General features: G+C 66.3%; 51 protein-coding genes (2 of these 51 only partly in view). 24 read left to right on the forward strand and 27 right to left on the reverse strand.

Features of this window, described 5'->3' with window-relative positions; all coding sequences use genetic code 11:
- Positions 1-588, reverse strand: the 5' portion of a protein-coding gene (locus tag ACODSM_RS01320; RefSeq protein WP_488804085.1) for a 16S rRNA (uracil(1498)-N(3))-methyltransferase. It extends 186 nt beyond the left edge of the window; only the first 588 of its 774 coding nucleotides appear in the window; it begins with the start codon at positions 586-588; its stop codon lies beyond the left edge, outside the window.
- A 104-nt stretch (positions 589-692) separates the two neighbouring features.
- On the reverse strand, positions 693-1847 hold the full coding sequence (locus tag ACODSM_RS01325) for an aminoglycoside phosphotransferase family protein (protein ID WP_422848197.1): 1155 nt from the start codon (positions 1845-1847) through the stop codon (positions 693-695).
- Between the two features lie 115 nt (positions 1848-1962).
- Here ACODSM_RS01325 and ACODSM_RS01330 point away from each other — a divergent pair, with 115 nt between their 5' ends.
- From ACODSM_RS01330 to rsmA, 3 genes are read left to right on the forward strand one after another with little or no spacing between them, the layout of a single operon-like run.
- Positions 1963-4380, forward strand: coding sequence for an LPS-assembly protein LptD (locus ACODSM_RS01330; protein WP_422848196.1), 2418 nt, complete (start codon positions 1963-1965; stop codon positions 4378-4380).
- 3 nt (positions 4381-4383) lie between these two features.
- Entirely contained in the window at positions 4384-5817 is a 1434-nt protein-coding gene (locus ACODSM_RS01335; RefSeq protein WP_488804086.1) for a peptidylprolyl isomerase, read from the forward strand.
- A 52-nt stretch (positions 5818-5869) separates the two neighbouring features.
- Entirely contained in the window at positions 5870-6649 is a 780-nt protein-coding gene (gene rsmA, locus ACODSM_RS01340) for a 16S rRNA (adenine(1518)-N(6)/adenine(1519)-N(6))-dimethyltransferase RsmA (RefSeq protein ID WP_488804087.1), read from the forward strand.
- 268 nt (positions 6650-6917) lie between these two features.
- On the opposite strand, the gene ACODSM_RS01345 is transcribed toward rsmA, so the two are convergent.
- From ACODSM_RS01345 to aptA, 7 genes are all read right to left on the reverse strand, one after another.
- Complete coding sequence (locus ACODSM_RS01345) at positions 6918-7127, reverse strand: hypothetical protein (protein ID WP_015016367.1); 210 nt, start codon at positions 7125-7127, stop codon at positions 6918-6920.
- The gene (locus ACODSM_RS01350) at positions 7106-7531 is read right to left on the reverse strand and encodes a barstar family protein (RefSeq protein ID WP_015016366.1); all 426 of its coding nucleotides are present in this window, start codon (positions 7529-7531) and stop codon (positions 7106-7108) included. Before ACODSM_RS01350 ends, ACODSM_RS01345 begins: the two co-directional genes overlap by 22 nt.
- 137 nt (positions 7532-7668) lie before the next feature.
- Positions 7669-8076 (reverse strand): guanyl-specific ribonuclease, encoded by a 408-nt coding sequence (locus ACODSM_RS01355; protein WP_488804088.1) that lies wholly within the window; start codon positions 8074-8076, stop codon positions 7669-7671.
- A 154-nt stretch (positions 8077-8230) separates the two neighbouring features.
- Complete coding sequence (locus ACODSM_RS01360) at positions 8231-10576, reverse strand: NADP-dependent malic enzyme (RefSeq protein ID WP_015016364.1); 2346 nt, start codon at positions 10574-10576, stop codon at positions 8231-8233.
- A 407-nt stretch (positions 10577-10983) separates the two neighbouring features.
- A complete protein-coding gene (locus ACODSM_RS01365; RefSeq protein WP_488804089.1) occupies positions 10984-12501 on the reverse strand; it encodes a CoA-acylating methylmalonate-semialdehyde dehydrogenase in 1518 nt (505 codons plus the stop codon).
- Positions 12502-12571: 70 nt separating this feature from the next.
- Positions 12572-13201, reverse strand: a complete 630-nt coding sequence (locus ACODSM_RS01370) for a DJ-1/PfpI family protein (protein ID WP_488804090.1) — start codon at positions 13199-13201, stop codon at positions 12572-12574.
- A gap of 20 nt (positions 13202-13221) precedes the next feature.
- Complete coding sequence (aptA, locus tag ACODSM_RS01375; RefSeq protein ID WP_110960704.1) at positions 13222-14583, reverse strand: omega-aminotransferase AptA; 1362 nt, start codon at positions 14581-14583, stop codon at positions 13222-13224.
- A gap of 140 nt (positions 14584-14723) precedes the next feature.
- Here aptA and ACODSM_RS01380 point away from each other — a divergent pair, with 140 nt between their 5' ends.
- On the forward strand, positions 14724-15704 hold the full coding sequence (locus ACODSM_RS01380; protein WP_488804091.1) for a LysR family transcriptional regulator: 981 nt from the start codon (positions 14724-14726) through the stop codon (positions 15702-15704).
- Positions 15705-15798: 94 nt separating this feature from the next.
- On the forward strand, positions 15799-16104 hold the full coding sequence (locus ACODSM_RS01385) for a flagellar basal body protein (protein WP_015016359.1): 306 nt from the start codon (positions 15799-15801) through the stop codon (positions 16102-16104).
- A 218-nt stretch (positions 16105-16322) separates the two neighbouring features.
- Here ACODSM_RS01385 and ACODSM_RS01390 read toward each other — a convergent pair whose 3' ends face one another.
- On the reverse strand, positions 16323-16595 hold the full coding sequence (locus ACODSM_RS01390) for a DUF2061 domain-containing protein (protein ID WP_488804092.1): 273 nt from the start codon (positions 16593-16595) through the stop codon (positions 16323-16325).
- A gap of 275 nt (positions 16596-16870) precedes the next feature.
- On the opposite strand from ACODSM_RS01390, the gene ACODSM_RS01395 reads away from it, so the two are divergent.
- The 7 genes from ACODSM_RS01395 (at position 16871) to ACODSM_RS01425 (ending at position 28093) form a co-directional block, all read left to right on the forward strand.
- On the forward strand, positions 16871-17920 hold the full coding sequence (locus tag ACODSM_RS01395) for an SPFH domain-containing protein (protein WP_056056717.1): 1050 nt from the start codon (positions 16871-16873) through the stop codon (positions 17918-17920).
- A gap of 114 nt (positions 17921-18034) precedes the next feature.
- Positions 18035-19549, forward strand: a complete 1515-nt coding sequence (locus tag ACODSM_RS01400; protein WP_015016356.1) for a DUF4178 domain-containing protein — start codon at positions 18035-18037, stop codon at positions 19547-19549.
- Positions 19550-19622: 73 nt separating this feature from the next.
- Positions 19623-19841, forward strand: a complete 219-nt coding sequence (locus ACODSM_RS01405; RefSeq protein WP_015016355.1) for a DUF350 domain-containing protein — start codon at positions 19623-19625, stop codon at positions 19839-19841.
- Positions 19842-19926: 85 nt separating this feature from the next.
- The gene (locus tag ACODSM_RS01410) at positions 19927-21501 is read left to right on the forward strand and encodes a polyamine aminopropyltransferase (RefSeq protein WP_488804093.1); all 1575 of its coding nucleotides are present in this window, start codon (positions 19927-19929) and stop codon (positions 21499-21501) included.
- 120 nt (positions 21502-21621) lie between these two features.
- Positions 21622-25374, forward strand: a complete 3753-nt coding sequence (locus ACODSM_RS01415; RefSeq protein ID WP_488804094.1) for a PAS domain S-box protein — start codon at positions 21622-21624, stop codon at positions 25372-25374.
- Positions 25371-26363 (forward strand): response regulator, encoded by a 993-nt coding sequence (locus ACODSM_RS01420; RefSeq protein ID WP_343734004.1) that lies wholly within the window; start codon positions 25371-25373, stop codon positions 26361-26363. The genes ACODSM_RS01415 and ACODSM_RS01420 overlap by 4 nt, the downstream gene beginning before the upstream one ends.
- Positions 26364-26374: 11 nt before the next feature.
- Positions 26375-28093, forward strand: a complete 1719-nt coding sequence (locus ACODSM_RS01425) for an NAD(P)-binding protein (protein WP_488804095.1) — start codon at positions 26375-26377, stop codon at positions 28091-28093.
- Positions 28094-28113: 20 nt separating this feature from the next.
- On the opposite strand, the gene ACODSM_RS01430 is transcribed toward ACODSM_RS01425, so the two are convergent.
- The gene (locus ACODSM_RS01430) at positions 28114-28365 is read right to left on the reverse strand and encodes a hypothetical protein (RefSeq protein WP_488804096.1); all 252 of its coding nucleotides are present in this window, start codon (positions 28363-28365) and stop codon (positions 28114-28116) included.
- A 194-nt stretch (positions 28366-28559) separates the two neighbouring features.
- On the opposite strand from ACODSM_RS01430, the gene ACODSM_RS01435 reads away from it, so the two are divergent.
- The 4 genes from ACODSM_RS01435 (at position 28560) to ACODSM_RS01450 (ending at position 32020) form a co-directional block, all read left to right on the forward strand.
- Positions 28560-29915: an esterase-like activity of phytase family protein gene (locus ACODSM_RS01435; protein WP_488804097.1), complete on the forward strand. Its 1356-nt coding sequence runs from the start codon at positions 28560-28562 to the stop codon at positions 29913-29915.
- Positions 29916-29993: 78 nt separating this feature from the next.
- Entirely contained in the window at positions 29994-30698 is a 705-nt protein-coding gene (locus ACODSM_RS01440; RefSeq protein ID WP_116748371.1) for a riboflavin synthase subunit alpha, read from the forward strand.
- A gap of 17 nt (positions 30699-30715) precedes the next feature.
- The gene (locus ACODSM_RS01445) at positions 30716-31216 is read left to right on the forward strand and encodes a GNAT family N-acetyltransferase (RefSeq protein WP_488804098.1); all 501 of its coding nucleotides are present in this window, start codon (positions 30716-30718) and stop codon (positions 31214-31216) included.
- 315 nt (positions 31217-31531) lie between these two features.
- Positions 31532-32020 (forward strand): NUDIX hydrolase, encoded by a 489-nt coding sequence (locus ACODSM_RS01450; protein WP_116750205.1) that lies wholly within the window; start codon positions 31532-31534, stop codon positions 32018-32020.
- 36 nt (positions 32021-32056) lie between these two features.
- Here the strand turns inward: ACODSM_RS01450 and ACODSM_RS01455 are convergent, their stop codons facing one another.
- The 4 genes from ACODSM_RS01455 to ACODSM_RS01470 all read right to left on the reverse strand — a co-directional run bounded on the left by ACODSM_RS01455 (position 32057) and on the right by ACODSM_RS01470 (position 36894).
- A complete protein-coding gene (locus ACODSM_RS01455; protein ID WP_488804099.1) occupies positions 32057-33037 on the reverse strand; it encodes a Bug family tripartite tricarboxylate transporter substrate binding protein in 981 nt (326 codons plus the stop codon).
- Between the two features lie 37 nt (positions 33038-33074).
- Entirely contained in the window at positions 33075-34256 is a 1182-nt protein-coding gene (tcuB, locus tag ACODSM_RS01460) for a tricarballylate utilization 4Fe-4S protein TcuB (protein WP_488804100.1), read from the reverse strand.
- On the reverse strand, positions 34243-35709 hold the full coding sequence (tcuA, locus tag ACODSM_RS01465; protein WP_488804101.1) for an FAD-dependent tricarballylate dehydrogenase TcuA: 1467 nt from the start codon (positions 35707-35709) through the stop codon (positions 34243-34245). The genes tcuB and tcuA overlap by 14 nt, the downstream gene beginning before the upstream one ends.
- 192 nt (positions 35710-35901) lie before the next feature.
- Complete coding sequence (locus ACODSM_RS01470; RefSeq protein ID WP_488804102.1) at positions 35902-36894, reverse strand: LysR family transcriptional regulator; 993 nt, start codon at positions 36892-36894, stop codon at positions 35902-35904.
- A gap of 350 nt (positions 36895-37244) precedes the next feature.
- On the opposite strand from ACODSM_RS01470, the gene ACODSM_RS01475 reads away from it, so the two are divergent.
- Both ACODSM_RS01475 and mnmA read left to right on the forward strand, forming a co-directional pair.
- On the forward strand, positions 37245-38906 hold the full coding sequence (locus ACODSM_RS01475; RefSeq protein ID WP_295936551.1) for an L-lactate permease: 1662 nt from the start codon (positions 37245-37247) through the stop codon (positions 38904-38906).
- A gap of 90 nt (positions 38907-38996) precedes the next feature.
- Complete coding sequence (gene mnmA, locus ACODSM_RS01480; RefSeq protein WP_488804103.1) at positions 38997-40157, forward strand: tRNA 2-thiouridine(34) synthase MnmA; 1161 nt, start codon at positions 38997-38999, stop codon at positions 40155-40157.
- 134 nt (positions 40158-40291) lie between these two features.
- On the opposite strand, the gene ACODSM_RS01485 is transcribed toward mnmA, so the two are convergent.
- From ACODSM_RS01485 to ACODSM_RS01500, 4 genes are all read right to left on the reverse strand, one after another.
- Positions 40292-41005 (reverse strand): Bax inhibitor-1/YccA family protein, encoded by a 714-nt coding sequence (locus ACODSM_RS01485; protein WP_291441784.1) that lies wholly within the window; start codon positions 41003-41005, stop codon positions 40292-40294.
- 103 nt (positions 41006-41108) lie between these two features.
- Complete coding sequence (locus ACODSM_RS01490; RefSeq protein ID WP_488804104.1) at positions 41109-41684, reverse strand: hypothetical protein; 576 nt, start codon at positions 41682-41684, stop codon at positions 41109-41111.
- Positions 41685-42062: 378 nt separating this feature from the next.
- Positions 42063-42617, reverse strand: a complete 555-nt coding sequence (gene ssb / locus ACODSM_RS01495; RefSeq protein WP_015016327.1) for a single-stranded DNA-binding protein — start codon at positions 42615-42617, stop codon at positions 42063-42065.
- Positions 42618-42742: 125 nt separating this feature from the next.
- Positions 42743-43921: an MFS transporter gene (locus tag ACODSM_RS01500; protein WP_488804105.1), complete on the reverse strand. Its 1179-nt coding sequence runs from the start codon at positions 43919-43921 to the stop codon at positions 42743-42745.
- Between the two features lie 217 nt (positions 43922-44138).
- On the opposite strand from ACODSM_RS01500, the gene uvrA reads away from it, so the two are divergent.
- Entirely contained in the window at positions 44139-47234 is a 3096-nt protein-coding gene (gene uvrA, locus ACODSM_RS01505; RefSeq protein ID WP_488804106.1) for an excinuclease ABC subunit UvrA, read from the forward strand.
- 25 nt (positions 47235-47259) lie between these two features.
- Here uvrA and ACODSM_RS01510 read toward each other — a convergent pair whose 3' ends face one another.
- The 7 genes from ACODSM_RS01510 to ACODSM_RS01540 all read right to left on the reverse strand — a co-directional run bounded on the left by ACODSM_RS01510 (position 47260) and on the right by ACODSM_RS01540 (position 51024).
- Positions 47260-47832: a DUF1439 domain-containing protein gene (locus tag ACODSM_RS01510; protein WP_488804107.1), complete on the reverse strand. Its 573-nt coding sequence runs from the start codon at positions 47830-47832 to the stop codon at positions 47260-47262.
- A gap of 70 nt (positions 47833-47902) precedes the next feature.
- On the reverse strand, positions 47903-48154 hold the full coding sequence (locus tag ACODSM_RS01515) for a hypothetical protein (protein WP_060986880.1): 252 nt from the start codon (positions 48152-48154) through the stop codon (positions 47903-47905).
- 165 nt (positions 48155-48319) lie between these two features.
- A complete protein-coding gene (locus ACODSM_RS01520; protein ID WP_488804108.1) occupies positions 48320-48805 on the reverse strand; it encodes a GNAT family N-acetyltransferase in 486 nt (161 codons plus the stop codon).
- A 178-nt stretch (positions 48806-48983) separates the two neighbouring features.
- Positions 48984-49400 carry a hypothetical protein gene (locus ACODSM_RS01525; protein ID WP_488804109.1) on the reverse strand — a complete coding sequence of 139 codons (417 nt, stop codon included), beginning with the start codon at positions 49398-49400 and terminating at the stop codon, positions 48984-48986.
- A gap of 92 nt (positions 49401-49492) precedes the next feature.
- A complete protein-coding gene (locus ACODSM_RS01530) occupies positions 49493-49645 on the reverse strand; it encodes a hypothetical protein (protein WP_488804110.1) in 153 nt (50 codons plus the stop codon).
- A 27-nt stretch (positions 49646-49672) separates the two neighbouring features.
- Positions 49673-50419 (reverse strand): tRNA-uridine aminocarboxypropyltransferase, encoded by a 747-nt coding sequence (locus ACODSM_RS01535; RefSeq protein WP_488804111.1) that lies wholly within the window; start codon positions 50417-50419, stop codon positions 49673-49675.
- Positions 50416-51024 (reverse strand): class I SAM-dependent methyltransferase, encoded by a 609-nt coding sequence (locus ACODSM_RS01540; RefSeq protein WP_309827963.1) that lies wholly within the window; start codon positions 51022-51024, stop codon positions 50416-50418. Before ACODSM_RS01540 ends, ACODSM_RS01535 begins: the two co-directional genes overlap by 4 nt.
- Before the next feature lie 110 nt (positions 51025-51134).
- Between ACODSM_RS01540 and ACODSM_RS01545 the strand changes: the two genes are divergently transcribed.
- From ACODSM_RS01545 to ACODSM_RS01560, 4 genes are all read left to right on the forward strand, one after another.
- Positions 51135-52394, forward strand: a complete 1260-nt coding sequence (locus tag ACODSM_RS01545; RefSeq protein WP_488804112.1) for a helix-turn-helix domain-containing protein — start codon at positions 51135-51137, stop codon at positions 52392-52394.
- A 43-nt stretch (positions 52395-52437) separates the two neighbouring features.
- Positions 52438-53130: a Vgb family protein gene (locus ACODSM_RS01550; protein ID WP_488804113.1), complete on the forward strand. Its 693-nt coding sequence runs from the start codon at positions 52438-52440 to the stop codon at positions 53128-53130.
- 175 nt (positions 53131-53305) lie between these two features.
- On the forward strand, positions 53306-54127 hold the full coding sequence (locus tag ACODSM_RS01555; RefSeq protein WP_488804114.1) for a DUF899 domain-containing protein: 822 nt from the start codon (positions 53306-53308) through the stop codon (positions 54125-54127).
- A 25-nt stretch (positions 54128-54152) separates the two neighbouring features.
- The gene (locus ACODSM_RS01560) at positions 54153-54764 is read left to right on the forward strand and encodes a hypothetical protein (protein ID WP_488804115.1); all 612 of its coding nucleotides are present in this window, start codon (positions 54153-54155) and stop codon (positions 54762-54764) included.
- Here the strand turns inward: ACODSM_RS01560 and ACODSM_RS01565 are convergent, their stop codons facing one another.
- Positions 54765-55148, reverse strand: a complete 384-nt coding sequence (locus ACODSM_RS01565; protein WP_015016318.1) for a VOC family protein — start codon at positions 55146-55148, stop codon at positions 54765-54767. It lies immediately after the preceding gene.
- Between the two features lie 325 nt (positions 55149-55473).
- On the opposite strand from ACODSM_RS01565, the gene ACODSM_RS01570 reads away from it, so the two are divergent.
- Positions 55474-55705: the 5' portion of a flavin reductase family protein gene (locus ACODSM_RS01570; protein WP_488804116.1), read on the forward strand. It continues 365 nt past the right edge of the window; the window shows 232 of its 597 coding nt (coding positions 1-232); its start codon is at positions 55474-55476; its stop codon lies off the right edge, out of view.

Genomic DNA, 55705 nt, shown 5'->3' on the forward strand with positions numbered 1-55705 from the left:
CAGCGGCACGGTACCGGGTCGCAGCGACAGCAGCAGGCGCTGCGGCGTGTCTTGCGCAGCGTGCCCATCGGTGGAGGTCATCCCCTGTCCGGGTGTGCGCAGCCAGCCCACCAGATCGATGGCCGGGTGCACCACGGGCACACGGTTGCGGCCGCATTGTTCGCAGGCGGCCACGGCCACGGCCTGCCAGTGGACGATCTTCTTGTCGGCGCGCTCGCCCTTGAGCTTGAGCACGCTGCGCTCGGCCACCAGCGGGGTGATGCTGGCCACGCCAAGCTCGGTGGCTTTTTCGACCAGCCAGTCCATGCGCTCGTTGGCGGTGATGCCGGCCAGCAGGTGCACGGCGCGGGGCGCCTCGCGCTCGATGGCGTGGTGTGCGCCCACGAGCACGCGCACATCGCTGCGGCCCATCTTGACGACGGTGGCGTCGAACTCGCCACCGGGGTCGCCCGCGCCCTGGCCGCCGTGGAACAGGGTGATGCCGTCACCGGGCTGCAGGCGCAGCACCTGCACATGGCGTGCGGCGCCCGGGGGCAGGTCCAGCTCGGTGCCGGTGGCCAGGGGGGCCGGGCAATGGAAACGGGGCATTTGCTATCTTTGTAATAGCTGCTAGCGCATGGTTTGTCTGCGCTTGAGCCGGTTTTTGCTTGATTTTTTGGGGCGTGCCGCGAAGTGAATGCAGGGCGCTGTGGCTACATGCGGCCGTACGCAAAGCCCACCACGGGCTCGGTGCCTTCGATCTGGTCCAGCATCTTGAGCAGCGGCCCCAGCTGGCGGTAGCGGTTGGCCGTGGCGCGGATGTAGGCGATGAACCGGGGCGCATCGGCCAGGTACTTGGGCTTGCCGTCGCGCAAGGTCAGCCGCGCAAAAATGCCCGCGACCTTGAGGTGCCGCTGCAGGCCCATCCACTCCACCGCGCGGTAGAACTCGCCAAAGTCATCGCCCCAGCCGCTGGCGCTGTTGGCGCCCAGCAATCCGGCCTTGCGCGCCTTCTCCCAGTAACGCACGGTAATGTCGATGACGAATTCTTCTTCCCAGCTGATGAACGCGTCGCGCAGCAGGCTGGCGATGTCGTAGGTGATGGGGCCGTACACCGCGTCCTGGAAGTCCAGCACGCCCAGGGGTGCACCTGCTTCCACCGGCGCCATCAGGTTGCGGGTCATGAAGTCGCGGTGCACATAGACCTGTGGGGCTGCCAGGTTGTGCGCCACGATGGCATCAAAGGCGCTGCCCAAGGTCGCCTGCTGTTTGTCGTCCAGGGCGATGGCGCGGTGTTTGGCCAGGTACCAGTCGGGGAACAGCGCCAGCTCGCGGCGCAGCAGAGGCTCGTCGTAGGCGGGCAGCACGCCGGGGGTGGATGCCTTTTGCCACTGCAGCAGCACATCGGTGGCCTGCTGGTACCAGGCGTAGGCGTCCAGGGGTTTTTCGGGGTTCAGCCGCTCGATCACGGTCTGGTGGCCCAGGTCGGACAGCAGCATGAAACCTGTGGGCTCATCAAAAGCCAGGATCTGGGGCACGTTCAGCCCGGCGGCGGCCATCAGGCCCTGCACTTGCACAAAGGGCTTGCAGTTCTCCTTGTCGGGCGGTGCATCCATCACGATGCGGCTGGCGCCTGTGGCCGTGTCAATGCGCAGATAGCGGCGGAAGCTGGCATCGGCCGACGCGGGGCGCAGCGTGGCGGGCAGCAACTGGTGCGGTCCCACCAAGGGGGCCAGCCAGGCGTCAAAGGCCGCACGGCGGGCGGCATCAGGCCAGCTGACGGGGGTGGAGGCGGCGGGCGCAGCAGGTGCGGCCACGGTGGCGCCCAGGGGCTGGCCAGCGGGCGATGGGGGGATGGGGTGGCTCATGGATAATCCGATTTTACAAACCGGTCGTGGCTGGCGCCGTGCGCGCTGGCCAGGGCCGGTCCCTTTGTCCGCTACCGCCCCATCACCCCACGTGCCACGCTGCCAGCCACCCACCGTGCAGAACTTCACCTCCCTTCGCGCCCGGCCCGCCACGGCGAAGTCTGCACGGCTGCGGCCCCCCGTGCCTCGTGTACTGGCTGTGGGCGTTGCGCTGGCCTGGTGTGGCCTGCCGCTGGCGGCCTTGGCCCAGGACGCCGCCGCGCCCAGCGCCTGGGATGCGCCTCCGGCGCTGCGGTCCTCCCCGCTGCTGCAGGAAAAGATTCCCGACGCCGTGCGCTCGCAATTGCCCGTGTTTGTGAAGGGCGATCACATCAGCGGCCAGACGGACCTGAATGCGCTGATTGAAGGCAACGCCGAGTTGCGCCGGGGCGACACGGTCATCCGCGCGGACCGGCTGGACTACAACGTGCCCGAGGACCTGGCCAAGGCCAACGGCAAGGTGCGCATCAACCGCGCAGGCAACGTCTACGAAGGCACGGCGCTGGAGCTGCGGGTGGAGGCCTTCGAGGGCTTCTTCAGCGACGCGCGCTACCGCTTTCTGGCCACGCAGGCGCACGGAGATGCGACGCGGGTGGACTTTGTGGACCGCTACCGCGCCGTGGTGCACAACGGCACCTACACCACTTGCGAGCGTGGCAACGAAGAGAGCTGGCAGCCCGACTGGGTGCTGCGCGCCGCCACCATCCGCATCGACAACGAGGAAGAGGTCGGCACGGCCGAAGACGCGGTGCTGGAGTTCAAGGGCATCTCGGTGCTGCCCATTCCGTACATCACCTTCCCGTTGTCGGAAAAGCGCAAGTCCGGCCTGCTGCCACCCACCATCGGGCTCGACAGCCGCGATGGGGTGACTTACATGCAGCCGTACTACTGGAACATCGCCCCCAACCGCGATGCCACCTTGCGCGCTGCGCTCATGACCAAGCGGGGGGCCAATGTGGGCGGCGAGTTCCGCTATCTGGAGCCGACCTACAAAGGCCAGATCAGCGCCGATGTGATGCCCACTGACCGCTTGCGCGACCGGGTGCGCTGGAGCTTCAGCGGCAAGCACGAGGGCGCGTTCGACACGGCCATCGGCGGGCTGGGGCTCAACCTCAACCTCAACCGGGTCAGCGACGACAACTACTGGCGCGACTTCAGCCGGGCCACCGAACAGCTGCGCCAGCGCCTGCTGCCCAACGATGCCATCCTGTCCTGGGGCCGCAACGACATGTCGGCCACGGTGCGCACCCTCAAATGGCAGACGCTGCAGGATGTCACCTCGCCCATCGTGCCGCCGTATGACCGCATGCCGCAGGTGCAGTGGCGCTACAACCCCTCGCAGCTGGGCGGTGGATTCGATGCCAGCGTCGAGCTGGACACCACGCGCTTCGAAGCGGCCCGCGCGCTCACCGGCCAGCCCAACGCCGACCGCAGCTACGCCATGGCGCAGATCAGCCGCCCGTTCCTGTCGCCGGGTGGCTTCATCACCCCGCGCCTGCAGCTGCATGCCACGCAGTACCAGTTTGATTCGGCTCTCTCCAACGGCCAGCGCTCGGCCAGTCGCACACTGCCCACCTTCAGCCTGGACAGCGGACTGGTGTTCGAGCGCGACACCGCCTACTTCGGCCGGGCCTTCCTGCAGACGCTGGAGCCCCGGGCTTTCTACACCTACACGCCCTACCGCGACCAGAGCATGCTGCCGGTGTATGACACGGCGGCCAATGACTTCAACTTTGCAACCATCTACACCGAGAACGCGTTTGGCGGCAACGACCGGCTGGCCGACAACAACCTGCTGACCCTGGGCGTGACCACCCGCCTGCTGGACCCCGACACCGGTGCCCAGGCCGCGCGCTTCGGCATTGCGCAGCGGGTGCGGTTCTCGGACCAGAAGGTGACCTTGCCAGGCGGCACGCCGGTGAGCGAGCGCCTCTCGGACCTGCTGCTGGGCGCGGGCATCAACTGGACGCCGCAGTGGGGCTTTGACTCCACCGTGCAGTACAACCCCAAGACCGGCCAGTCCATCCGCTCCACCATCGGCGCGCGCTACAGCCCCAGCAACTACCGCACTGTGAGCGCGGCCTACCGCCTGCAGCGCGGTACCAGTGAGCAGATCGACATCGGCTGGCAGTGGCCGCTGAACGACCTGTGGGGCGACAAGGGCAAAGACCTGGGCCCCGGCCGTGGCCAGGGCGGCGGGCGCTGGTACAGCGTGGGCCGATTGAACTACAGCATGAAGGACCGCAAGCTGGTGGACACCGTGGTGGGCTTCGAGTACGACAGCTGCTGCTGGATCGGCCGTGTGGTGCTGGAGCGCCTGCAAAGCAGCGTGACCAGCTCCAACACGCGCCTGCTGTTCCAGATCGAATTCGTGGGCTTCTCCCGCCTGAGCCTGGGTTCCAGCCCGCTCGACTCCTTCAAGCAAAATGTGCCGCGTTACCAGAACCTGCGCGAGCAGGTCTCCACGCCCAGCCGCTTCAGCAACTACGACTAGACCATGAATCACCGTGTACTCGCACTGGCCTTGACGGCCGCGTTGGCATCCCTCGTGGCGCAAGGCGCTGCGGCCCAGGGCCTGCGTCCTTCGGGGGCCTCGTCTTCGGGCAAGACCGGGTTGTCCTCCTCGCCGTCGTCGCTGACCGCGCGCCCTGCGGCCGTGCCCTCCATCACCTTGCCTGCGCCCTCCGCCAGCACCGCTCCGCGCTCGGCCGATTTCATCGTGGCGGTGGTCAACTCCGAGCCCGTGACCAACTACGAGGTGCGCTCGCGCCTGGCCCGTGCCGAGGCGCAGATCGCCAAGCAGGGCGGCGCCATGCCGCCACGCGATGCGCTGGCGCGTGAAGTTCTCGAACGCATCATTCTGGAAAAGGTGCAGCTGCAGCAGGCGCGCGAATCGGGCATCAAGGTCGATGACTACGCCGTGTCTCAGGCCGAGCAGGGTGTGGCCCGTCAGAACGACATGACGGTGGACGAGCTGTATGCGCGCCTGGCCCGCGACGGCATGAGCAAGGACCGTTTTCGCGAAGAGCTGCGCAACCAGCTGCTACAGCAGCGCCTGCGCGAACGCGAAGTCGAAGCACGCGTGAAGGTGAGCGACCTGGACGTGGACCAGTTCCTGCGCGAAGAGCAAAAGGGCACGGACGTCGCCGCCATGGAGATCAACCTCGGCCATGTGCTGGTGCTGGTGCCTGAAAACGCCACCCCCACGCAGGTGGCCGAGCGGCAGGCACGCGCACAGCGTGCGGCCGACAAGGTGCGCGCGGGCGAAGACTTTGCAGCGGTGGCCCGCGAGTTCTCCGATGCGCCCGAAGGCCAGCGCGCTGGTGGATTGCTGGGCTTGCGGCCTGCCGACCGTTACCCGGAGCTGTTTGTGAACTCCACCCTCGGCCTGCCGGTGGGCTCCATCGTGGGCCCGGTGCGCTCGCCAGCGGGTTTTCACGTGCTCAAGGTGGTGGAACGTGTGACGGCGGGTATGCCGACCACCGTAGTGCAAAACCATGCGCGCCACATCTTGCTGCGCACGGGCCCCCAGTTGTCCGAAGCCGCCGCCGCCGCGCGCCTGGCCGATTACCGCCGCCGCGTGCTGGCCGGGCAGGCCGACTTTGCAGCCCTGGCGCGCGAGCATTCTCAGGATGGCAGCTCCAAGGAGGGCGGTGATCTGGGCTGGGCCAACCCCGGCCGGTATGTGCCCGAGTTCGAGCAGGCGCTGGACGCCCTCAAGCCCGGCGACATCAGCGAACCTGTGGTCTCGCGTTTTGGCGTGCACCTGATCCAGCTGCTGGAGCGCCGCGAAGCCAAGCTCACCCAGCGCGAGCAGCGCGACATGGCACGCAACGTGGTGCGCGAGAAGAAACTCGACGAGGCCTATGCCACCTGGGCGCAAGAGCTGCGTGGGCGCGCGTATGTCGAGTACCGCGAGCCACCCCAATGAGTGCAGGCCCTAGCTCCCAGCAGTCCCAGACACCACAACAGATAAGGTCGCGTTGAAACACATTCCCCGCAAGCGCTTCGGACAACATTTCCTGTCCGACCAGGGCATCATCGACGGCATCGTGCAGGCCATAGCGCCGCTGCCCGGCCAGCCCATGGTCGAGATCGGGCCCGGCCTGGCCGCGCTGACGCAGCCCCTGGCGGAACGCCTGGGGCGCCTCACGGTCATCGAACTGGACCGCGACCTGGCCCTGCGCCTGCGCCTGCATGGCCAGCTCGACGTGATTGAGTCGGACGTGCTCAAGGTGGATTTCACCGCACTGGCGCAGACCCTGCGTGACAAGGCAGGACAGCCCGGTTTGCGGCTGCGCGTGGTGGGCAACTTGCCCTACAACATCTCCACCCCAATCCTTTTCCACCTGCTGGACCATGTGCAGGTCATCGAAGACCAGCACTTCATGCTGCAAAAGGAAGTGATCGACCGCATGGTGGCCAGCCCCGCCACTGGCGACTACGGGCGCCTGTCGGTCATGCTGCAGTGGCGCTACGCCATGGAAAACGTGCTGTTCGTGCCGCCCGAGAGCTTCGACCCCCCGCCCCGCGTGGACAGCGCCGTCGTGCGCATGGTGCCGTATGCCGAGCCGGCACCGCTATCGATTCCGGTGCTGGAAGAATTGGTCCAGGTGGCTTTCAGCCAGCGCCGCAAGCTCCTGCGCCACACGCTGGGCCGCTGGCTCGAAGCTCGCCAGTTTGGTGGTGAATTCGACACCCAGCGCCGAGCTGAGGAAGTGCCCGTGGCCGAGTACGTGGCACTGGCGCAGAAATGCTCTTGAATTGATAGCTGACAGCGCTTGTTCGATGGGCGCTAGACAGCTTTTTACTCAGTGAAGGTGCGTTGGATGGCGCTGAGCTAGCAGGCGCACTGCAACCAATGCCGTGCCTGCAGCTGCAACGCTGGACCTCGTAACAGCCATGGCAACTGTCGCTGCCCAGACCAAAGACACCGCGCAAGGGCCGCCCCGCCGCGCGGGTGTCGTCCCCCTTCCCGGCGAAGCCGAGAGAAGGGGGAAGCGGCGTAGCCGCTCAGGGGGATGTACCGAGTTATGCGGCGCTGAGCCAGTACCCGGCGTTGAAAGGGCTGCTCATGCGCAGCGCCATGGGCGATACGTCCACAAGTTTGTCCGTGGGCATTTTTTCAGCGGGTTCGCCGTTGATCTCGATGCCTTCGACGGCCTGGGTGTCGCTAGCCTCGTTCGCCCGTTCTGCTTGGCTGGTGGATGCAGAACGGGCTACAGAAAAGAATAGAAACACCGGAAGGGTATCTTGCGATCGCCCCAGTAGTCGGCCGCGTCACGGAAGATGTCGAGCAGCTGCTCGCGCGCTTCCTTATCGAACTTGCCTGTGGCAGGAATCTGCTCCAGCACCACAATGAAACCAGGCTGCGGGCCCGATTTGTGCAAAGGGTCTGTCATGCAGTCGTACAACGCATCGAAGTTCTTGCCGAAGTGCGATGGGAACGTGAATTGGGCGGCAATCAGGTCCAGCACATCCTGCTTGGACTGCGCGTGGGCCAGATTGGCGTACAAGAAATGGTGACCCATGGAGGTGGCTGCATCCTGCAGGTCCTGCACGCGGAAGGCGCGAATGGACTGCACGATGTTGGTGCGCACGCCACGCAGTGGCGTTTCCAGGTCTTTACGAAGTGGCGTCTGCATCTCCGCTACTCTTTCTTTATAAAGTCCACAAACTTCTGGCATCTCACAGGCTGCAGGATGCGGCCTGTGAATGGGGAATTCAATGGGGCGCGGCGTACGTTTTCAGGGATGGGCTGGCTGGCGCACACCGCAGGGGGTTACTCGACGATCTCGCGAAAACTGGCGTAGTGGTCGCTGGTGTAGTAGCAGGCGTCCGGCGTCCGGGGCTTGCCGCCACACACGATGCGCCGGGCTCCCCGGTCGCGCGATCCTGGTGTTCTGACGGTGTATTCACGGTAGTAGCCCCGCTTTTGGGCGGGCAACAGCCGCTCGCGATTGCCAAAAACCGATCCGTCCTTGTCGTACGGAAAGGGCCCGCCCTCACGGATCAGCGCATACGTTGTCCGCCCTTGGGGCGGCAACTCGGCCAGTGCGATGGGGGTGGTGGACCCGCCTTCGGACGGGGATTTCCGGGCATGTCCCGCAACCGGAGACAGCACGAAAGCAACACCCAAAACACACAATAACCCTGCCTTGCGCGCCCGGGTGGCTACAGCCTTCAGCATCAACGAACCTTTCAGAAACTACGGGTTAACCCGAAATTTCGAGCCGCTAGTGTCGCTCAACGGTCCCCAAAAAGCAAGCGTCTGCACAAAGATTGGGCAGACGCTGAAGGGCTTTGCAAGGGTTTTAAGTTAGCGCTTGCTACCGGATATTGGCTTATCTCGCCACGTTGGCATCGGCCACGGTGAGGGCTGTCATGTTCACGATACGGCGCACGGTCGCGCTCGGTGTCAGGATATGAACCGGCTTGGCCGCCCCCAGCAGCACGGGGCCGATGGCAATGCCGCCACCCGCCGCCGTCTTGAGCAGGTTGTAGGCAATGTTGGCGGCGTCGATGTTGGGGAACACCAGCAGGTTGGCGTCGCCAGTCAGCTCGCTGCTGGGCATGAGTGCCGAGCGGGCCTTGCCGTCCAGCGCCACGTCGCCATGCATTTCGCCGTCCACTTCCAGCCAGGGCGCCTGTTGGCGCAGCAGCTCCAGGGTCTGGCGCATCTTCACCGCGCTGGGGCTGTTGCTGGTGCCAAAGTTGGAGTGCGACAGCAGCGCGGCCTTGGGCTTGATGCCAAAGCGCATCATTTCCTCGGCCGCCAGGGCGGTGATCTCTGCCAGCTCTTGTGGCGTGGGGTCGTAGTTGACGTGCGTGTCCACCAAGAACACCTGGCGGCCGGGCAGCATCAGGCCGTTCATGCAGGCGTACACCGGCACGTCCTGTGCGGTGCTGTCGGCACCGCCCGCGTGCTTGCCGATCACCTGGTCGATGTACATCAGGTGGTTGGCTGTGGTGCCCCAGGTGCCGCAGATCAGGCCGTCCACCTCGCCCTTGTGCAGCATCATCGAACCGATGAGCGTGAGGCGGCGGCGCATCTCGATCTTTGCCACCTGCTGGGTGATGCCCTTGCGCTCGGTCATGCGGTGGTAGGTCTGCCAGAAGTCGCGGTAGCGGTGGTCGAAGTCGGTGTTGACCACGTCGTAGTCCACGCCTTCCTTCAGGCGCAGGCCAAACTTTTCGATGCGCTGGGCGATGATGGCGGGGCGGCCGATCAGCGTGGGGCGGGCGACCTTCTCGTCCACCACGATCTGTGCAGCGCGCAGCACACGTTCTTCTTCGCCCTCGGCATAGGCCACACGCTTCTTGGCAGCATTGCGGGCCGCGTCGAAGATGGGCTTCATCGTCGTGCCCGAGGCATACACAAAGGTCTGCAGACGGTCGCGGTAAGCGTCCATGTCGGCGATGGGGCGCTGCGCCACGCCGCTGTCCATGGCGGCCTGGGCCACGGCCGGCGCGATCTTCATCATCAGCCGGGGGTCAAACGGCTTGGGGATCAGGTATTCGGGGCCGAAGGTCAGCTTCTCGCCGACGTAGGCGGCTGCCACCACCTCGCTTTGCTCGGCCTGGGCCAGCTCGGCAATCGCGTGCACGGCCGCAATTTCCATCTCATCGGTGATGGTGGTAGCGCCGCAGTCCAATGCCCCACGGAAGATGTACGGAAAGCACAAGACGTTGTTCACCTGGTTCGGATAGTCCGACCGGCCCGTGGCCATGATGATGTCGTTGCGCACGCTGTGTGCCAGCTCGGGCGTGATCTCGGGGTTGGGGTTCGCCAGCGCGAAGATCACCGGGCGCTCGGCCATGGTGGCCACCATTTCGGGCTTGAGCACGTTACCGGCCGACAGGCCCAGGAACACGTCGGCGCCGACCATCACCTCGGCCAGCTTGCGCGCGTCGGTCTTCTGCATGAACTGGCGCTTGTCGTCGTCCATCAGTTCTTCGCGGCCTTCATAGACCACACCGGCCAGATCGGTGACAAACACGTTCTTGCGCTGCACGCCCACCTTGAGCAGCAGGTTCAGGCAGGCCAGGGCCGCAGCGCCCGCGCCGCTGGTGACCAGCTTCACGTCTTCAATCTTCTTGCCTGCCACCTTCAGCGCATTCACGATGGCAGCCGCCACCGTGATCGCCGTGCCGTGCTGGTCGTCGTGAAAGACCGGGATCTTCATGCGCTTGCGCAGCTCACGCTCCACGTAGAAGCAATCGGGAGCCTTGATGTCTTCGAGGTTGACGGCGCCAAAGGTGGGCTCCAGCGCTGCGATCACCTCCACCAGCTTGGCGGGGTCCTTTTCGTCGATCTCTATGTCGAACACATCGACGCCCGCGAACTTCTTGAACAGGACGGCCTTGCCTTCCATCACCGGCTTGGAGGCCAGCGCGCCAATGTCGCCCAGGCCCAGCACGGCGGTGCCGTTGGAAATCACGGCGACCAGATTGCCACGCGAGGTGTAGCGGAAGGCGTTGGCAGGGTCCTTCACGATCTCTTCGCAGGGCGCGGCCACACCGGGCGAGTAAGCCAGCGCGAGATCGTGCTGGTTGATCATCTGTTTGGTCGCGGCAATGGCCAACTTGCCCGGCTTGGGAAACTCGTGGTATTCGAGAGCGGCACGGCGCAACTGGGCACGCTTGTCGGAATCGTTGTTGTTGTTCTGGGCCGTGGTGTTCTCGGGCATTCAGTGTCTCCAACTCAGGGGTGAGGGGCCAAAACCGTACTCCAGCGGGTCTGCAGCAGGCTGTCAGCTTTGTAAGGGTCTGCGATTGTAGGGGGATGTGCGTAAAAACCCTAGTAAGCGAATCTGCTTACCTGCGGGCTGTTTGCCCATTCATTGTGTCGTGTGGACAGGGTTTTGAGACCCCCATATCCATGCACATAAGCTATGAGGTGTTTTGCTTTTTGAGGAGGAACACCGTGCTTGCCCGAAACGGGTCGCTTCATGCACCCTTCTGGCGTCAAAAGGGTGCATGCCGCGCCAGCCGTGCTCGTTGGGATGGCTTGACTTCCAACGCTCTGGCGAGGCATGGAACGAAAAAGGCCCCGCATGGGGCCTTTGTCGTTGAAGCGTAGACGCCGACGGATGCTTCAGCGGCTACTCGGAAAGCTGAACACCGCCCCCTCACGCACGCCCGCCGATGGCCAGCGCTGCGTGATGGTCTTGCGCTTGGTATAGAAGCGCACGGCGTCCGGGCCGTAGGCGTGCAGGTCGCCGAACAGGCTGCGCTTCCAGCCGCCGAACGAGTGGTACGCCACGGGCACGGGCAGGGGCACGTTCACGCCCACCATGCCGACCTGGATGTGGTCGGTGAAGTAGCGGGCGGCCTCGCCGTCGCGGGTGAAGATGCAGGTGCCGTTGCCGTACTCATGGTCGTTGATGAGCTGCATAGCCTCCTGCAGCGTCTTCACGCGCACCACGCCAAGCACGGGGCCGAAGATTTCTTCCTGGTAGATCTTCATGCCGGGCTTGACGTTGTCGAACAGGCAGGCGCCCAGGAAGTAGCCTTCCTCATGCCCGGCCACCTTCACCGAGCGGCCATCCACCACCAGAGTGGCGCCCTCGGCCACGCCGCTGTCCACATAGGCCTTCACCTTCTCGAAGTGCGGCTTGGTCACCAGCGGACCCATGTCATTGCTGTTGTCGGTGCCGGGGCCCACCTTCATCTTGGCGATTTCGGTCTTCAGGCCCGCAATCACGGCGTCACCCACTGCGTCACCCACGGCCACCAGCAGCGGAATGGCCATGCAGCGCTCGCCGCACGATCCATACGCGGCACCCATCAGCGCGCTCACGGCGTTGTCCACATCCGCGTCGGGCATGAGCACGGCGTGGTTCTTGGCGCCGCCCAAAGCCTGCACGCGCTTGCCGTGTTTGCAGCCTTCGCTGTAGATGTATTCGGCGATGGGTGTGGAGCCGACAAAGCTCACGGCCTTGACGCGTGGGTCTTGCAGCAGCGTGTCCACGGCCAGCTTGTCGCCGTTGACCACGTTCAGCACGCCGGGGGGCAGGCCCGCTTCCAGCGCGAGCTGGGCGATGAACAGGGTGGACGAAGGGTCGCGCTCGGACGGCTTGAGCACAAAGGTGTTGCCACACGCAACGGCCATCGGCCACATCCACAGCGGCACCATGGCCGGGAAGTTGAAGGGCGTGATGCCTGCAGTGACGCCCAGCGCCTGGAACTCACTCCATGAGTCGATGCTGGGACCCACGTTGCGGCTGTGCTCGCCCTTGAGCAGTTCGGGCGCGTAGCTCGCGTATTCCACGTTTTCAATGCCGCGCTGCAGCTCGCCGTGCGCGTCGGCCAGCACCTTGCCGTGTTCGGCGGTGATCAGGGCGGCGATCTTGTCGGCGTTTTCTTCCAGCAGGACTTTCAGCTTGCTCATCACGCGCGCACGCTTGAGCGGCGGCGTGTTGCGCCAGGCCGGAAACGCGGCCTCGGCCGAGGCAATGGCCGCCTCGACCGTGGCCTGGCTTGCCAGGGCCACGCTGGTGGTGGACAGGCCGGTGGCGGGGTCAAACACGGGCTGCGTACGGGCGGTGTCGGCGACGATCTGGCCGTCGATCAGGTGGCCGATGGTGGTGGTGACGTTTTTGTCGTGGTTCATGGTGATTTCAAGTAAAAAGTGCCACAAGCGCCAGTGAAACATGCGCTGATAGCTATCAAATTTATAGTATTCAAGCCGCAGCAACCTGGGGCTCCAGCGCGGGCAGCACATGCCCCAAGGCGCGGTCGATGAACTCCTGCTTCTCGCCCACCGGGGCAAAGTACTGCAGCACTTCGCGCGCGGCGTCCAGCCCCTTGAGGCGGGCGATCAGCCACGCCACCAGGTATTGCGAGGCCAGGCACCCGCCCGCCGTGGCCACGTTGCCGTGGGCCGCAAACGCGCGTGGCACCACGTCCACGCCCGACTCCATCACCCACGGCTTGCTGGTCAGGTCCGTGCAGGCGGGCGTGCCGCTCAGCAGGCCCAAGCGGCTGAGCAGGAAGGTGCCAGAGCACTGCGCCGCCAGCAACTGGCGGGCGGGGTTCAGCACCCTTAGCTGTTCCATCAGCGCGGGGGTGTTCGCCACCTCGCGCGTCTTCATGCCGCTGCCCACCAGCACCGCATCGGCCTGGGCCAACTGGCTCAGGTCTTCATGTGCGTCGATGGTGAGGCCGTTCATGGACGTGACGCGCGGCGTGGGGCTCGCAATGCGCACCTGCCAGTCCGTGTCGCCCAGCAGCGCGATGCGGCTGAGCATGCCAAACGCCACGAGCGAGTCGAGGTCGTTGAAGGCGTCGAAGGTAAGGATGGAAATGCGCATGGGCCGGTCGGGCTTGTGCCTCAAGCCGTTTCGTGCAGGGCGTCGCCCAGGGCGCTGATCAGGCGGTCGATTTCGGCCTGGGTGCTGATGAAGGGCGGTGCCAGCTGGATGGTGTCGCCACCGTAGCGCACGTAAAAGCCCTTCTTCCAGCAGTTCATGGCGATCTCATAGGGGCGCTTGGCAGGCTCGCCGGGCAGCGCCGCAATGGTGAAGCCGGCCGCCAGGCCAAAGTTGCGGATGTCGGCCACATGCTTAGCGCCCTTGAGGCTGTGCACAGCCTGCTCGAAGTACGGGGCCAGCGCCTTCACGCGGCCGATCATGTCTTCGTTTTGCAGGATGTCGAGCGCCGCAATGCCCGCCGCGCAGGCCACGGGGTGGGCCGAGTAGGTGTAGCCGTGCGGGAATTCGAGCATGTACTCGGGACCGCCGGCGGCCATGAAGGTGTCGTAGATTTCCTTGGTAGCCACCACGCCGCCCAGCGGCTGCGCGCCGTTGGTGACCTGCTTGGCAAAATTCAGGATGTCGGGCGTCACGCCAAAGGCCTCGGCACCGGTCCAGGCGCCGCTGCGGCCAAAACCGCTGATCACCTCGTCAAAAATCAGCAAGATGTTGTTTTGTGTGCAGATCTCGCGCAGGCGCTGCAGGTAGCCCACGGGCGGGATCACCACACCGGCCGAGCCCGAGAAGGGCTCGACGATCACGGCGGCGATGTTCGATGCATCGTGCAGCGCAATCACTTCCAGCAAGCGGTCGGCCAGCTCCTTGCCCGTGGGCGGCATACCCTTGTGGAACGAGCCTGCGGGTGGCTGGGTGTGGGGCAGGTGGTCGGCCTCCACGCCCTGGCCAAACAGCTTGCGGTTGGCCACGATGCCGCCCACCGAGATACCGCCAAAGTTCACGCCGTGGTAGCCCTTTTCGCGGCCGATCAGGCGCGTCTTGGTGCCCTGGCCCTTGGCACGCCAGTAGGCGCGGGCCATCTTGAGGGACGTATCGGCCGACTCGGAGCCCGAGCCGGTGAAGAACACATAGTCCAGCCCTGCGGGTGTCAGCTCTTTGACGCGGTTGGCCAGCTCAAACGACAGCGGGTGACCAAACTGGAAGGCGGGCGCGTAGTCCAGCTTCATGGCCTGCTTGCCGATGGCCTCGGCGATCTCGCGGCGGCCATGGCCCAGGCCCGCGCACCACAGGCCCGAGAGGCCGTCAAAAATCTTGCGGCCTTCGGAGTCGGTGTAGTAAGCACCGCTGCCCTCCACGATCATGCGCGGGTTGGCCTTGAACTGGCGGTTGCCGGTGTAGGGCATCCAGTGCGCGTCCAGCCATTCGGCGTCCATGCGGGGGCCTTCGGCACCGGCGGCGGGTTTTTCGATGTTGACGAAGCTCATGGGGTTCTCCAGTGCAAAGGCGGCGATAAAAGGGCGAGAAAAGCAAAGCTGCCCCAGCGGCCTGGGGCTTGACGTAGGGCATTGTTGCGCCGCCTGTTAATCTCTCAAATAATCCAATATCAATGTTTACTTGACGATTTATGCAAGTAAAAGACCCCGCTCCACCCCCACCAATCTCCGCGCCGGCCGGACCTGGAAAACACCGCGCCGTGCTGGGCCAGCTCAGCGACATGGACCTGCGCCTTTTGCAGGTCTTCAAGAGCGTGGTGGAGTGCGGCGGCATGTCGGCCGCCGAGCTGGAGCTGAACATCGGCACCAGCACCGTCAGCCGCCATATCAAAGACCTGGAGGCCCGTCTGGGCCTCACGCTGTGCCGGCGGGGGCGGGCGGGGTTTGCGCTGACGGCCGAGGGGCAGCGGGTGTATGACGAAACCCTGCGCCTGCTGGCCTCGGTGCGCAGCTTTCGCGACAGCGTGGACGACATACATTCGCGCATGGGCGGGCAGCTGGCTGTGGCGGTGTTCGACAAGACCGCCAGCAACCCGGCCGCCCGCATTGGCGAGGCGATAGCCGCCTTCACCGCCCGGGCGCCCGATGTGCAGCTGCAGCTGCATGTGGGCTCCATCAACGCCATCGAGCGTGGCGTGATCGACGGCAGCTACCAGGTGGGCATCATCCCCGCGCACCGCAGCTCGCAAAGCCTGGCCTACGCCGACCTGTTTGGCGAGACCATGCTGCTGTATTGCGGCGCGGGCCATCCGCTGTTTGGGGCGTCATCGCCCCCGGCCGACTGGCACGCGGTGCGGGGCTACCAGTTCGCGGGGCTGGGCTACCACTCTCCCAACATGGAGCTGAGCCACCAGGCCCGGCTGCAGCGCGCGGCCACGGGTTTTGACCAGGAGTCCATTGCTACGCTGATCCTGTCGGGCCGCTTTCTGGGGTTCTTGCCCGATCACTATGCCGAGGCCTTCGAGCGCCAGGGCCGCATGGAGGCCGTGAATCCGTCGCTGTTCCACTACCACTGCCAGTTTGTGAGCCTGATGCGCCGCTCCCCCGCCCCCGCCCGCGCGGCGCAGGCGTTTGCGCAATGCCTGGAGGACGCGCACCGGCCCAGTCGCTGACAGGGGTATTGCGGGGCTGCGGCTTGCCAGCGGCCGCGGCGCGGCGGACAATTCACCTTCTTTGCAACATTGTGTGACATCGGGAGCAGCGCCCATGGCCAGCATTTCCTCCATCGGCAGTTCAGGCCTTCAGGCCGCCCAGTTGCGGCTGGACGCGTCGGCCAACAACGTGGCCAACATGAACACCCCCGGCTACCGCCGCGAGGTGGTTGCACAAGAGGAAGTGGCCGAAAGCGCCGGCGTGCGAGCCACCGTGCAGCGCGAACAGGACGCCAAGGGCGTGGCGCTGGAGCAAGAGGCGGTGGAGCAGATGTCGGCCACTTACGCGTTCAAGGCGAATCTGCAGACCATCAAGACGCAGGACGAAATGATGGGCTCCTTGCTGGATGTGAAGGCCTGAGCGCTGCCCGTTCAGCGCCTGTTTGTGTTCCCACCCCCATGCCCCGCTGGTCGGGGCATGTTCGTTTCTGGCGCAGATTGAGAGGACTGCCCGTTATCAGTTGGTATCGGCCAGCCCCGCCAGGCGCTGGACCAGCCAGCGTTGAAAGGCCAAGCCCGTGGCGGTGCGGCTGCGCAGTGGAATGGCGTACATGGCGGTGCTCCTTGTCGTGAGTTTGTTCAGGCGCCCTGGATGGCTGGACTGCTGCTGGGCGATGCAGTAGCGCTTTGGCGAGCGGTGCGCCGGCCAGCCCGGTCCCACGCCTTTTCATGGAAGAAGAAGGCCACCGCCTGCACCGTGGGCTCCAGCAGGCTCAGGGTGAGCGAGGCCCACAGGTTGCCGGTGACGGCATAGGCCACCAGGGCGGCCACGCAGATGTGGATGAGGTAGTAGCTGCCCGTCTTCATCAGCATGGTTTGGTTCTGGCGGGCAACGCGGCGGATGAGGGACATGGCGGACTCCTTGGGTCAACAGAGCCTGCGGCGGTGCAGCAGGGATGGTTGAATGGTAGTGATTCGCAATAGCGAAAACCAATTGATCATCGCTAAGGCGCAGATAGCCGCTATCCAATGACGCTGTGCGAAGCGCCACAGCGCCTATCCCGAACAGACTGGTTCTGCGCATGAACTAGTTCACGTTCCGCCACTGAAAAAAGCCGCTGCCACCAAAGCCCCCGTTGCTATGATGGCCGCTCTTTTCAACCCCCTCTTTTGCTTTGGGAGCACACATGGCCCTCATGGACTTCATCAAGAAACAGTTCATTGACATCATTCAGTGGACCGAAGAGGGGGACGGCACGCTGGCCTGGCGCTTCCCCATGCGCGACATGGAAATCCAGAACGGCGGCACGCTGGTGGTGCGCGAGTCGCAGATGGCCATCTTCGTGAACGAAGGCCAGGTGGCCGACGTGTTTGGCCCCGGCACCTACAAGCTCACCACGCAGACGCTGCCGGTGCTCACGTACCTCAAGAACTGGGACAAGCTCTTTGAGTCCCCCTTCAAGAGCGATGTGTACTTCTTCAGCACACGCCAGCAGATCGACCAGAAGTGGGGCACACCCCAGCCCATCACGATCCGCGACAAGGACTTTGGCGCCGTGCGCCTGCGCGCGTTCGGCAACTACGCCTTCCGTATCGCCGACCCCAAGCTGTTCCACACCGAGATCTCGGGCACGCGCGAGTCCTACCCCGTGGCCGACCTGGAAGGCCAGCTGCGTGGCCTGGTATTGCAGAACATCAGCAACGCCATTGCCGGTAGCGGCCTGCCGTTCCTGGACCTGGCGGCCAACCAGGTCATGTTTGCCGATGCGCTGACCAAGGAGCTGGCGCCCATCTTCGCCAAGCTGGGCATCTTGATCGAGTCCCTCACGGTGCAGAACGTCTCGCTGCCCGAAGAGCTGCAGAAGATCCTCGACCAGAAGATCGGCATGGGCATGGTTGGCAACGACATGGCCAAATTCATGCAGTACCAGACGGCGCAGGCCATCCCCAAATTTGCCGAGGGCGCGGGCAACGGTGGCGGAGTGGCGGGTGACGCCATGGGTCTGGGCGCGGGTGTGGCGCTGGGCCAGGTGCTGGCGCAGAACCTGCAGCAGGGCCTGCAAGGCGGCGGCGCAGCAGCCCAGGCAGCGCCCGCAGCGGCGGCCGCTGCAGTGGGCGTCAAGCCCGAAGACGTGATGGCCACGCTGGAGAAGCTGGGCGAGCTCAAGTCCAAGGGCATCCTCACGCAGGAAGAGTTCGACGCCAAGAAGGCCGAACTGCTCAAGAAGCTCGTCTGATCGATCGGATCGATTGCTATCATAAAAATAGCTGCTTGCGCTGGAGGGATAGGCGCTAGAGGCCAATAGGGCTTCAAAGCCGTTTAGCGCGGCGCGGGCAGAACACTCCACACGATGGCCACCGACCCCACCCAGCGCTATTACCGCGCGCCCTGCCCCGGCTGTGGCGCGCCGGTGGAGTTCAAGAGCGCGCAGTCCACCCATGCCGTCTGCGGCTACTGCCAGAGCACCGTCGTGCGCAGTGGCGACGTGCTCACGCGCCTGGGCAAGATGGCCGAGCTGTTCGACGACCACAGCCCGCTGCAGCTCATGGCCAGCGGGCGCATCCAGCTCGATGGCAAGGACGTTCCCTTCACCCTCATCGGCCGCCTGCAGTACAAGGGCGACGCGGGCGTGTGGACGGAATGGGCGGCCTTTCTGAATGACGGCACGCTGGCCACGCTGGGCGAAGACAACGGTGCCTACGTCTTCACCCGGCCCATCGACCCGGGCCGCGAGATGCCTGCGCCGGAGCGCTTTCGCATCGGCACCACCACGGCCATCAACGGCAAGCCCTACAGCGTGGCCTACACCGGCCAGGCGCAGCTGATCTCGGCCCAGGGCGAGCTGCCCAAGCTGCCGCCGCTGGGCCAGCCCTTCGGCATGGTCGAGTTGCGCAGCGCCGACGGCGAAGTGGTCAGCATCGACTACGGCCACACCCCACCCAATGTAGAGCGCGGCAAGGCCGTGCTGCTCGAAGACCTGCAGCTCCAGGGCCTGAAAGACGAATCGGCCAAGGACGAAAAAGGCCGCCAGTTCAACTGCCCGCACTGCGGTGCACCGGTGCAGGTACAGCTGTCCACCTCCAAAAGCATCACCTGCGGGTCGTGCGCCAGCATCATCAGCCTCGATAGCGGCGTGGGCGGCGAGCTGCGCTCGGCCGAGCAGGACGAACCCGTGCAGCCCCTCATCCCGCTGGGCAGCAAGGGGCAGCTGCAGGGCGTGCACTGGCAGGTGGTGGGCTTTCAGCACCGCATGGGCGTGGAGCCCGGCGACGACGAGCACTTTGGCTGGAGCGAGTACCTGCTCTACAACCAGAAGCGCGGCTTTGCGTTCCTGGTCGATTCCGAAGAAGGCTGGAGCATGGTGCGCCCCACCACCGGCGCGCCGCAGATGGCGGCCACGGGCCGATCCGCCACGTACATGGGCACCAAGTACGACCTCAAATACACCTACGAGGCCGAGACCACCTATGTGCTGGGCGAGTTCTACTGGCAGGTCACGCGCGGGCAGAAGACCACCAACCGCGACTTTGCGAGCAGCAAAGGCCTGCTGTCGATGGAGCAGAGCCCGAACGAGATCACCTGGTCAGCGGGCGACAAGCTCTCCAGCGACACGGTGGCCAAGGCGTTCAAGCTGGACGACAAGAAAGATGTCCTGAAGCGCGACGACCCCGGTCCATTCGTGGCCAAATCCGGCCTGGGTTGCGGCACCATCATCATCATCGCGGTGGTGATCCTGATCCTGCTCATCCTGCTGAGCCGCTGCTCCAGCTGCGATCCCCGGGTCGAAAACTGTTCCTCGTCCTCCAGCTACCGCAGCTCGGGGGGCTCGTACGGCGGATATTCGTCGGGCGGCAGCCACAAGTAGTGCAGCGTCTGCGCTTGCCCACCGTTCACCAGCCACTGTCACTGACCACACGTTTCAAGGAGATCACACCATGATGGGATTCGAATGGCTCAAACCCGCGGCATTTCTCGGGTCCATCCTCTACGCCATCATTGGCGTCATCATCTTCTGGCTGGCCTTTGTCATCGTCGACAAGATCACGCCCTATGACCTGTGGCGCGAGATCGTTGAAAAGCAGAACCAGGCCTTGGGTCTGGTGGTGGCTGCGATGTGCCTGGGCATCAGCATCATCGTGGCGGCTGCCATCCATTGACGCACTAACGCATTGACGCGTTTTCGAGCCCTTACCGCCTGAATGAACGAAGCGGCGCACCCGGCAGGGTGCGCTGACCGCCGCCTTGTCGTCTCCCACCCCGCCTTCCATTGCGCCCGCACCTGCGGTGCCGCCCCCATCCTCCGGCCCCCGCCCCATCGACATCGCGCTGCTCATCAGCGTGTTCGTCGTGGCGGCCTGCGGCCTGCTGTACGAGCTGGCCGCCGGGGCGCTGGCGTCCTATGTGCTGGGCGACTCGGTGCTGCAGTTCAGCACCATCATTGGCACCTACCTGTTTGCCATGGGCCTGGGCTCTTGGTTGTCGCGCTACTTCGAGCGGCAGCTGCCCGCGCACTTCCTGCGCATCGAGCTGCTGGTGGCGCTGATCGGCGGGGCGTTGCCCGCCACGCTGTTCCTGGCCAATGCGTATGCGCCGGGTGCGTTCCGGTTTCTGCTGTACGGCATGGTGCTGGTGGTGGGCACGCTGGTGGGGCTGGAAATTCCTCTGGTCATGCGCATCCTCAAGCGCAACGTGGTGCTCAAGGACCTGGTCTCGCAGGTGCTCACGTTCGACTACCTGGGCGCGCTGGCGGTATCGCTGGCGTTTCCGCTGCTGCTGGTGCCGCACCTGGGGCTCATCCGCACGGGCCTGCTGTTCGGGCTGATGAACGCCGCTGTGGCGCTGTGGGCGGTGTGGCTGTTCCGGCATGAGCTGCGGCGCCTCCAAGCCCACTTGTTCGCCTGCCTGATGGTGGTGGGACTGCTGCTGGCCGGGCTGGCGGGGGCCGAGCAGATCACGAGTCTGGCCGAGGACAAGTTCTACCAGGACCGCATCATCTTCACCACGGCCACGCCCTACCAGCGCATTGTGGTCACGCAGGGCCGCTATGGCCACCGGCTGTACCTCAATGGCAACCTGCAGTTTTCCGAGTCCGACGAATACCGCTACCACGAGGCCCTGGTGCATCCCGCCATGGCCGCGCACGGGGCGCCCAAGCGGGTGGCGGTGTTGGGCGGCGGCGACGGCATGGCGGTGCGCGAGATCCTCAAGTACCCCTCGGTCGAGTCCGTCACCCTGGTCGAGCTGGACCCGGCCATGACGCGCATCTTCAGCGAGAACCCCACGCTGGCAAAGCTCAACGGCCACGCGCTGCAAAACCCCAAGGTGACCATCGTCAACACCGATGCTTTTGGGTGGCTGCAGCAGGGGACGGACCTTTTTGACGTCATCGTGGTGGACTTTCCGGATCCGACCAACTTCTCCATCGGCAAGCTCTACACCAACAGCTTTTATGCCTTGCTGGACAAGCGGCTGGCGGCCAGTGGCTACGCAGTGGTGCAGACCACCTCGCCGCTGGTGGCGCGCCAGAGCTTCTGGACGGTGGTGCAGACCATCGAATCCGTGGGTCTCTCGACAGCGCCGTACCACGCCCATGTGCCCAGCTTTGGCGAATGGGGCTATGTCATCGCCAGCCGCAGGCCCTGGCGCCTGCCCGATGCCTTGCCGCCGGGGCTGCGGTTTTTGAGCCCCCCGTCGCTGCCGCTGCTGTTTGACTTTCCGCTCGATATGGCGCGGGTGCCGGCCGATGTGAACCGCCTGTCCAACCAGGCGCTGGTACACAGCTACGAGCGCGAATGGGGCAAGGTGGTGGCGCATTGAGCCGGCGATGGCTTGGGGGCCAACGGGCATTCGCCGAGCAATTTGCAGGGGTTCTGCCCGGTGGCACGGGCGTCACAATCGGCTACAAAGCTGTCAAGACCTGATCGCCGTGGGCTCCCGATGCCGGATTTCTTTTTCCTCTCTAACGCACAGCCCTATCCGCTGCTCTGGGCCCAGCATGATCCTTGGCTGGTGGCGCTGTCTGTAGCGATGGCGGTGCTGGCGTCTGTGCTGGCGCTACAGATGGCGGGCCTGGCCCGGCGCGCCGACACCCGCTTCATGCGGCAGATGGCCCGGGGGTCCGGTGCGATGGCGTTGGGTGGAGGCATCTGGTCGATGCACTTTATCGGCATGCTCGCATTCACGGTGTGTGGGCGCGGGCGTTTTGATCCTTGGATGACAGCGCTGTCTATGCTTCCGAGCGTAGCTGCGTCATGGGTTGCGCTGGGGCTGCTGATGCGCCGCGAGATCAGCCGTGCAGCCCTGGTCGTCGGCGGCGTGCTCGTCGGCGCTGGCATTGGCGCCATGCATTACATCGGCATGGAGGCGTCCCAGTGGGCTCCGTTCATGCGCTTTGATCCTTGGGGCTTTGCGGCCTCCGTCTTGGTGGCCGTGCTGCTGGCCATTGTGGCCCTGTGGGTGCGATTTGGACTGGAGCGGGTGGTTCGCTGGCGGGCCCGCTGGCTGAACCTGGCAGCGGGCGTGGTCATGGGGCTGGCCATTGCGGGCATGCACTACACCGGGATGGCGGCGTTGCGCTTTATCGAGGTGCCAAACGAGTTGGAGCTGTTGGCTGCTGCAGAGGGCACCCCCATGGCCCTGGCGGTGGCTGCCGTGGCCCTGGTTATTGGTGTACTGGTCATCGCCATCAACGCCGGCCTGCGCTACCGGCAAATGTTCCTGCAGATGCGCCAGAGCGAGTCCCGCCTGCGCGCGATTGCCGACACGGCCGTGGATGGCATGGTGATGATTGATGCGCAGGGCCGGGTGCAGTCCTTCAATGCGGCGGCCGAACGCATCCTGGGGTGGCGCCCCGATGAGGTGGTGGGCCAGAACGTGTCCATGCTCATGCCCGAGCCTGATCGCTCTCGCCATGACACCTACCTGCAGCGCTACCTGCAAGGCCAGGGCGGTGGCGTGGTCGGCGCCAACAGCCGCGAGGTGCTGGCCTTGCGCCCCGACGGCAATACCGTGCCCATTCGCATTGCCGTTGGACGCGTACCGCTGGATGGCGAACCGGTGTTTGTGGGGTTCATCAGCGACCTGACCCAGCGCCGCGCGATGGAGCAGGAGCTCAAGGCGAGCGAGCAGCGTTTGCGCTCGCTGATAGGGAACATTCCTGGGGTGACTTTTCGCTGCCGCTATGACGCCGACTGGACCATGCTCTTCATCAGTGATGCCGTGACAGCGCTGACGGGGTGGCTGCCGCAAGACTTCCTGCAAGGGCGTGTCAACTTCACACAGTTAACGCTGCCTGAAGAGGTGGACCGTCTTTGGAACGAGGTGTCGGCAGCCATTGAGGAGCACAGGCCTTATCACGTGGAGTTTGGCCTGCGTGACCGCGAGGGCCGCTTGCGTTGGGTGTCCGAAAGCGGGCGCCCCGTGGTGGGGGACGATGGCCAAGTGCAATGGATTGACGGGGTCATCATGGACATGACCGCCTTCAAGGAACGCAACGCAGAGTTCGAAAGCACCGTGCGCGCCATCAACCGCGCGTTGGCGGTAGTGGAGTTCGACATGCAGGGCCGCGTGCTCCACGCCAATGACAACTTCCTCAGTCTGATGGGCTATGGCCTCCAGGAGATCGTGGGCCAGCACCACCGCATGTTCTGCGAGCCCGCCTACGCGCAGACCGAGGCGTACGCGCAGTTCTGGGAGCAACTGCGAGCTGGCCAGCTCGATGGCGGTGAATATCAGCGACTGGGCAAGGACGGGCGGCGCATCTGGATCCAGGCCACCTACAACCCCATCTTCGACGCCCAGGGCCAGCCGTTCAAGGTCGTCAAGTTTGCGACTGACCTCACCCAGCGCCGTGCCATGGAGCAAGAGCTGCGCGCCGCCAAGGAGCGTGCCGAGCAGGCCGCAGCCGCGCGCAGCACCTTCCTGGCCAACATGAGCCACGAGATCCGCACGCCCATGAACGCCATCATCGGCTTCACCGAGGCTCTGCTCGACACCCCCATGGACGCGCAGCAGCGCCGCCACCTGGGCACGGTGCAGCATGCGGCGCGCTCCATGCTGCGCCTGCTCAATGACATCCTGGACACTGCCAAGCTGGAAAAAGGCGCGGTGGAACTGGAGATTGCGGACTTCTCGCTGCAAGAGGTGTGCGACCAGATCCTTGCCTCGCTGCGCATCCATGCGGGCAAGAAGGGGCTCGCGCTGCAGTGCCTGACGGACGACCGGGTGCCGCCCTACCTGCGGGGCGATGCACTGCGCCTGCAGCAGGTGCTGCTGAACCTTCTGGGCAACGCGCTCAAGTTCACCGAGCGCGGCCATGTACTGCTGCGGCTGGACTACCACGACGGCACGCTGGTGATGGAGGTGGAGGACACGGGCATCGGCATCGCGGCGCAGCACCTGGAGCGCATCTTCGACCCCTTTGCGCAGGCCGACGCATCCACCACCCGGCAGTTCGGCGGCACCGGCCTGGGCACCACCATCTCGCGCCAGCTGGTGGAGCTGATGGGCGGCAGCATCAGCGTGCGCAGCACCCTGGGTGTGGGTACCACGTTCGCCGTCTGTGTACCTTTGCCGGTGGGCCAGGCGACGGCGGCAGTGGCCACCGTGAGCCATGCGGTCCAGCTGCCGCCGCTGCGCATGCTGGTGGTGGACGATGTGCCGGCCAACATCGAGCTGCTGCAGATCCACCTGGACCGGGGGCGCCACCAGGTGACCGTGGCGCGGGATGGCGAAAGCGCAGTCGCCGCCTACGAGGCCGGGCGCTTTGACGTGGTGCTGATGGACCTGCAGATGCCCGGCATGGATGGCCTGGAGGCCACGCGCCGCATTCGTGCGTTCGAGCAAGCGCAGCGGCGCAAGCCGGTGCCAGTGATCGCCCTGTCGGCCAGCGTGCTGGAGCAGGACCGGCGCAACGCACGCGCAGCAGGCATGGACGGCTTTGCGAGCAAGCCGCTGGAGCCCGCCCGCCTGTTCCGCGAGATCGCCCGCGCGCTGCACCTGCAGCCCGATGCCTCCCCCTCGGGCTGGAGCAGCCTGCAGCCGCTGGCGGCTGCCCCGGGCGTGCCCCTCGCCCCCCAGGCCGCAGCACCCGCCGTGGACTGGGAACGCGGCACCCGCCTGTGGGGCCAGCGCGCCTTGCTGCGCGACGCCGTGGCGCGCCTGCTGGCCGACCACGCTGCCACCCCCGCCACCTTGCAGGCCATGGTGGCGCAGCCCGACATGGATGCGGCCCGCGCGCTGGCCCACCGCCTGCGTGGTGCGGCCAGCAACCTGGCACTGGGCCCGCTGCAAACGCTGGCGCAGCGCATTGAGGAAGCGGCTCATAGCCTGGACCGCACGGCGCTGCCGCCGCTGGTGGCCGCCCTGCCCGCCGCGTTGCAGGCCGTGCAGCAGGCCCTGGCCCACGAGGCCGAGGCCGCCACAGCACCCGCCCCCGGCGTGGGCCAGCATGCGCCGCTGACCGCCGACCAGCGCCAGCAGGCCTTGGACGCTGCTCACGCGCTGCAGCAGGCCCTCGCGCAGTCCGAGCTGGCCCAGCCGCCGCTGGACTTGCTGGTGCAGCTATTGCCCGCGGCCGCCACCGAGCGCCTGCAGGAGGCCATCGACACCTTTGACTTTGACCAGGCCGTGGTGCAGTTGCAGCAGCTGCGCACACACTGGCTGGACGAACCCCTGGAGAACCCCGCATGACCCCGGCCCCTGACCAGCGGCCCCGCCTGTTGCTGGTGGACGATGAACCCACCAACCTGCAGGTGTTGCGCCACATCCTGCAGGCCGACTACCGCCTGCTGTTTGCCACCGACGGCGAACGCGCGCTGCAGGTGGCGCGCGAGCAGCGGCCCGACCTGGTGCTGCTCGACATCATGATGCCCAACCTGGATGGCTACGCCGTGTGCCGCGCGCTCAAGGCCGATGCCGCCACGGCCTCGATCCCGGTGATCTTCATCACCGCCCTCACCGACAGCCAGGACGAAACCGCGGGGTTTGACGCAGGCGCGGTGGACTACATCACCAAGCCTGTCAGCCCGCCCGTGGTGCGCGCGCGGGTGCGCACCCACCTGTCGCTGGTGCGCATGGACGAGCTGCGCGAAACCCGTCTGCAGATCGTGCAGCGCCTGGGCCGCGCGGCCGAGTACAAGGACAACGAAACCGGCATGCATGTGATCCGCATGAGCCACTTTGCCCAGCTGCTGGCGCTGGCCGCAGGCCACAGCCCGGCCTGGGCCGAAGACCTGCTCAACGCCGCGCCCATGCACGACGTGGGCAAGATCGGTATCCCCGACGCCGTGCTGCGCAAGCCGGGCCCGCTGGACGCTGCCGAGTGGGACACCATGCGCCGCCACCCCGAGATCGGCGCCGAGATCATCGGCGAGCACCCGTCCGGCGTGCTGCAGCTGGCCCGCGAGATTGCGCTGGCCCACCACGAAAAGTGGGACGGCAGCGGCTACCCGCGCGGCCTGGCGGGCGAGGCCATTCCAGTGTCGGCGCGCATCGTGGCCGTGGCCGATGTGTTCGATGCCCTCACCACCCGCCGCCCCTACAAGGAGCCCTGGCCCGTGCAGGACGCGCTGGACCACATCACAGCGCAGGCCGGCAAACACTTCGACCCCGCCCTGGTGGCGCTGTTTGCCCCGCTGGTGCCGCAGCTGCTTGAGATCCGCGCACGCTGGTCGGATTGATGCGTGACCGTATGACGCCCTGGACCCTGCAGCGCCGCCAGTTTGTGGCGGGCGCTGCCGCCCTGGCCACGGCCGCGCTGGGCGGGTGCGACCGGGCCGTGCCGCCGCTGGAAGGCGGCTTCACCGGCATCGACATGGCGCGCGGCCACCAGCTGCGGGAGTGGCTGGCGCGCGGTACCTGGCCCGAGCCCGCCGTGGTGCGGCGCGCGCAGGTCATCATCGCGGGCGGGGGCGTGGCGGGGCTGGCCGCCGCGCGTGCACTGCGCCTGGCGGGCGTGCAGGACTTTGCGCTGCTGGAGCTGGAGGACACTGCGGGCGGCAACAGCCGGGGCACCGCCGTCAATGGCCTGGCCTGCCCGCAGGGCGCGCACTACCTGCCCGTGCCTGGCGACGACGCGCGCGAGGTGCAAGACCTGCTGGAGGAGCTGGGCCTGCGCCAGCGCGTGGCCGGGCGCTGGTTGTACGACGAACGCCACCTGTGCCACAGCCCGCAGGAGCGCCTGTACTTCGAGGGCGAGTGGCAGGAGGGCCTGCTGCCCGTGCAGGGCGTGGGCGAGGCCACGCTGGCGCAGTACCGCCGCTTTGCGCAGGCGGTGGAGCGTGAGTCGAAGGCCGCGCGGTTTGCCATGCCCGCACTCAAGCTGTGGACCGCCAGGCGCCCGCTGGCGCCCAGCCAGCAGGCGCTGGACGCCATGACGTTCGCCGCCTGGCTGGCGCAGGAAGGGCTGGACGATGCCCATCTGCGCTGGTACCTGGACTACTGCTGCCGCGACGACTACGGCGCCGGGGCCGACCGTGTCTCGGCCTGGGCGGGCATCCACTACTTTGCCAGCCGCCACGGTTTTCATGCGCCCGGCGAGGCTTTGGACGAAGCCCGCGAAAGCGTGCTCACCTGGCCCGAGGGCAATGGCTGGATCACCCGGCGCCTGGCCGAGCCGCTGGCCAACACCGCCAACGGCGGCGGCCAGCTGCGCACCGGCACCAGCGTGCTGCGCATCACCGAAGGCCGCCACGGCGTGGAGGTGGATGCGTTCAACCACGCCACCGACAGCGTGGAGCGCTGGCAGGCGCCCCGCTGCATCGTGGCGCTGCCCGTCTTCGTGGCGGCGCGTGTGGTGCAGAACCCGCCCGCGTTCCTCACCGGGGCGGCCCAGCGTCTGTCGTGGGCGCCCTGGCTGGTGGCCAACATCCACATCCACAGCCCGCTCACCGACCGCCCGGGCGCCGCGCCGGCCTGGGACAACGTCCTGTACGCCGACCCTACGGCGGGGGGCCTGGGCTATGTGAACGCCGGCCACCAGCGCCTGGACACCCGCGCCACGCTGGCCGGCCCCACCGTGCTCACCTACTACCAGGCGCTGGGCGACCGGGCGGACGGCCGTCAGCAACTGGCCACCCAGCCCTGGCAGCACTGGGCCGACGCCGCCCTGGCCGCCCTGGCCGTGCCCCACCCCGACCTGCGCCAGCGCGCCACGCGTGTGGACATCACCCGGTACGGGCACGCCATGTCCATCCCCACACCGGGTTTGCAGCAGTTTTTGAGCCAAATCGGCCTGAAGCGGAGGTCTTTCATGCCCAAGGCGCTATCAAATGGTGAGCGCACCGCCTGGTTGCCCACGCCCACCACTGCACGGCTGGCGTTTGCGCATGCCGACTGGTCGGGGTATTCGGTGTTTGAAGAGGCCTTCACGCGCGGGCATGGCGCGGGGCTGGTGGCCGCCGCCGGTTGATTCCTTGGTGCGGAGGATCCCTAGCCGTGCTGCCCGTCCCACCACATCCCCAGGCACAGCGCGACGCCCACGGCATACAGCAGCCAGGTGGCCGAGACCACGTAGGGATAAAACATCAACGCCACGCCCCACCAGCGCGTGCGCGGCTGCTGCGCACGCTTGCCGTGCCAGTACGCCGCCATGCCGATCAGGCCAAACAGAATGGCCCCCACGATGTAGGCCGGGCTGGGCAGCTCCAGGCCGAGGGATTGCAGTGCAGAGAGGGTTTCCATGGCGGGGTGTGCAGGCTGTGCGGGTGGGGTGAGGTGGGTGTGACTCCTGCCAGCGATAAAAGGTCCCTGGCCAGGTCCCTGGTGTGTGCCCGATCCGGCGTTGCCTGGTGGGGGCGTTGGAGAACGGCCTTTCATGGCGGTGTCACAGGGCGGCGGCATCGTCCACGGTTTTGGCTCTTTTCACCTTGACCACCATGTCCCGACTGTCCCTGATTGCCGCCTGCGCCGCGCTGCTGTGCGCAGCCGCCACCCCCGCCATCGCCCAGCAGGCCTACCCGGCCACCCTGGCCGGCCATGCCGTGCTGCCCGCCCTCACCGTGATTGCCGCGCCCAAGGACGCGCCGCAAGACCTGCAGGTGGCTGGCAAGTTCACTACCCCCCGCCGTGTGGATACCGTGGGCAGCGTGATGGGCCAGTCGGGGGGCCGTGACACAGGCGTGTCTTTGCCCTTCCAGGGCCAACCCCTTCAGGGCCACTCGGGCATCAAGCGCATGGCCGACGGCTCGTTCTGGATCCTCACCGACAACGGCGCCGGCTCCAAGGCCAACTCGCCCGATTTCATGCTGCACCTGAGCCACTACACCGTGGACTTCAAAAGCGGCCAGTTCAACCGTCTCAAGACCATCTTCCTGCACGACCCCGACAAGAAGATCCCCTTCCGCATCACCCACGAAGGCACCGACAAGCGCTACCTGACGGGTGCCGACTTCGACCCCGAGAGCTTCCAGTTCGCTGGCGGCGCGCTGTGGATCGGCGAAGAGTTTGGACCCTTCTTGATCAAGGCCGACCTGAACGGCAAGGTGCTGGCCGTGTTCGAGACCCAGGTGGACGGCAAGGTCGTGCGCTCGCCCGATGCGCCCGGCGTGCTGATGCCCGGCGCCCCCGACGCCAAGCCCACGCCGTTTGAAGTCAAGCGCTCCAAGGGCTACGAAGGCATGGCCTCCAGCAAGGACGGCAGCAAGCTCTATGCGTTGCTGGAAGGCGCGCTGTGGAACGACGGCGCCAAGGCGTACGAAAACGTGGGCGGCAAGCAGTACCTGCGCGTGCTCGAATTTGATGTGAAGACCGAGCAATGGACCGGCCGCCACTGGAAGTATGTGCTGGAGGCCAACCACCACGCCATTGGCGACTTCAACATGATCGATAACACGACTGGTTTGATCATCGAGCGCGACAACGGCGAAGGCACGGCCGACAAGGCCTGCCCCGAGGGCGTCAAGCGCACGGACTGCTTCCACGACCTCGCCAAGTTCAAGCGCATCTACAAGGTCGAGCTGAGCGACGCCAATGTGGGCGGCGAGATCCGCAAGGTAGGCTACATCGACCTCATGAACATCCAGGACCCGCAGCGCCTGGCCAAGAAGCCGCTGAACAACGGCGTGCTTACCTTCCCGTTCTTCACCATTGAGAACGTGGACATCGTGGACGGCAGCCACATCGTGGTGGGCAACGACAACAACCTGCCCTTCAGCAGCAGCCGCGACCCGAACAAGGCGGATGACAACGAGCTGGTGCTGCTCGAAGTGGGCGAGCTGCTACGCGCCAAGTAACCCGGCGCCAGCGCGCTGTGGGGGCCGGGTGGCAAAATTCCCGGTTCCCGTTCCAACGTACCCGGAAGCCGCGCCACCATGTTCACAGGCATCGTCCAAGCCACGGCAGGCATTGCCGCCATCCACGACCGCGCAGGGCTGCGCACGTTCACGCTCGATTTCCCCGAGGGCTTCTGCCAGGACCTGGCCATTGGCGCCAGCGTGGCCACCGATGGCGTGTGCCTCACCGTGACCGAGATCCTGTCGCCCACGCAGGCCAATTTCGACGTGATGCTGCAGAGCCTGAACATCACCACTCTGGGCAGCTACGCGCAGGGCGACCGTGTGAACGTGGAGCGCGCGGCCAAGGACGGTGCTGAGATCGGCGGCCATCCGCTGTCGGGCCATGTGGACTTCACCGGCACGCTCATCGAGCGCCGCGAGTTCGACAACAACCTGGTCTGGCGCGTGGCCGTGCCCGAGGCGTTTCGCCGCTACATCTTTGCCAAGGGCTACATCGCCATCCACGGCGCCAGCCTCACGGTGGCCGAGGTGAACCGGCAAGAGGGCTGGTTCGAGATCTGGATGATCCCCGAGACCCGCCGCGCCACCGTGTTTGAGCACAAGAAGGTGGGCGACCGCCTGAACATCGAGATCGAGCGCAGCACGCAGGTGGTGGTGGACACGGTGCGCGAGGCGGTGCAGGAGAGCCTGGGCCGCCTGCAGCCCGTGCTGGAGGCGTTGTTGAAGGAAAAGGGCCTGTCGCTCGACGACTTTGTGCAGGCGCCCGTGCTGCCGCACTGACCCAGCGAAGCTCTCCCATGTCCGTGGTGGTGCGCCCGCTGGCGCTGAGCGATCTGGCCGACCTGCTGGCCGTGCAACTGGCCTGTTATGGCGAGGGGTTTGTGGAGAGCGGCGAGGTGTTTGCCCGCCGCCTCGCCAGCCCCGCCAATTGCTCGCTGGTGCTGGAGCAAGCTGGTGTGGTGTGCGCCTACCTGGCGGCTTACCGCAGCGTGCGTGGCAAGGTCACCCCGCTGCACGGCGACTTTGAAGCCACCGCCCAGCCCGACACGCTGTACCTGCACGACATGGCCGTGCTGCCCGCCCATGCAGGGCAAGGCCTGGCCCATGCGTTGCTGCAGCCCCTGTGGGCGCAGGCCCGCGCAGAAGGGCTGCGGCACAGCGCGCTGGTCTCGGTCCAGGGCTCGCAGGCCTACTGGCAACGGCAGGGCTATGCACTGCACCCCTTGCAGGACGCCACCCAGCAGGCCCGCCTGGCCAGCTACGGCGACGGCGCCGTGTACATGGCGCGAGCGCTTTAGAACGTGTTGACGATCTCCCAGGGGTCGCGCAGCGGTCTTTGGGGTATGGGATGCAAGGCGCGGGGCGTAGTGGATAGCTTGGCTATCCACAAGCGCCGCAACGCTGCAGACCGCCCGCAAAGACCACTGCCCGAAGGGTTGGAGCGAAATCGGGTGATTGGACGCCCCAGCTGCTTGCATGGGCATGAGCCCATGCAGCGCATCCGAAGCATCCACTCATCCCGATTGCGCTCCAACGCGATCCCCTGCGAGATCGTCAACACGTTCTTAGACCTTGTAGGCCCACTGTCACCGGCCCTCGTCATAATGCCCGCCATGCCCCACCGCTGGAAACCCAACGTCACCGTGGCCGCCCTCATCGAGCGCGATGGCCGCTTTCTGCTGGTCGAGGAAGAAACCACCGACGGCCTCAAGCTCAACAACCCCGCCGGCCACCTGGACCCGGGCGAGTCGCCCATTCAGGCCTGCGCGCGCGAGGTGCTGGAAGAAACCGCCCACGACTTCGAGCCCACGGCGCTGATCGGCGTGTACCTCAACCGCTTCACCAAGACGCGCACGGGCGACGACACCACCTACCTGCGTTTTGCCTTTGCAGGCACGCTGGGCACCCACCACGACTGGCGCACGCTCGACACCGGCATCGTGCGCACGCTGTGGCTCACGCCCGACGAGATCCGCGCCTGCCCCGAGCGCCACCGCAGCCCGCTGCTGCTGCGCTGCCTGGAGGACTACCTGGCGGGCCAGCGTTTTCCGCTGACGCTGGTGCACACCGATATTTCGGTCACCGAGCCCGCTGCGCAATAGCTCTGCGCGGGCTGGGTGACGCGAGGTCTTGTGACCTCAGTCCGCGGTCAGCTTGCGTTCCTTGATGATGGTGGCCCACTGCGTAGATTCCTTCTTCATGAAGGCCGTCAGCTCGGCGCGTGTGGTGGGCTGCGGCGTGAGGCCGTGCTTGTTCAGTGCCTCCTTCACGCTTGGGTCGTTCAGCACCTTCACGATCTCCTGGTTCCAGCGGTCCAGCAGCGGCGCAGGCGTCTTGCCGGGGGCCACGAAGGCGTACCAGTTGAGCGCTTCAAACCCCGGGTAGCCCGCTTCGGCCACGGTGGGGATGTTGGGCATGTAGGACGGCCGCGTGAGCCCGGTGGTGGCCAGGGGAATGAGCTTGCCGGCCTCGATGTGCGGCAGCGCGGTGGGCGGCGCGGCAAAGTACGAAGTCACGCGCTCGCCCAGCAGGTCCTGCAGCGCGGGGGCGCCGCCCTTGTAGGGCACATGGGTCATGTCGATGCCGGCTCGCTGGTTGAACAGTTCACCCGCCAGGTGCGATGCCGAGCCCGCGCCGGTGGAGGCAAAGTCCACGCTGCCGGGCTTCTTCTTGGACAGCTGCACAAACTCGGCCAGCGTTTTCACGCCCGCGCCCTTGTGCACCACCAGCACGTTGGGGAAGTTCACGCCGCCCGACACGGCGGCCAGGTCCTTGAAGGGGTCGTAGTTCACCTTCATCAGGTGTGGCGCGATGGTCAGCGGCCCCACCGACCCGAGCAGCAGCACCGAGCCATCTGCGGGCGCATTGGCCACAAACTGGTGCGCGATGTTGCCGCCTGCGCCACCCTTGTTGTCCACCACCACCGACTGGCCGATGTTCTCGCCCAGCTTCTTGGCGATGAGCCGTGCCGCCGCATCGGCCGCGCCGCCTGCGGCAAAACCCACGACGAGCGTGACGGGCTTCTTGGGCGGGAAATCCTGCGCGTAGGCAGCGCTAGACAGTGTCGCGGCAGCGGTGGCGAGTGCCAGCGCGCTCATCAAGAGGGCGCGTTTTTTCATGGGGGTCTCCTTCATCGTGGATGGTGGGGTGCGGGGATCAGTCGGCGCCGAGGCCGATGGGGTTGGGCTGGCGCTTCTCCACCGCATGGCGCAGCAGCGATGCGGTGCGGAAGATGCCGTGCGCAAACTTGCCGTAGGGCATGGTGGCGAACAGCGCCATCACCGCGCCCAGGTGCAGGCACAGCAGCAGCGGCAGGCCTGCGGTGCCACGCGCGGCCCACAAGGCCAGGCCGCTGGTGGCGGTGAGGAACAGCAGGGCGATGAAGGCGCGGTCCATGGGCTTTTGCGCGGCATCGCCGTGTTGCGGGTGGCGGCGCAGGTTCAGCCGCCAGAGGCCGGCCGTGCCAATCGCCAGGCTGATGCCGCCCAGCCCGCCCAGCAGCTTGGGCAGGCTGGGCAGGTCGTACGGTGCAGGCAAGGCCAGCAGGTAGTGGTACAGCGTCGCCACGCTGGTGGCCGCAAAACACAGCATGAAGCCGTAGAACGTGAGGTGGTGCATGCGCCTGCGCGACAAGGTGTAGGCATCGTCCTCGTTGTGGCAGCCATCGCCATGGCCGCCGTCCAGGTACTTGAGGCGCAGCACGGCATCGGTGGCCTCGGCCGTGGCGGGCGCGCTCAGCGGCGCGCCGCTGGTGGCGGGCGTCACGTCGCGCCAGAAGCGGCGCACGCCCAGGCCCAGCGCCAGCACGGCGAACAGGAACACGGGCGCAAACAGGCCCACCAGCAGGTTGTGCGGGAAGATGCCGTAGAAGCCGCCCACAGGGGCCCGCCACAGCGCGGCGATGCCCTGGCCATGCAGCACCACGGCCAGCAGCAGAAACAGCGTGAGCCCGGCCACCAGCGCCAGGGCCAGGGTCAAGCCGTTGCGCTGGTACAGCTGGCCCAGCGCAGGCGGCCAGGCGTAGTCGGCATAGGTCTGGCCGCGCACCTGGGCCATGGCCTGCGGAATGTTCACCGCAAACTCATGCGGTGGCGCGTACTGGCAGGCGTGCAGGCAGGCGCCGCAGTTGTGGCACAGGTTGGCGATGAAGTGGATGTCGGCCTTGCCGAACTCCAGCCGCCGCGTCATGGCCGGGAACACCGCGCAAAAGCCTTCACAGTAGCGGCAGGCGTTGCAGATCTGCAGCTGGCGCGCCACTTCGGTTTCGGGGGCAGACAGCACGATGTCGCCGTTCGCCAGCGCCCGGGCGTCGCGCGTCAGGGCCTCAAGCGTTTGCATGGTTTGCTCCTTGTTTTGTAGCATTTGAGGCATGTTCGACTAGCGCTACCGGCCGTTTGGAGGCCAAAGCTGCCTGCGTGCCCGCAATGCGACCAAACGCGGTGCCAATGCTCATGCCCACGCCAGCGGTGTAGCCCTTGCCCAGCACGTTGCCGGCCATCATTTCGCCGGCCACGAACAGGTTGGGGCTGGGCTGGTTGTTGAAGCGCACCGCAGCCGTGTCGTCGGTGTGCAGGCCCAGGTAGGTGAACGTGACGCCGGGCTTGAGCGCGTAGCCGTAGAACGGCCCGGTGTCGATGGGCCGGGCCCAGTGCGTCTTGGCGGGCGCCACGCCTTCGGTGTGGCAGTCGTCCAGCGTGGTGTGGTCGAACTGGCCCACGCGGCAGGCGGCGTTGTAGGCATCGAGTGTGTGCGTGAACGTGTCCACAGGCAGGCCGAGCTTTTGCGCCAGCTCGGGCAGGGTGTCGGCCTTCACGCCCGGGAACACGGGCGGCATGAAGCGGCCAATGGCCTTGCTGTCGATGATCGAATAGCCAATCTGCCCCGGCTGCTGCGCCACCAGGCGGCCCCAGATGGCGTAGCGCTTGGGCCAGAAATCCTCGCCCTCGTCGTAGAAACGCTCGCCATGGCGGTTGACCACCACGCCCAGCGACACGCAGTCGATGCGCGTGCAGATGCCGCCGTCGTACAGCGGCGCGCGCGCGTCGATGGCCACCATGTGCGCCTGCGTGGGGTCGCCGATGCGGTCGGCGCCGTGGTCATCCAGCAGGTGCTTGAGCAGCACCCCCTTGTTGTAGGCTGTGCCGCGGATCAGAAAGTTGTCGGCCGGCCATTCGCCGCGCTCGTTCTGGCCCCAGGCCTCGCGCAGCCATTCGCGGTTCGATTCGAAGCCGCCGGCGGCCAGCACGCAGCTTTTGGCAGCAATGCGTTCGCCGTTCGCCAGGTGGGCTGCGACGAAGCGGAGGCCGTCCATCTCGATGCGGTCCACGGGCGCCTCGTAGCGGACCTGCACGCCCAGCTGCTCTGCGCTGCGGTAGTAGGCATTGACCAGCGCCTTGCCGCCGCCCATAAAGAACGCGTTGGTGCGTGCCACGTGCAGCGTGCCCGCCAGCGCGGGCTGAAAGTGCACGCCGTGGCGGCGCATCCAGGGCCGACAGGTGCTCGACTCGCGGATCACCAGGCGCGCCAGGTGTTCGTTGGTGAGGCCGCCCGTCACCTTGAGCAGGTCTTGCCAGAACTCTTCTTCGGGGTAGGCATCGACCAGCACATCTTGCGGCGCATCGTGCATGCAGCGCAGGTTGCGCGTGTGGGCCGAGTTGCCGCCGCGCCAGGCGCGTGGGGCGGATTCGAGCAGCAGCACGCTGGCGCCCGCCTCGCGCGCCATCAGGGCGGCGCACAGGGCAGCGTTGCCGCCGCCGATGACCAGCACATCGACCACAGCATCGCCGCTCATGGTCGGTGGCTCCAGGCGGTGCGCTGCGCGCGGGGGAATGAAGAAGGGGGTGTGGGGCCCATGGGGTGTCTCCTGGCGCGGTCGCCGTGTCGTTCATCGGGGTGATGGCGACTGTAGGGAGACACGGGCCCGCCGTGCAGCGGGTTCAGGTCATGGGGGTATCACGGATCGTGATGGCTGCGGGCTGGCCGTTCAGTCGCTGGGGTCTTGTCCGCCGATCCATGTCGTGCCAAACCACTGACCCGTAGTGACCAATTCGCGCACACAGTCCGTCAGCACCACGCGTGCGGCCAGCGCGGCGGGCGAGAGTTCTTCGTCGGGCAGGCTGCACAGCAGGTTGACGCGGCGCGCGGGCGCGTCGGTAAGGCGCGCGCACTGAAAGCGCTCAGCGGCATCGGGGTAGCGGCCCATGGCAGCCCAGGGCTGCACGGTGGAGCCCAAGCCTGCGTCCACGGCGGCCATCACCATGGCGAGTGAGTCCACCTCCAGCACCACGTGTGGTGCCACGCGGTCGCGGGCAAAGGCCGTGTCCAGCGTGCTGCGCAGGCCGTGTGGGCCGGTGGGCAGGATCAGCGGCTCCTGTCCCAGCTCGGCAACGGTGATGGTTTCCGGCAGCTGCCGGCCACGGGGGTTGCCGGGGCCCTCCCCTCGGTCGCGGGCGCAGATGAGGAACAGGTCCTCCTCCAGCAGTGGCGCCATGTCCCAGCGGCGCGCGCCGGTGGCCTGCTGCGCCTGGTGCAGGCGGGTGTCGAACAGCACGGCCAGGTCCAGCTCGCGCGCATGCAGCATGGCCGTGAGGTGGCCCGACATGCTCTCCACCATGTGAAGCCGCACATCGGGGTAGCGTGTGCGCATGGCCTGCATCAGCGGCAGGCCCAGCACGCCCGAGGTGGTGGGCGCCAGCCCCACGGTGACGGTGCCCGACAGCCGCGCCTGCTGCGCCGCGCGCACGGCCTGGTCGGCATGGCGCAGGGTGAGCTGCGCCTCGCGAAAGAACGCCAGCCCTGCCTCGGTGGGGGTCACGCCGCGCGGCGTGCGCTGCAGCAGGCGCGTGGCCAGCTCGCTCTCCAGCCGGGTGATCTGCTGGCTGAGCGCGGACTGCACCACGTCCAGGTCCAGCGCAGCGCGGCTCATGGAGCCTTGCTCCACCACACGCACGAAATAGCGCAGTTGTCTCAGTTCCATGGCGCCCTTTTGGTCATGCGGCACTGTACTCCGGCGTGTCCGTTGCCCCCGGGAGCACAAATACACCGGTGCCGCCACTCGCACCTGACTCGTTGGCGACTGCGTGCGGCGCGCGCAACGCAGCACTTTCAGCAGGCTGACGCCGTTGCTCCGGGTAAACACGCAGTCCGCGCATCCGGGGCGCGTCAATTCCCTGTGGAAGCTGGGGACTTGAAATTATTTGCACCGCCGGTGGACTGCATTTCAAGAGCGCCACCAGCGCTTTCCCGAAGAATCCGCCGGCGAGCTGGCACAGGCGAATGCTGCGCCCGCATCTTTTCACTTCAACCCTTTCCGAACGGAGACAGGCCATGATCTGGCAACAAATCTACAACCCGGCGGGCAATATGGTTGTGTCCACCGCACTGGCTGCGATCCCGGTGATCATCATGCTGGCCGCCCTGGGGTTCTTTCACATCAAAGCCCACATTGCTGCGGGCATGGGGCTCGTCGCAGCACTGGTGGTGGCCATATTTGCCTATGGCATGCCTGCCGACATGGCTGGTCGCGCCGCTTTGTATGGCGGCTTCACGGGGCTGCTGCCGATCGGCTGGATCGTGCTGAACATCATTTTTCTGCACCAGCTCACGGAGCAGAACGGCAGCTTCAAGGTGCTGCAGGACTCGCTGTCCAACATCACGGAAGACCGCCGCATCCAGCTGTTGCTGATTGCGTTTTGCTTTGGCGCGTTCTTTGAAGGTGCCGCCGGTTTCGGCACGCCCGTGGCGGTCACTGCCGCGATCCTGATCGGGCTGGGCTTCTCGCCGCTGGCCGCCTCGGGTCTGTCGTTGATTGCCAATACGGCCCCCGTGGCGTTCGGTGCCCTGGGCACGCCAGTGATCACGCTGGCCAAGGTGCATGGCTACGATCTGATGGAAGTGACGGCCATGATCGGCCGCCAGTTGCCCTTCTTCTCGGTGCTGGTGCCGTTCTGGCTGATCTGGGCATTTGCCGGGCGCAAGGCCATGTGGGAGATCTGGCCTGCCATTCTGGTGGCCGGTGTGTCGTTTGCCATTCCGCAGTTCCTGGTTTCCAACTACATCGGCCCCGAGCTGGTGGACATCATTGCGGCCATCATCTCCATGGCGAGTCTGATCGCGTTCCTGCGCGTGTGGCAGCCCAAGAAGATCTGGACCTCGCCTTCGATGCGGGGCCACGACCCAAGCGCTGCCGAAGCCAAGCCTGCACAGCCGGTCGTTCGCTACTCACGCGCCCAGCTGATCAACGCCTGGATGCCTTGGCTGATTCTGTCGGTGTGTGTGTTTGTCTGGGGGCTGCCATCGGTGAAGGCAGCGCTCAACGGCATCTTCGCCCCGGCTTTCCCGATGGACGGGCTGCACAACCTCATTGAGAAGATGCCTCCGGTGGTGCCCAAGCCCACCAAGGAAGGCGCGGTCTACACGTTGAACCTGCTGTCGGCCACCGGCACGGGCATCTTGCTGTCCGCACTGATCAGTGCCCTGCTGATGCGCTACAGCCCGGTCGCCATCGTCGGCACGTTCTTCCGCACCATCTGGCTGGTGCGCTATTCGCTGCTGACCATCGTGCTCATGCTGGCGCTGGGCACGCTCACCCGCTACTCGGGCACGGACACCACCCTGGGTCTGGCATTCGCGAACACCGGCGTGTTGTACCCCTTCTTTGGCACCCTCATGGGCTGGCTGGGGGTGGCGCTGACGGGGTCGGACACGGCCTCCAACGTGCTGTTCGGTGGCATGCAAAAGGTGGCGGCCGAGCAGCTGGGCCTTTCGCCCAACCTCATGGGCGCCGCCAACAGCTCGGGCGGCGTGATGGGCAAGATGATCGATGCGCAGTCGATCGTCGTGGCCTCCACCGCCACCCGCTGGTTCAATCATGAAGGGGACATCCTGCGCTTCGTCTTCTTCCACTCGATTGCGCTGGCCTGCCTGGTCGGGCTGCTGGTGAGCCTGCAGGCCTACGTGTGGCCCTTCACCTCGATGGTGGTGCGGTAGCGGGTGGGCTGTCATCCCCTTCCCGCCACCCCACGGCAGGTATTCCGGGCGCAGCGGGGGTAAGCACGATGCGCCGGGGATAATCGGGGGATGAACAAACACAGGGTCGTTGTTGGTCTGTCCGGCGGAGTGGACTCGGCCGTGACCGCCTACCTGCTCAAAAAGCAGGGCCATGAGGTGGTCGGCATCTTCATGAAAAACTGGGAAGACGATGACGACAGCGAGTACTGCTCGTCCAACATCGACTTCGTGGACGCAGCCGCGGTGGCCGACGTGATCGGCATCGAGATTGAGCACGTCAACTTCGCAGCCGATTACAAGGACCGTGTGTTCGCCGAGTTCCTGCGCGAGTACCAGGCCGGCCGCACGCCCAACCCCGACGTGCTGTGCAATGCCGAGATCAAGTTCAAGGCCTTCCTGGACCATGCCATGCGCCTGGGGGCGGAGAAGATCGCCACGGGGCACTATGCCCGCGTGCGCCACAACCCGGCCACGGGCCTGCACGAGCTGCTCAAGGGGCTGGACCCGAGCAAGGACCAGAGCTACTTTCTGCACCGCCTGAACCAGGCGCAGCTGTCCAAGACGCTGTTCCCCGTGGGCGAGCTGCACAAGACCGAAGTACGCCGCATCGCCGAAGAAATCGGCTTGCCCAATGCCAAGAAGAAGGACTCCACAGGCATCTGCTTCATTGGTGAGCGGCCGTTCCGCGAGTTTCTGAACCGCTACATCAGCCATGCGCCCGGCCCGATCCTGGACGACCGGGGGCGCAAGCTGGGCCAGCACGTGGGCCTGAGTTTCTACACCTTGGGCCAGCGCCAGGGCCTGGGTATCGGCGGTGTGAAGGAAAAAGGCGCTCAGCGCGGTGGCGGCGCGCACGAGCCCTGGTTCGTGGCCCGCAAGGACCTGGAGAAGAACACGCTGCGTGTGGTGCAGGGGCATGACCACCCCTGGCTGCTATCGCACCGCCTGGTGGCGCAGGACGTGAGCTGGTGTGCCGGCCAGGCCCCGGCGCCCGGCGCCTATGCCGCCAAGACGCGCTACCGCCAGCAGGACGCCGCGTGTGTGCTGGAGGCTGTGCCCGACGGCTTTGCGCTGCAGTTCCCGGACGCCCAGTGGGCCGTGACGCCGGGGCAGAGCGCGGTGCTGTACGACGGCGATGTCTGCCTGGGCGGTGGCGTGATTGCGGCCGTGGAAGGGCTGCCGCAGCCCACCGGCAATGCGCCTGCTGTGCAGCCGGCCATGGCCCGTTGATACTTCAAAATTGATAGCTGTTAGGGCAATAAAGACTAGCGCTTGCGCCTGATTTCTCTCGAAATCCATTCTCCAAAAGCAAAAAAGCCGGGGCGGTGACCGCTCCGGCTTTTTGTTGGCTGTGCCGCGGCGTTTCAGTCGTCGTTCATGGCGAGGCTGATCAGGATGCGCAGCACGTACCAGAGCATGAGCGCGATCGATGCGAACAGGTGCAGCGCTGCACCGGCGGGGCGGTCTGCAGGGTAGTCATGGATGATGCGTGAGGTGTCGTACAGCACGCAGGCGCCCGCAAACAGCACCATGAGCCCGGAGAACCAGATGCCCAGCTTGAAGCCGAAGATGGCGCCCGCAATGATGGTGCCCAGTGCCACCAGGCCCGCCACCTTTAGGATGCCGCCCAGGAACGAAAAATCGGTCTTACTGCTAAATGCCGTCCAGGTGAGCGCCGCCACCAGCAGCAGCGTGATGAAGGCGGCAGCGCCAATGGCGCCGGGTACCAGCAGCTGCGCAATGCCGAACATCGGGGCAAAGATGAGCCCTTCTGCCAGCACGTAGAGGCCCAGGCCCATCAGCTGCGTCTGGGGGTTATCCGAGTTATCGGCCAGGTGCGATGCCAGCCAGCCCACCAGCATGAAGGCGCCCATGACCCCCAGCCACAGGAATTTGCTGCCGCTGGCCATAAGCATCTTGGCGGCGGTGGTGGACAGTCCGCTCACCATTAGCACTGCCGACAGCACGACAAAGGCCAGAATGGCTACGCCCAGATGCTTGTAGGTGGAGACGATGAAATCGCGCCGCTCCATCGGAGCGCCTGCTGGGGTTTGTGGTGACAGTGCGTTGGGGTTCATGGTGTGGTCCTCCGTAGTGAGCGCAGGTCTGCGCAAACGATGGGAGGAGCGCGCCCCGGGCGCTGCCCCTCCCTCCCTCTCTCTTTTTTATGGGGTATGGCCGTCAGGCGGCGGCCAGTTGCTGTGCGTTATCGGCGGCGCGCAGCTTGCGGTTGGACCACACGCCGGCAGCCCCTACCAGGGTCAGCAGGATGGCGAAGATCCAGGTGCCTGCGCCGCTGAAGGATTGCGCGGAGGAGGTGGCTTCGGCCTGCAGGCGCTGTTTGGTGGTCTCGTAGCTGATGACGGTCGCACCGGCAGCCGAGACTTCATAGACCAGGTCATGGTCGCTGCCGTCCACCAAAGCGGTCACTTTTTCATCGATCAGGTTGCCCACCAGCTGCTGTGGTGTGCTGTAGTCAATGCGCAGCTTGCGTGCCTCGGCGCCTGCGGTGTCGGGTTGGACCGTGATTTCGTAGTATTTCTTGGTCGCGCGGCGCTTGCGCTTGACGGTGACTTCAGAGGCCTGCGTCACGGTGCCGGACACGGTTTGCAGGCTTTCGCGTGCCACATAGGCGTGGCCGTCTTCCGCCTTCCAGCCGCTGTACACCGACAGTGCGATCAGCCCTGGGCCAGCCAGTAGCAGCAGCCACGCATAGCCAGTGACAAATATCAAAATCTTGCGCACGAACCCAGGCATCACGACCCTCTCTCTCTTTGGAATATTGGTTTTTGGTAATTGCTGGCCGCCGGGCTTTGCACCTCTTTGGCGCGCCAGGCAGCGATGATCTTTGATATTTCCGTATCGGATGTAAGGAATTGTTGGTGTGTGGCGCCTGCGCCGAACTGGACAAAACTGAGAAGCGGCGCGCACCAGCGCCGTTGTAAAAGTCATCACCTCCAGGCGCTGGTTAGCCTTGGTAAGTTGGGTTGACTCCAGCACCTCTTGTTGCGAGTTGCTACGTTTTGACGCCCACAGGCGACGGTTTCTAAGGGGTTACCGGTGCGTGGCGCACAGGCAAAAAAAGCCCGCACCTTGCGGATGCGGGCTTTGGATTGAATCCGGTGCCGGAGGCTGTCAGAACGGGATGTCGTCGTCCATGTCGTCGAAGCCGGAGGCCGCGCGCGGTGCCTGTGCCACAGGGGCGGGTGCTGGGCGCTGTGCGGGGGCGGCCATGGGGCGCGGCGCGGGTGCGGCACGGCGCGGTGCCTGGTCGTAGCCGCCCTGGTCGCCACCGTAACCGTCGTCGTATCCGCCGCCTTGTTGTCCGCCGCCCTGGCCGCCACCGCCCATGCCCTGGCGGCTGCCCAGCATCTGCATCTGGTCGGCGCGGATTTCGGTGCTGTACTTTTCGACGCCGCTCTGGTCGGTCCACTTGCGGGTGCGCAGGCTGCCTTCCACATACACCTGCGAGCCCTTGCGCAGGTACTGGCCGGCAATTTCGGCGAGGCGGCCGTTGAAGACCACGCGGTGCCACTCGGTGGCTTCCTTCATTTCGCCGGTCTGCTTGTCTTTCCACTTGTCGGTGGTGGCAATCGTCACGTTGGCCACCTGGTCGCCACTGGGGAAGGTGCGCATTTCAGGGTCGCGGCCCAGGTTGCCGACGATGATGACTTTGTTTACGGATGCCATGGTGCTGTCTATGCCTTTAAGGGAGGAAAGCGCCGGATTTGGAGAGAGATTCCAGACGCCAAACACGTCATTGTGCCGCAACCCGGGGGCAATGGCAGCCCGTGCAGTACGGCATGGTCTGCCGTTCAGTGCCCGCCGCGCCCCACGGGCCGCAGCGGCCAGGTCAGCACCAGCCACAGGGCTGTGAGCGCCGTGGTCACCGCAAACAGGCCCGGAGCGCCCGCCCATTTGACCAGCGCGCCACCCAGCGCACCGCCCGCAAACAGGCCCAGCGACTGCAGGGTGTTGTAACTGCCCAGCGCGGCGCCGCGCAGGTGGGGCGGCGCCATGCGCGACACCAGGCTGGGCTGGCTGGCCTCCAGCGCATTGAATCCGCAGAAAAAGACGAACAGCAAAGGCGCCAGCACCCACAGCGTGGCGGGCACACCGCTGGCCGTCAGCAGGCCCAGCCCCGCCTGCACCACCAGCACCAGGGCAATGGCTCCGAGCAGGGCTGCGCGCAGTCGGCCCGCGCGCTCCAGCGCAAACAGCCCGCCCATGGCGGCAAACGACAGCACCACGGTGGGCAGGTACACCTGCCAGTGGTGGTCTTTGGTGAGTCCTGCCTGTACCAGCATCGCGGGCACGGCCACCCACATGGACAGCTGTACGGTGTGCAGCACAAACACGCCGAGGTTCAGGCGCAGCAGGTCAGGGTGTCCCCACACATCGGCCAGGCGGCCCCGGGGGGCGTTCCAATGCAGCGCAGGCTCGGGCGGCACCCACCACACCACCACGGCCACACCGGCCAGAGCCAACGCACAGGTCAGGCCAAACAGCCCCGCCAGGCCGATATGGGCAGCCAACATCGGTGCCGCCACCAGCGCAACGGCAAACATCAGCCCGATGCTGCCGCCCACCAGCGCCATCGCCTTGGTGCGCACGCTGTCGCGTGTCTGGTCGGCCAGCAGCGCGGTCACGGCTGCCGACACAGCCCCTGCGCCCTGCAGCGCCCGGCCCAGCAGCAGTCCGGTCAGAGAATCCGCCAGCGCAGCCATCAGACTGCCGCCTGCGAAGACGAGCAGGCCGAGCACGATCACCCGCTTGCGCCCGAAGCGGTCGGAAGCGATGCCCAGCGGCAGCTGCAGGAAAGCCTGCGTCAGGCCGTAGATACCCATGGCCAGACCCACCAGGGCGGGATCGTCGCCACCGGGGTACTTGCGTGCCTCCAGGGCAAACACGGGCAGCACCAGGAACAGGCCCAGCATGCGCAGCGCAAAGATCAGCGCCAGGCTGATGCTGGAGCGGCGCTCCAGCGGGGTCATCTGGGTACTGGGGGTGGGTTGCCGGGAGGCGGCGGTGGCTGACAGGGAAGGAGAATCCGGCACGGTGGTGCGCTAAGGCCCGAAGAAGCAAAACCGGGATTTTCGCCGATTGGCTGGGTGGCTGCTCGAAGGCCTCCAAAGCGTGGTGCGCAGGGACGCGGTGCAGGCCTGGCGGGTAATGCTGGAGTGCTACGCCAGAAAACGTGGGTGACCTATCATGGTGGGTTTTCCTGCACAGAGCCCGCCCGTGACCCCTCCCCCTGTTGCCGATGACCGATCCGCCGATGGTGTCTACCTCGCCCGCGCCCTGCGCGAGCAGTGCATCAGCATCCGTGGCGCGCGCACGCACAACCTCAAGAACATCGACCTGGACATCCCGCGCAACCAGCTGGTGGTGATCACGGGGCTGTCGGGCTCGGGCAAGTCCAGCCTGGCGTTTGACACGCTGTATGCCGAAGGCCAGCGACGGTATGTGGAGAGCCTGTCGGCCTATGCACGGCAGTTTCTGGGGCGGCTCGATAAACCCGATGTGGACCTGATCGAGGGCCTGTCGCCCGCCATCAGCATCGAGCAGAAGGCCACCAGCCACAACCCGCGCTCCACCGTGGGTACGGTGACCGAGATTCACGACTACCTGCGCCTGCTGTACGCGCGTGCCGGTACGCCCTATTGCCCCGATCACGGCCTGCCGCTGGCCGCGCAGACCGTGAGCCAGATGGTGGACGCCGTGCTGGCCCTGCCCGAGGACACCAAGCTCATGATCCTCGCCCCCGTGGCGCGGGAGAAGAAGGGCGAGTTCACCGAGCTGTTTGCGCAGATGCAGGCGCTGGGCTATATCCGCTTTCGGGTGGATGGGCAGATCTACGAGCACGAGAGCCTGCCGCCGCTCAAGAAGACCGAGAAGCACGACGTCGACGTGGTGATCGACCGCATCAAGGTGCGCGCCGACCTGCAACAGCGCTTGGCCGAGAGCATTGAAGCCGCCCTGCGGGTGGGCGGGCATGAGGGCAATGGCCGCGTGCTGGCGCTGGAGATGGACACAGGGCAGGAGCACCTGTTCAGCAGCAAGTTTGCCTGCCCGGTGTGCAGCTATTCGCTGGCCGAGCTGGAGCCGCGCCTGTTCTCGTTCAACTCGCCCATGGGCGCCTGCCCGGCGTGCGACGGCATTGGGCAGCGCGAGGTGTTCGACCCCGTGCGTGTGGTGGCCTTCCCGTCGCTCAGCTTGGCCAGTGGAGCCATTAAGGGGTGGGACCGGCGCAATGGCTACTACTTTGCGATGCTGGAAAGCCTGGCCAAGCACTACGCGTTTGACATTGAAGCGCCGTTTGAATCGCTGCCTGCGCCGGTGCAGCACGCCATCCTGCATGGCTCGGGCGAGGAAGAGATTGCCTTCAGCTACATCCTCGACAGTGGTGCGCAAAAGGGCAAAACCGTCACCAAGAAGCACCCCTTCGAAGGCATCATCCCCAACATGGCCCGCCGTTACCGCGAGACCGATTCGGTGGTGGTGCGCGAGGACCTGGCGCGCTTTCGCAGCACCCAGCCCTGCCCCGAATGCCACGGCGTGCGCCTGCGCCGCGAGGCCCGCCATGTGAAGGTGGGCGAAGGCGAGCAAGCCCGCGCCATTTACGAAGTGAGCCACGCCACGCTGAGCGATGCGCACGCGTGGTTCCACGCGCTGAAGCTCACCGGCGCCAAGGCCGAGATTGCCGACAAGGTGGTGCGCGAGATCGCCACGCGCCTGCAGTTTTTGAACGACGTGGGCCTGAGCTACCTGAGCCTGGATCGCAGCGCCGAAACGCTCTCGGGCGGCGAGGCGCAGCGCATTCGCCTCGCCTCGCAAATCGGCTCGGGCCTGACGGGCGTGATGTATGTGCTGGACGAGCCCAGCATTGGTCTGCACCAGCGCGACAACGACCGGCTGATTGCCACGCTGCAGCACCTGCGCGACATTGGCAACAGCGTGATCGTGGTGGAGCACGACGAAGACATGATGCGCGCCGCCGACCATGTGATCGACATGGGCCCCGGCGCGGGTGTGCACGGCGGGCGGGTGATGGCGCAAGGCACGTACGACGAAGTGCGCGCCAATCCTCAGTCGCTCACCGGCCAATACCTGTCTGGGACGCGCACGATTGTCGTGCCTAAGCGCCGCACACCCTGGCTGCCGGTGCTGGACCAGCCTGCGCCGGTTGTCGAGACCAAAGCCAAATCACGCTTTCCGCAGACGGAGGCCAGCAAACGCCGCGCCGAACGCATGGCCGAGCACCATGCACGCCAGGGCGCCGTGCAGGCGCTGCGCTTGGTGGGTGCCACAGGCAACAATTTGAAGGGCGTGACGGTGGATTTCCCCGTGGGCCTGCTCACCTGCGTCACGGGCGTGTCGGGCTCGGGCAAGAGCACGCTGGTCAACGACACGCTGTATGCCGCCGTGGCGCGGCAGGTGCACCGCGCGCACGAAGAGCCGGCCGAGCACGAAGAGATCGTGGGCATCGAGTACTTCGACAAGGTCATCAACGTAGACCAGAGCCCCATTGGCCGTACCCCACGCAGCAACCCTGCTACCTACACCGGCCTGTTCACGCCCATCCGCGAACTGATGGCCGAGACCAACACGGCCAAAGAACGCGGCTACGGCCCGGGGCGCTTCAGTTTCAACGTGTCGCAGTCTTCGGGCGGTGGCCGTTGCGAAGCCTGCCAGGGCGACGGCGTGGTGAAGGTGGAGATGCACTTCTTGCCCGATGTGTACGTGCCGTGCGACATCTGCCACGGCCAGCGCTACAACCGCGAAACGCTGGAAGTCCAGTGGAAGGGCAAGAACATCGCGCAGATTCTGGAGCTGACGGTGGAAGACGCAGCGGCGTACTTCAAGGATGTGCCCACCATCGCCCGCAAGCTGCAGACCTTGCTGGATGTGGGCCTGAGCTACATCCGCCTGGGCCAGGCCGCCACCACCCTCTCGGGCGGCGAGGCGCAGCGGGTGAAGCTGGCGCAGGAGCTGAGCAAGCGCGACACCGGCCGCACGCTCTACATCCTGGACGAGCCCACCACCGGCCTGCACTTTGCCGACATTGATTTGCTGCTGAAGGTGTTGCACCAGCTGCGCGATGCGGGCAACACCATTGTCATCATCGAGCACAACCTCGACGTGATCAAAACCGCCGACTGGCTCATCGACATGGGGCCCGAGGGCGGCGCGGGCGGTGGCACCGTGGTGGGTGTGGGTACCCCAGAAGAGCTGGCTGCCAACCCTGCCAGCCATACAGGGCGGTATCTGGCTCCGTATCTGAACAAACCCAAATCGCCCGCCTGAGCGCGCGGGCTCACAGGGCAGGCCCTCAGGGAGCCTTGCTCACAAACGCCACGGTCAGCCCCTTGTCCGTCACGGTGATGGGCCCAGGCTGCAGGCCCAAGCCGTCGAACACCGCCGTGTCTTGCGGGCGCAGCTGATGCAGCGTGACCTCGCGCAGCGACTGCTCGGCCAGCTGTGGGCCGTAGGCATTGAGCAGCTCGTTCACCGCCGGGCGCAGGCCCGGAAACTCCATGCGGCCCAGCTGGATCTGGTGCGCGCGCAGCGTGCGGTCGCTGGCCTCGTAGTGCAGCGCAAACTCCATATCCAGGCTGCCGGGGTAACTGCGGCGCAACGCTGGGCCAGCCACGTCGAGCGCCATGGCGGCGCCCAGGCGGTTCACCTCGGGCAGCAGGCGCAAGTGCGGCGTCTGCACGGTCAGGTTGAACAGGCCTTGCACCGGCACGCTGCGGGGAAATTTTGGGGCCACCATGGACTGCAGCTGCGCCAGGGGCACGGTGTAGCTGGGCTGGGCCAGTGCGCCACGCACCGCCAGCAGTGCCGCGCCGCCCAGGGTGAGGCCACGGGTCGTAGCGGTCAGGAATCGTCTGCGATGCAGCATGGGCGTTCTCCGGCAAAAACCGGTGTGACTTCGAGGCGGCAAAAAGGTGCCCCTCCTGCGCAGGTTGCGCTCAGCGCCCCACCACCGACCAGCCTGCCCGCTGGTTGTTCTTGTCGTTCTCGTACTCCCAGGCGGTGCCGCAGCGGTCGCACACATAGCGGGTGAAGGTGACGGTGCCGTCCTCGCGGTCTTCCTTGCGGTTGCCGCGCTGCACCAACTCGGCATGGCCGGGCGCCTTGCGCCAGTTGCGCTGGATGCCCTGGCAGGGTTCGCACAGGGCCATGGGTTGCAGTTCGCGTTGGCGGGCCAGGTCTTTGGTCATGGGGTGGCAGCCATCGTGGGCTGGGGTATGGGTTTGTCTGCTGCGGGGCAGCTACTGTAAGGCACAGGCGAAGAAAAGGCACTGAGCATTGGCGGCATTTCAACCCCATTGGACCGGCAGGGCGGGTTGGTAAGTCGCAGTCAGCTATTAAATTAGGAGTGAAAGTCAGCCAGCCATCAACGTCTTGGACATGCGCGCGTTGTGCAGCACCACGCCGGCACGTTCCACCTGCTGGCGCAGCTCCACCACAAAGTCCTGGGCGGCAAAAAATGGCTCGGCAGTCAGACTTACGTACGCGTGCAGACGGGGGATGTTGCGCTGCTGGGCCTGCGCGTGGATATGCGCCATCAGCGCCCGGGCCACGCCCTGGCCGGAAAACGCTGGAGCCACGAAGAACATGTCGATACAACCGTCGGCCTGCAGATCGGCAAACCCCGCAATGAGGTCATCGCCCTGCGCGTGTGCGACGAAGGGTTGGTTGGCTCGCATGCGCTCTGCCCAGGTTGCGGCCACATAGCGCTGTGGTGCCCAGGCATCGAGTTGCTCGGCTGTGTAGTGCTTGCACGCCAGGCCATGCACCGAGGCATGGAAAACGGCGCGCAGCGCGGGCTCGTCACCAGGGCGAAAGTTGCGGATGTGGACAGAGAGCATGGGTGGTTCGCTCACAGAGAACAGGGCGCGCGATTGTGCCGCAAGGCCATTGCGCAGCAGCTTGCTCTGGTCTGCATCCCCTTGCTTCATGCTGCGGACGATCGCGCAGAAACACCAACGCCCGGCACCGCGAAAGGCGATGCCGGGCGTTGACCAGACCGGGGTGGGAACTGCGCGCTTACTTGTCGAGTTCGGCGGCCATCATGTCCCAGCTGGGGTACGAGCTTTCGTCCAGCGTGATGGCACCTTTGCCCGCGACAAACTTGAAAGCCGTGGTGCCGGTGCGGGCGAATTCCAGGGTTTTGAGTTTGCACACCGCCGCCTTGGAAGGGGCATCGTTGCAGTAGCGCGGAGCGTTGTCCACGATGGTGCCGGCTGCGTAGCGCACCTGGCGCAGGTGGTCCACGGTCTGGAAGCTTTCCTGCTTCACTTCCATCTTCACATTGCAGCCGCAAGATTGCTTGAGGGTGCTGGCGGCAGACTGCAGTGCAGGCGTCACCTCTGCTGCAAAAAAGTCGCGTTCGGCCTTGCCGGCATGGGCCAGCGAGGCCACGGCGAGGCTCAGGGATGCGATCACTACCGTGTGTTTTTTCATAGTGTTCTTTCAATGGACGGTTTGGAGAACCTGTTCTCTCAACGGCGGTCACCAGCCCCTCCCTGGCCGGTACCCGCGCTCGACCTGATGGTTCAAGCGCTGCGGATTGTGCCGCGCAGAGGCGCTGCATTCGCCGCGTTGCGCCTTACAAAACGTGCATTTTTGTAAGCGTTCATGTCACGCTCTTTGTCCATTTTTTGGCGCTGTGCCGCCCCAAAGCGCGTCAGGGCGACGACGGCGCGCATCGTCCGCTTATTGGCTCCGGCGCCGTCTTAATTACCCGTCTCGGTCAGACCGCGCAGCCGCAGGTGCGTGGCATCGTCCGCCGCCACCGGTAACTGGTGCTTGGCCTGCAGATAGTGGTGGGTGAACACGTCCAGGTACGCCTCCAGCGCCTGTGCGGCTTGCAGCTCGCCCGCCAGCTCCAGGCACAGCGCGCCGACCTCGGAGGTGCAGAAGTGGTCCATGCGCGTGGATCGGCGCAGGTGGTAGCGCGAGAGCTGCTCGGGTTGCAGGCTCAGCACGGGTAGGTGGTTGAGGTAGGGGCTCTTGCGGAACATCTTGCGCGCCTCGGGCCAGGTGGCGTCGAGCAGCACGAACAGCGGGCGCTTGCCCTCTGCCGTGGCCACCTGCGTGACCACGCGCTCGGGCGCCACGAACTCGCCGGGGAAGACCACATACGGCTGCCACTGCAGGTCGGCCAGCAGTGCCAGCAGGTCGGGGTGTACCTCGGTGCGCGCCCAGCCAAAGGCATAGGTGTCGGCCACCACATCGGCAATCAGCCAGCCGGTGTTGCTGGGCTTGAGGGGCTCGATGTCCGCCATCAGCAGGCACATGCCCGCGCGGGTGGGCAGCTGGGGGCGCAGCGCACAGATGCAGTGGCTGGGCACCAGGCGGCAGCCCGCGCAGCGCTCGCCCTTGGGGCCGCCACGGGCCAGAAAGGGTTTGGCGCTGCGGGCCAGGCGCTCGGCGCGCAGGCGGGCTACCGCATGGGGGGCGGGGGGCGTGGAGTCGTTCACTGGCCGCCTGCCTGCTCCAGCGCAAACAGCGGCACCTCCGCCTTGCGGCTGAGCCATACGCCGCCGCCCAGCTCGATGGCGCCCTCTTGCAGCCCGCGCCGGTAGAGGTCGGCTCGGTGGCGGAACACGCGGTTGTCGGTGATGTCTTCGTCGATGATGTCGCGCTCGTAGTCCTCGCGCGAGACGGCTTCGATGTACAGCGCGCCCCGGCTCAGGCGGCCCAGGTTGTGCAGGGCGGCCTTCAGGTCGGGCGGGCTCAGATAGGGCAGCACCCCCTGGCAGATCACAAAGTCGAAGGGCTCGCTCGCCGCATAGTCCACCACCGAGCCCTGCTGCCAGCCAAAGCGCTCGCACAGGTAGGGGCTGAACTCCACGCCCTGGTAACTGGCTGCGGGAAAGTGCTGCGCCATGATGTCTTTCCACAGCCCGATACCGCAGCCCACGTCGAGCACGCGGCGCACCGGTACACGCAGGTATTTGAGGTAGCTGCACACAAAGGTGCCCAGGCGCTCCATGTGCTGCGGGTCCACCACGCTGGTTTTCTTGTCGAAATAGAAGCGCTGGTAATAGGCCTCGTCGAAGGTGGTGGCACTGGCGGATTTCAATGGGCGGTCCTTGTGGGCAGGGGAAGGGATGGCAGAAAGGGCGAGAGTATCCCGCACCTCCATGGAGAACCTGCTTTCGGCCTTTTCAGGGGGGCGTGTAGTCTGTCGCCATGGATTCCATGATTGCCGCCGCTGCCCGCGCACTGGCCGCAGGTGACGCTCTCACCGCGCTGCAACGCGTGGCCCTGCGCGATGACCCGCCCGCGCTGGCCCTGCGCGGCATTGCCATGGCCCAGCTGGGCGAACACCCCCGTGCGCGCGACCTGCTGCGGCAGGCTGCGCGCGCCTTTGGCGCCCACGAAGCCCAGGCGCGCGCCCGCTGCGTGGTGGCCGAGGCCGAGGTGGCGCTGGCCATGCGCGACTTAGGCGGTGCACCCCGCCCACTGCTGGAGGCTGCCAACACGCTGCAAGCCCATGGCGACACCGCCAACGCCGCGCAGGCGCGGCTGATTGCGGCGCGGCGGCTGCTGCGTCTCGGCCGCCTGGACGACGCCGCTGCAGCCATGGACGCCCTGGCGACCGCCCCTGCAGCGGGCAACCTGCCCCCCGCCCTGCGGGCCATGACCGACCTGGCCCTGGCCGAGCTGGCGCTGCGCTCGCTGCACATGCCCGCCGCCAGCGCGGCCCTGGACCGCGCGCACGAGGCCGCCCTGCAAGCCCGCGTACCGGCCCTGCTGGCCGAGGTGGCCCAGGCGCGCGCGGTGCTGGACCAGCCCGCAGCGCGCCGCGTGGGGGCCGGGGTGGACCAACCGCTGCGCCTGTCAGAGGTGGCCGACCTGCTGGCGTCTGGCGCGCTGGTGGTGGATGCGTGCCGGCGCTGTGTGGGGGTGGGCGCGGCCCCATCTGCCCCAGACGCCGCTGCCGTCTGGCAACCACTGGCACGCCGACCCATCCTGTTTGCCCTCGCCCGCGCGCTGGCGCAGGCCTGGCCCGGCGATGCAGAGCGTGAGGCCTTGATTGCCCAGGCCTTTCGTACCCGCCACCCGGACGACACCCACCGCGCGCGACTGCGGGTGGAGGTGGGGCGCCTGCGCGCGCTCCTGCGGCCGCTGGCGCGCATCGAGGCCACGGCGCGCGGCTTTGCGCTGCAGCCCCTGGATGCGCGGCCGGTGGTGGTGCTGGCGCCGCCCATCGATGGCGAGCAGGCGGCGTTGCTCGCCTTGCTATCGGACGGGGCGGCCTGGTCCACATCGGCGCTGGCGCTGGCTGTGGACGCAAGCCAGCGCACCGTGCAGCGCGCGCTTGCCGAGCTGGAATCACAAGGCCGTGTGCGCTCCATCGGCCGCGCCCGTGCGCAGCGCTGGCTGGCGCCGCCGCTGTCCGGATTCACGACGATCTTGTTACTCCCCGCTGCGCTGCCAATTGCCTAAAGTGGACGCCAAGCCCCACCGGGCCACCCCACAGGAGCCAACGATGACCGCATGCACCCACAACGACCCGACACTCGCCACCGGCCGCAGTCACCCCTCACAACCCGCCGAGATCGTGCGCGAATACGGCCCCTTTGCGGGTGCAGACAGCGTGCATGGCGTCACGCACGACGGCCAGCATGTCTGGGCGGCCACGGGGGCGCACCTGGTGGCCTTTGATGCCGCTACGGGCGAGACCCGGCGCACGCTGCCCGTGGCCAGCGATGCCGGCACCGCGTTTGACGGCAAACACCTGTACCAGATCACCGAGGCGCGCATCGACAAGATCGACCCCTCCACCGGCCAGGTGGTGGCCTCCATCCCTGCCCCGGGCAACGGCAACGACTCGGGCCTTACTTGGGCCGAAGGCAGCCTGTGGGTGGGTCAGTACCGCGACCGCAAGATCCACCAGATCGACCCCGCCACGGGCGCCATCCGGCGCACCATCGAGTCCGACCGCTTCGTGACCGGCGTGACCTGGGTGGACGGCGAAATTTGGCACGGCACCTGGGAGGGTGACGAAAGCACGCTGCGCCACATCGACCCTGCCAGCGGTGCCGTGCTGCAGCAGCTCGACATGCCGCCAGGCGTGGGCGTGAGCGGACTCGAATCCGACGGCGCCGACCTCTTCTACTGCGGGGGCGGCGGCAGCGGCAAGGTCCGCGCCGTGCGCCGGCCCAAGGCGGCCCGGCTCTGACCCCCTGAGTGACGCGGCGCACCGCCGCACCCACCACCACCTTTGCCACCACAGGCCCTGCGCGCATCAGGCAATGCCGCAGGCCGGGGAGCGGTGCGCCTGTCGGCGCCTCCCTCCCCATGCACTCCTCCATCCCATCCCGCAACGTCATCCACTACCTACCAGGAGCACCCCGATGAACGCACCCACCCCCCACCCCGTGGTTTCTGCCGACCAATGGCTGGCCCAGCGCCATGCACTGCTGGCCCGCGAGAAGGCCCTGACCCGTCTGCATAACGAGGTCGCCGCGCAGCGTCGCGCACTGCCCTGGACCCGGGTGGACAAGCACTACGCACTGGATACGCTAAAGGGCCCGCGCGCCCTGGCCGACCTGTTCGATGGCCGCAGCCAACTGCTGGTGCAGCACTTCATGCTCGGCCCAGGGTGGGAGCAAGGCTGCCCTAGCTGTTCCTTCATGGCCGACCACATGGGAGGCATGGAGCTGCACCTGCAGCACCGCGATGTATCGGTGCTCGCCGTGTCGCGTGCGCCGCTGGACGAGATCGAGCGCTTTCGCCAGCGCATGGGCTGGCAGTTCCGCTGGGCGTCGTCGCATGGCAGCGACTTCAACCACGACTTTGCCGTGAGCTTCACGCCCGAGCAGCGCGCACGCGGCAACGGCGAGGTGTTCTACAACTACGGCATGCGGCCCTTTCCTGCCGATGAGGCGCCGGGCATCAGCGTGTTTGTGCGCAACGATGCGGGCGATGTGTTCCACGCCTATTCCACCTTCGGGCGCGGCGTGGAGGCCATGATGGGCACCTACCAGCTGCTGGACCTCACGCCCCGAGGCCGCCACGAGACCAACCCCGCCTACCCCATGGACTGGGTGCGCCACCACGACCGGTATGCGCCTTCCCAGCCACAGGCTGGGTCTGTGGCGGCGCCAGCCGCACAGACGCCCCAGCCTTCACCGGCCCACACGGCGCCGGGTGGGTGCTGCGCCGCACGGGGCTGAACCACACACGGTTGAGACCGCGACCATGGACGCCACCCTCTGGTCCTGGCTGGCCATCGCCGCCATAGGGGCGCTGCACGGGCTCAACCCGCTCACGGGCTGGGGGCTGGCCACCGCCTGCAGCCTGCACGCCAACGACCGCAGCATGCCGCTGCGCGCACTCCTGCCCATGGCCTGCGGGCACCTGGCGGCCGTGGCATTGACGGCGGCTGCGGCGGTGTGGGGACTATCGTTGTCTCCCTACGCGCTGCTGGCGGTAGCGGGCGGCCTGGGTGGGTTGGTGGTGCTCGCTCGCGTGCATTGGCCGGCGGCGGTGTGGCATCGCCTGCGCAAGCCCGCCGGGCCCATGGGCATGGCAGTCTGGTCCTTTGGGGTGGCCACGGTGCACGGTGCCGGGCTGGCGCTGGTGCCTGCGCTGGCACCGCTGTGCGGGGGCGATGGTGCAGCCGGTGGGACGGCTCCAGCGGGTGGCGGGCTCTCCACCCCCTTGCTGCTGGCGCTGATCGCGCTGGGTGTTCACATCCTGGCCATGCTGGCCGTCACCGGGGCCATGGCCGCTGCGGCCTGCCAAGCTGTGCAGGCCGCCCAGCGCTGGCTGCAGCGCCACCGGCGTTGCAGTGGCGACCCTGCTCGCTGATCAGGCCTTGGCCGGGCGATGCAGTGCGCAGATCTTGTTGCCGTCCGGGTCGCGCAGGTACGCCAGGTACAGCTTGCCGCCGGGGCCTTCGCGCCAGCCGGGTGGGTCTTCGCAGGTAACGCCGCCGTTGGCCACGCCGGCGGCATGAAAGGCGTCGGCCTGCTCAGGCGACTGCATGGCAAAACCGATGGTGCCGCCGTTGGCAAAGGTGGCGGGCTCGCCGTTGATGGGGGTGGTGATGCCAAAGGTACCGGTGGGTCCGCGATAGAAGTAGCGGTTCTTGTTGGCCACTCCGGGCGGCACACCCAGCGTGCCCAGCAGCGCGTCATAAAACTTCTTGGACCGCTCCAGGTCGTTCACACCGACCATCACATGACTGAACATTCATCGTCTCCTGTAAGCCCCTCAAGGGGCGGGTTGTGGCCAACGGTTGGCGGTGGCATGTTAGCGGGTGGCTATCGCCGTCACAGGGGCGTGCCACAAGCCCCTGTGCGGCACTCTGGCTGGGGCGCCTTTTGGCGGCAGCCTCTGTGGCCCCCGGGCGTCCACACAGGCTGCATGGAAGCCGTTTTGAGGCAAAAATGAGCTATAGCGCTAGTACAACATGCCTAAATAGCTATTTAATTTATAGCAATCATCCGCAGCGCCAAAAGCTTCCGCGCTCCACCCCATCCCCCTCGTATCGCCCTTTGAACAAGCCATCACACCCATGCTGCCCACTGCCTCCCCGCCCCACTTCACCCCGGTGCCCCTCGACAAGGCCTACCGCTTGCTCAACCACGGCCCCGTCGTGCTGGTGTCGGCCACCCACGCAGGCCAGCACAACGTCATGGCCGCATCGTGGGCCTGCGCACTGGACTTTGCGCCACCTAAGGTGACCGTGGTGCTCGACAAGGCCACGCGCACGCGCCAGCTGGTGGAGGCCAGCCGGTTGTTTGCCC

This window comes from Acidovorax sp. FG42, from assembly GCF_057809195.1.

Excerpts from the sequence above, each read along its gene's own strand:
- ACODSM_RS01325 (WP_422848197.1), bottom strand. The coding sequence starts at position 1,847 with ATGAGCCACCCCATCCCCCCATCGCCCGCTGGCCAGCCCCTGGGCGCC.
- ACODSM_RS01335 (WP_488804086.1), top strand. The coding sequence starts at position 4,384 with ATGAATCACCGTGTACTCGCACTGGCCTTGACGGCCGCGTTGGCATCC.
- ACODSM_RS01350 (WP_015016366.1), bottom strand. The coding sequence starts at position 7,531 with ATGCAGACGCCACTTCGTAAAGACCTGGAAACGCCACTGCGTGGCGTG.
- ACODSM_RS01355 (WP_488804088.1), bottom strand. The coding sequence starts at position 8,076 with ATGCTGAAGGCTGTAGCCACCCGGGCGCGCAAGGCAGGGTTATTGTGT.
- ACODSM_RS01360 (WP_015016364.1), bottom strand. The coding sequence starts at position 10,576 with ATGCCCGAGAACACCACGGCCCAGAACAACAACAACGATTCCGACAAG.
- ACODSM_RS01365 (WP_488804089.1), bottom strand. The coding sequence starts at position 12,501 with ATGAACCACGACAAAAACGTCACCACCACCATCGGCCACCTGATCGAC.
- ACODSM_RS01370 (WP_488804090.1), bottom strand. The coding sequence starts at position 13,201 with ATGCGCATTTCCATCCTTACCTTCGACGCCTTCAACGACCTCGACTCG.
- aptA (WP_110960704.1), bottom strand. The coding sequence starts at position 14,583 with ATGAGCTTCGTCAACATCGAAAAACCCGCCGCCGGTGCCGAAGGCCCC.
- ACODSM_RS01380 (WP_488804091.1), top strand. The coding sequence starts at position 14,724 with ATGCAAGTAAAAGACCCCGCTCCACCCCCACCAATCTCCGCGCCGGCC.
- ACODSM_RS01385 (WP_015016359.1), top strand. The coding sequence starts at position 15,799 with ATGGCCAGCATTTCCTCCATCGGCAGTTCAGGCCTTCAGGCCGCCCAG.
- ACODSM_RS01390 (WP_488804092.1), bottom strand. The coding sequence starts at position 16,595 with ATGTCCCTCATCCGCCGCGTTGCCCGCCAGAACCAAACCATGCTGATG.
- ACODSM_RS01395 (WP_056056717.1), top strand. The coding sequence starts at position 16,871 with ATGGCCCTCATGGACTTCATCAAGAAACAGTTCATTGACATCATTCAG.
- ACODSM_RS01400 (WP_015016356.1), top strand. The coding sequence starts at position 18,035 with ATGGCCACCGACCCCACCCAGCGCTATTACCGCGCGCCCTGCCCCGGC.
- ACODSM_RS01405 (WP_015016355.1), top strand. The coding sequence starts at position 19,623 with ATGGGATTCGAATGGCTCAAACCCGCGGCATTTCTCGGGTCCATCCTC.
- ACODSM_RS01415 (WP_488804094.1), top strand. The coding sequence starts at position 21,622 with ATGCCGGATTTCTTTTTCCTCTCTAACGCACAGCCCTATCCGCTGCTC.
- ACODSM_RS01420 (WP_343734004.1), top strand. The coding sequence starts at position 25,371 with ATGACCCCGGCCCCTGACCAGCGGCCCCGCCTGTTGCTGGTGGACGAT.
- ACODSM_RS01425 (WP_488804095.1), top strand. The coding sequence starts at position 26,375 with ATGACGCCCTGGACCCTGCAGCGCCGCCAGTTTGTGGCGGGCGCTGCC.
- ACODSM_RS01430 (WP_488804096.1), bottom strand. The coding sequence starts at position 28,365 with ATGGAAACCCTCTCTGCACTGCAATCCCTCGGCCTGGAGCTGCCCAGC.
- ACODSM_RS01435 (WP_488804097.1), top strand. The coding sequence starts at position 28,560 with ATGTCCCGACTGTCCCTGATTGCCGCCTGCGCCGCGCTGCTGTGCGCA.
- ACODSM_RS01440 (WP_116748371.1), top strand. The coding sequence starts at position 29,994 with ATGTTCACAGGCATCGTCCAAGCCACGGCAGGCATTGCCGCCATCCAC.
- ACODSM_RS01445 (WP_488804098.1), top strand. The coding sequence starts at position 30,716 with ATGTCCGTGGTGGTGCGCCCGCTGGCGCTGAGCGATCTGGCCGACCTG.
- ACODSM_RS01450 (WP_116750205.1), top strand. The coding sequence starts at position 31,532 with ATGCCCCACCGCTGGAAACCCAACGTCACCGTGGCCGCCCTCATCGAG.
- ACODSM_RS01455 (WP_488804099.1), bottom strand. The coding sequence starts at position 33,037 with ATGAAAAAACGCGCCCTCTTGATGAGCGCGCTGGCACTCGCCACCGCT.
- tcuB (WP_488804100.1), bottom strand. The coding sequence starts at position 34,256 with ATGCAAACGCTTGAGGCCCTGACGCGCGACGCCCGGGCGCTGGCGAAC.
- tcuA (WP_488804101.1), bottom strand. The coding sequence starts at position 35,709 with ATGAGCGGCGATGCTGTGGTCGATGTGCTGGTCATCGGCGGCGGCAAC.
- ACODSM_RS01470 (WP_488804102.1), bottom strand. The coding sequence starts at position 36,894 with ATGGAACTGAGACAACTGCGCTATTTCGTGCGTGTGGTGGAGCAAGGC.
- ACODSM_RS01475 (WP_295936551.1), top strand. The coding sequence starts at position 37,245 with ATGATCTGGCAACAAATCTACAACCCGGCGGGCAATATGGTTGTGTCC.
- mnmA (WP_488804103.1), top strand. The coding sequence starts at position 38,997 with ATGAACAAACACAGGGTCGTTGTTGGTCTGTCCGGCGGAGTGGACTCG.
- ACODSM_RS01485 (WP_291441784.1), bottom strand. The coding sequence starts at position 41,005 with ATGAACCCCAACGCACTGTCACCACAAACCCCAGCAGGCGCTCCGATG.
- ACODSM_RS01490 (WP_488804104.1), bottom strand. The coding sequence starts at position 41,684 with ATGCCTGGGTTCGTGCGCAAGATTTTGATATTTGTCACTGGCTATGCG.
- ssb (WP_015016327.1), bottom strand. The coding sequence starts at position 42,617 with ATGGCATCCGTAAACAAAGTCATCATCGTCGGCAACCTGGGCCGCGAC.
- ACODSM_RS01500 (WP_488804105.1), bottom strand. The coding sequence starts at position 43,921 with ATGACCCCGCTGGAGCGCCGCTCCAGCATCAGCCTGGCGCTGATCTTT.
- uvrA (WP_488804106.1), top strand. The coding sequence starts at position 44,139 with ATGGTGGGTTTTCCTGCACAGAGCCCGCCCGTGACCCCTCCCCCTGTT.
- ACODSM_RS01510 (WP_488804107.1), bottom strand. The coding sequence starts at position 47,832 with ATGCTGCATCGCAGACGATTCCTGACCGCTACGACCCGTGGCCTCACC.
- ACODSM_RS01515 (WP_060986880.1), bottom strand. The coding sequence starts at position 48,154 with ATGACCAAAGACCTGGCCCGCCAACGCGAACTGCAACCCATGGCCCTG.
- ACODSM_RS01520 (WP_488804108.1), bottom strand. The coding sequence starts at position 48,805 with ATGCTCTCTGTCCACATCCGCAACTTTCGCCCTGGTGACGAGCCCGCG.
- ACODSM_RS01525 (WP_488804109.1), bottom strand. The coding sequence starts at position 49,400 with ATGAAAAAACACACGGTAGTGATCGCATCCCTGAGCCTCGCCGTGGCC.
- ACODSM_RS01530 (WP_488804110.1), bottom strand. The coding sequence starts at position 49,645 with ATGCGCGCCGTCGTCGCCCTGACGCGCTTTGGGGCGGCACAGCGCCAA.
- ACODSM_RS01545 (WP_488804112.1), top strand. The coding sequence starts at position 51,135 with ATGGATTCCATGATTGCCGCCGCTGCCCGCGCACTGGCCGCAGGTGAC.
- ACODSM_RS01550 (WP_488804113.1), top strand. The coding sequence starts at position 52,438 with ATGACCGCATGCACCCACAACGACCCGACACTCGCCACCGGCCGCAGT.
- ACODSM_RS01555 (WP_488804114.1), top strand. The coding sequence starts at position 53,306 with ATGAACGCACCCACCCCCCACCCCGTGGTTTCTGCCGACCAATGGCTG.
- ACODSM_RS01560 (WP_488804115.1), top strand. The coding sequence starts at position 54,153 with ATGGACGCCACCCTCTGGTCCTGGCTGGCCATCGCCGCCATAGGGGCG.
- ACODSM_RS01565 (WP_015016318.1), bottom strand. The coding sequence starts at position 55,148 with ATGTTCAGTCATGTGATGGTCGGTGTGAACGACCTGGAGCGGTCCAAG.